This is a genomic window from Paenibacillus sp. RC73 (assembly GCF_044908085.1).
In the GTDB taxonomy this organism is placed as follows: Bacteria; Bacillota; Bacilli; order Paenibacillales; family Paenibacillaceae; genus Paenibacillus; species Paenibacillus terrae_A.
The window spans coordinates 173,015-230,685 of record NZ_JBIYCV010000004.1 but is presented as its reverse complement, the minus strand read 5'-3'; the positions used below and the strand labels follow the sequence as shown (position 1 = coordinate 230,685).

Below are 57,671 nucleotides of genomic sequence, written 5' to 3'. Positions count from 1 at the left end.
AGCACGTATTTGGTCCATTCATAACGATCTGTACTAAACAAACCGATTGAATTATAGATTGTTTTGGTGAACATCATGAACAAAGACAGGCCAATCGCCAAGGCGCTGGAACGAAAAACAGCGGACAGCATAAAAGCAAAGGCGATGGTCACGAATAAAGCGATATAGCTGTACAAGAAGTTCAGTGTTACATAAGAAATCGGATCACTGAACGGCGGAATCGAACCAGCTGGCGTATCTTTGGATAACATCAGCCAAGAGGACAGCGTAACCATCGCTATTAAAATGAACGTTCCGAGCAAACTGAACAGGATGACCGATATATATTTGGACAAAAGAATTTTGCTGCGGGTCCAAGGGCGGATAAGCAGCAGCTTGATGGTTCCCCATGTAAATTCACCCGCCACCGAATCAGCCGCTACAATGACCGTAAACGTCGTATTGAGGAAAAATGTAAACATCGCCGTCAACACGATACCATCCCACAGGCTGACCTGATCGGAAACCAGGGCAATCAGCATCGGAATCACAGCCGTGATGACCGCCAGCAGCCCTAGCATAATCCACGTCCGTACACGCAAGTAAATTTTAAGATTTTCGTTATGTACCAGCTTGAAGAAGTCAGCCAATGGACCCGCCTCCCGTCACTTCCAAGAATTGATCTTCCAGCGTACGGGCCACCGGACGAATCGCATATACCTTGACTCCATTTGCAGTAAGAAGGCTGTTCATGTCTGCTATCTGCTCCCGCTCCAGATGCAGCAGCAGTTGGTTGCCTTCGACGCGCCCTGCACCGGCAAGCGCATAGGCTTGCTGGGCATCATTCACTTCAAAAGCAATTTCCGCCGTCTGGGCCTCTCCACCTGTGCTCTTCAGCTGCTTGATGTCAATCAGCCGTCCGCTTTGGATAATGGCGACACGGTCGCACATCAGCTCCATTTCGGACAACAAATGACTCGATACAAATATTGTAATTCCCTCGCTCCGGCTCAACTGCCGCAAATAATCCCTCAGCTCGCGGATACCCTGCGGGTCCAACCCGTTGGTCGGCTCGTCCAGCACGAGCAGCTTTGGCCGATGCAAGATCGCCTGTGCTACCCCGAGTCTCTGCCGCATTCCGAGCGAGTAGGTTTTGACTTTATCGTGAATCCGGTTCCCGAGTCCTACCAAACGGATCGCCTCATCTATGCGCTCCCTGGTCACCCCCGATGACATTCTCGCAAAATGCTGCAAATTTTGATAACCGGTCAGAAATTTGTACATCTCCGGGTTCTCCACAATCGCACCAATGTGGGAAACAGCCTTTTCAAAATCGGTTTTGATGCTGTCTCCACAAATATGGATATCGCCCTTGCTGATCGAAATCAGGCCAACCATCATACGGATGGTGGTTGTTTTTCCCGCACCGTTCGGTCCGAGGAAACCAAATACCTGCCCCGCTGGAACCTCCAGCGTCAGATCGTCCACAATCGCTTTTGAAGAAATGATTTTACTCACACCCTCCATACGTATGACGGGAAGCTGTCCTGTCGCTTGCTGCATGCTATGAAACTCCTTCCATCCGGAGTGAAGCTCTATTCTATTTTGCTGTTCATTTCCGGTTTTGGAAGTATTGTACCATATTTAACCTGTTAGAAACACCGCGTCCATCTATTCCTTATCCTTGTATATCCAGAGTACCCGCCACTCTTCACCTTCCTGCGTCACATAACAAGGCTGTACGATTTCAAAAGTGCCGAACCGGGTCTTGTAATGCTGGGTAACCGTAATGCGATACGCCTTTCCCAACTCGTCTCCACTCTGCTCTGTGCGAATATCATATTCAGCCTGCGGCTCTCCCAGCTCGAATGTGAACGTATCCGTCCCCATATCCTGCATAAACACATGCGCACGCTGCTGTACATACGTGGATTTTTCAAATTTCTTCTTCATTTGCGAATGAAAAAGCTCCCAGGAGCCTCCGAAATTACCTGACTGCTCCATCGTATAGAACTCATTCAGCGCTTCTAACGCCTGATCGCCCTCACCCGTAGACATCACCCCGCCCAGACCCAGCCACAGCAGCCATAATAGCCCACATATCAATGCAAAATACAGCAGCTTGCGGACGAACGCGGAAGCCGCTCTTCTTCTGAACAGCACAAATCGCCCCTCCCCTCAGTTGGACATTCTACTGAATACTACAGATGTATGTGGGACAAGCCTAAGGTGATATGGCTGTGGTAAGCAAATGCTTCTCCATCAGTCCACGGATACGCTGGCGTTCCTGATCATCCACGATGTAATAATACACTCCGTTGATTTTGGTTCCATGGCCCTTCAACTCAATCATATCCGTCTGCCGTAGAGACGGGCCGATCCGGGTCAGGAAGGTCGTCATATCATCAAAGGTCATATCCGTGCGGATCTGCTCCCCCGCTGCCTGCAATATCGATTTTACCCTTAACAGCCCTTCCTTGCTGATCGCCTGTGCGACAATTTGCTTGAGCAGCTCCCGCTGGCGGGCATTTCTCCCGAGATCCCCGCGCGGATCATCAAAACGCATCCGAGCATAGGCCAACGCCTCAGTCCCGTTCAGTTTCAAGCTGCCCTGTGTAAAATGATGTCCTTCATATTGAAAATCGAGCGGATTGTTAACCGCGACTCCCCCCAAAAGGTCTACCATTTTCGCAAACCCTTCCATGTTCATTTGCACATAGTAATCCATCGGATGATTCAAGAAATGCTCTACCGTACGAATCGACATGTCCACCCCGCCAAAGGCAAAGGCATGATTGATTTTGTCCTCACGTCCCCTGCCGATCAGCTCCGTTCGTGTATCGCGCGGGATGTTGAACATCAACACAGTGCCTTCGGCGGGATTAACGGACAGGACGATCATCGTATCCGAACGCCCCCGATCATGGGGACGCTGGTCCACCCCCAACACAAGCACGGTGAACGGCTTGAATTGGGATATGGCCGCCGGATTGGGTGTGCCCGATCCGTTGCTTGTTACTGCCGGGCGTCCCGCTCCGCCTGTTGCAAGGGTAGAAATCGCGGCGGGCTGCACGATACTCCGCGGATGGTACATGGCATTTGCCGCCGTTTGAACGGAATGATATACATAAGCGGTGTAAGCACAAGCACCTACCATCAATAATGCAGCGGCCCCTAATGTTATTTTCAGCCATCGTTTCATACAGAGCCTCCCCCTTTACGGGTTCATTACAGACCGATGACGATCCATATCCATATTGTTCATCTGCGGCCTGCCGACAGAATAGTATGCAAAGGCGGACTGTCTGATTTGCTCCTCACGGTACACATTGCGTCCGTCGATCATAATGGGATGCTTCATAAGCTCGTTCAGCTCACCCAGCCCCACCTCACCAAATTCCTCCCACTCCGTCAGCAGACACAGCGCGTCGCATCCTTCTGCCGCTTCTCGTGCGCTATCGGCCCACATCACTTCCGAGCTGTCCAGCAATTTGCGGAAGTTGGCGGTAGCAACCGGGTCATACGCGCGAATTTGCGCCCCCGCTTCCAGAAGCGACTGCATAATATCCAGCGCTGGAGCATCTCTTACATCATCTGTATTCGGCTTGAACGCCAGCCCCCATATGCCAATCGTGGCTCCTTCCAGATCACCCAGCGCTTCTTCCAGCTTGCGTAACACATTAAAGCGCTGCCCCTGATTCACTTCCACCACCGATTTCAGCAGCTTGAATTCATAATCCACATTGCCCGCAATTTGGATCAGCGCCTGTGTATCCTTGGGAAAACAAGAGCCGCCATAGCCGATGCCTGCGGACAGAAAAGAGGAACCGATCCGCTGATCCAGCCCCATGCCGTGTGCCACACGCGTAACGTCTGCGCCCACTTTTTCACAAATATTCGCAATCTCATTAATAAACGAAATTTTAGTCGCCAAAAAAGCGTTCGACGCGTACTTGATCATCTCCGCCGAACGGATATCTGTGGTCAAAATATTTGTCGTCAGCGGCTCATGCAGCGTACACAGCACAGCGGCGACATGAGGGTCGGATGCCCCGATCACGATGCGGTCCGGCTGGAGCGTATCTGCTACCGCCGAGCCTTCGCGTAAAAATTCAGGAACCGAAGCCACGCCAAAAGAGTAGTTCGTGCGGCTCGCGATCAGGCTGTGAATACGATCATTGGTTCCGACAGGCACCGTGCTTTTGGTGACAATCACTTTGTAGCCATTCATGGCGTCTGCCACCTCGCGTGCGGCTCCTTCAATATAGGACAGGTTCGCTTCCCCGCCCGGCAACGAAGGCGTACCGACCGCCAAAATAACAATCTCCGCTCCCTCTACCGCAGATGTGGTATCTGTTGTAAAGGTCAGGCGTCCCTGCTCGACATTATCCTGGATCAAGCCTTTTAAGCCCGGCTCATAAATCGGTACTTTTCCTTCATGAAGCTGACTAATTTTGTCCTCATTCTGGTCGACACAGACAACCGTATTCCCGAGCGCGGCAAAACAGACTCCCGATACCAGTCCGACATACCCCGCACCAATTACACATAGCTTCAAAGCGGCTCCCCCTTTTACATACTGTCTCGCTGAATTACGCTTTTACCAGCTTCACTTCTCTACGCCTCTCCCTGCATGCCGATTATGATGGAGCGTAAGCCGTTTGTTCCGCCGATAGGATTTGAGAAATCGGTATACATACACCGGATTGTTATAGGCGTATCTCTTCCATAACCGTTTCGGCTCGCTGATCAGGCGGTACAGCCACTCCAGCCCCAGCCTTTGTATCATTAGCGGCGGTCTGCGAACCTTTCCGGTGATATAGTCAAAGGCCGCTCCTACACCAATCATCACGCCACGGATGCGGTCTTTGTTACGATACATCCATATTTCCTGCTTCGGACAGCCCAAGCTGACGAAGATGATATGCGCGCCTGACGCATTGATGTCATGAATAATCTGCTCCTCCTCATCGGGCCGAAGCTCCCGAAATGGCGGTGAAAAGCCACCTACAATTCGAATTCCTGGGTAGTCCTGCTCCATTCTTTCCTTCAGGCTGTCCAGCGCATCCGGCGTGCTGCCGTAAAAATAGATACTTAATCCTGTCTGCGGCGCGCGTTCGCACAGCTTGAGCATCAGACTGGGGCCGTCCACCCGGTCCTGACGCTCAAATCCATACAGCTTGAGCGCCCAAACCAGCGGCATACCATCCGGGGTACACAAATCTGCACGCGCAAGTGCTTCATGGAACTCGGATTGATTTCCGGCTGTAACAATAGAATGCGTGTTACAGATACATACATAGCTGTCCTTGCGTCCGACTGCCCATTGCTCCACCGTGTGTACGGTTTCCTGAAACGTAAGCGCCGCAATATCTGCGTCCGCAATCCTTCCGACTCTATACTGGGGCAGTTGCTTCATAAGCACGCTCCTCTATCGCCTCGTTGTATATGGCCATCAGTTGCTCGTAATTCACTTCTTGCGTGTAGCGTTCAGCATATATTTCCGATACCTTCTGTCTCATGGCTGGATAGTTTTCATAGGCTGTCGCACGACGGATTACGGCACTTATATGTTCCATATCATCATGTTGAAAATGGAACCCGGTTACTCCATCCTCCACCACTTCCTCCAGCGCCCCGATCCGGCTGCACAACACCGGGGTTCCCACGGAATAGGACTCTACGATGGTCATGGGAAAGCCTTCATACCAAATGGAAGGAACCATGACATACATGGCCCGGCTCATGCAATCCAGCACCGTGTCTCCATCCTGCTTGCCGAGAAAACGGATGTCCTCCTGCGGATATGCGGCAGCCAGTTCAGCCTTTTCCGGGCCATCCCCGATGATGACCAGTCTCAAGTCGCCCCGATCTTCCACCTGTATCCAGGCTTGCAGCAGATTACGCACCCCTTTTTCAGCAGAGATCCGCCCCACAAACAACAAGTAACGATCATCCGGGTCATACACGGCTTCCACCTCTTTACGTTGGATGAAATTTGGCTTTACCGCGATACGATCCGGTGGAATGCCACTTTCAGCAAATTTCTCCCGCGCAAACTCGGTTAGCGCAATATATCGACTTACTTTGTGCTGCCATGTGCCGATCAGATCGTTGAACTTGATCATCGCCGCCACTGGAATCGTCTGTAGCGGTGAGCCCCGGTAGCACCCGTGGCGGATGGAATGCAGCAGCGTGCCGTGCAGGCATTTTTCACAAACCTCATTCCCTCGCATAAAGGTCGCCGCCGGACAAATCAGCCTGTAATTATGCAGCGTCTGGACGACCGGAATCCCCAGCCGTTCACAGGCATGATAGACGGAAGGAGATATAACCGGAAAAAAGTTATGCACATGCACCACATCCGGCTTCACCCGCAAAAGCAGCTTTTTGATTCTTTTGAACTCTGGCAGGGACCAAGCCGCCTCCACCGCCAGCTTTGCCATGTTAGCCAGCCCTTTGCTTTGGATGCTGTCGTTATGCACATAATAATGCTCTGACTCTATCCCTCTGGAGCGCAGCATAGCCAATTCCTGTTCAACAACCTTGTCTTCTCCCCCGCTTTGCTGATAAAAGTTGTGGATGACCAGCACCTTGCCCACCGTTTTTTGGTTATATTCACGTCGATGGACATGGCTTGCTGTATCCGTTAATGGTGATGATATGTCGGACTGAGGGACCTCCCCCTGAACATGATGATGATCTGGGTTTGAAGCCTGTAGATGTACTGGAGGCCCCGTCTGTATGTTGATCTGTTTGCTCACGTGGCGGTCCCTCGTTCCTGCGTAGATTGCATGGGATGGTGCATAGGCTGCATCGGTTGTATCCGTGAGTGGCTTAGCATTTCTTCCGCAATACGATCCCACGACATACGCTCGACTGTAAGAAACGCCTGCTCCGCCATACTTTGTCTCAGCTCAGCATTGTCCAACAATTCAGAGACTCGACTCACCCATTCCTCCTCTGAAAAGCTTCTCAGGATCACTCCGCTCACCCCGTCCTCGATCAAGGTAACCGAGCCGCCATTTACCGAAGAGATAATCGGGACGCGAAACAGCATACTTTCCAGCAGAACCATACCGAAAATATCGTAATGAGTCGGAAACAGCATCGCATCCGCTGCTCCGTAAATCTGCCACAGATGGCGCTGCTCCACTCTTGAAAAATGCAAAATACTGTCCGTCAGCCCAAGCTCATGTGCATAGGCCCAATAGCGATCCGTATCCGCCTTACGTCCATCCCCGACCATTAACAAAAGGCAACTGGGATGCTTTTGAAGTACCTTTTTGAACACGCCTAGCATAAAACGTATATTTCTCCGCTCCTCCAGCACGCCGACATACAGTAGCACCGGACGATCCCCGAGCCGCCTCAGCTCATCCGCGACCTCAGGATTTTTCTCCCGGCCTTCGCTTTTGTCGTTGCCGCTGTTGTCATTGTTCTCATTGTTGAACTTTCCCTCCACCTTGCTGCGGTCCAGTCCGACTCCAAGGGTGACGACGTTGTGAAAGCCTTTATCCTCCAGATAGCGCTTGGCAAGATCGGATTTGACAAAGGTACAGCGTAGAGACTTTGCCACCTTCGGCAGTAGCAGGGTATCGTACAATCTTCGGATCAGCGCATGTGTGTTATCGCGGTACGGGCCATGATACAGCACCAGCTTTTCGGGACATTTGCGGGAAAGCAGATAAGTCATGATCTGGTTGTATTCTGTGGAAATGACCCAATCATAAGCAGCCAAAAACGAATGATTGAGGACATCCCTGTAGATGCTGTTGCTCAGGAACTTAAACCCGTGGAGCCAGATGATGCGCAATGTGCAGCCTTCGTGACGGTATACCTGCTCCAGATGGGTTTCCTTGTGGTCGTTGTAGTAGACAATGTCGCAATCGAAGCCTTTCCGAACGAGTGCTTTGCCCAAGCCGACTTCCTGCAAATTGTATGAGGCCCCGTTCACCTTGCTGGCAAAATTGCGAAGATACAATATTTTTTGAATCATCATTAGACTCCTGCCATTTCATATTGGGTGAGTTATGGGGCGCGGAGGGTTTAGAGACCGCTGCGCACTCCATTTGATCTTCCGATCGCTGTTGCAGTGGGATTCTTGGATGATATAAAACATTTCAAGGTAAGAATCCCACTGCAAAGGCGAACGCTATCGCTTCTTCAGATTCAAATGGACCGCTCCGCTGCTAACCGCCGTGTCCATAAAGTCACCCTAATTTAAAAAAAGGGAACTTAGGGCATGAAGTGCCCCCGCTGCGCGGGTTACGCGGGCGGATGCACGCAGCCGTAGACTACGCTGGGATGCGTGTCCGAGAGAAGTTCACGGCGATAGGCGAAGCTATCGCCGGGCGGCTCTTACCTTCCCCCACCCTATGGGCTGGGGGAAATTCTTTTTGGCGGCGGCGGGAAGTAGCGGAGGGTAGGATTTGAATCTGTAGAAGCGAAGCGTTCGCCTTTGACGTGGGATTCCGCCCCCTATAGGGGCTTATTCAATCAGGGAATCCCGCGTCAACAGCGATCGGAAGATCAAATCCTGCTCGAAGCGGCCTCCCCCCTCCAAACCGAACTTTCCCCCTGCCCCTGCCTTTCCTCCATCATCTGCATATTAAAATGGTCCGCTCCTTTAAGCTGGGCAGCCGCCATATCTGACACCAATGTCACGCTCGACTCCATCGGGACAAAGCGGTATTTGTAGGCCGTAAGCCGATGGTCCGTTTCGTGAAATAAAATATCCTGCGCGTAGTTGCCCCAACGATCCTTGGGCATCAAGTCAATCGTCATACCGGCATGTGCGGAGGGCAGCAGCATATTGGAGCCGTGAATGCCGATCACCAATCGGCTGGCTGCGTACACCTCGCATACCCTTAGCTCGCTTTCCCGGTCGAAGCGTGCGACACGTTCGTCCGTAATCCATGCCGGGAAGCTCCCGGTGCGACCCAATCCGGCGACTGTAAAACGATAATCCGGAAAGGATTCCCGCAGCCTGCGGAACAACTGGATAATTTTACTGCGCTGATGATAAATCAGCGGTTTGAGCCAACGCTTGAGCTGCGGAAATTTCTGCACCGCCCGTGCGATATGATGGCTGCCGCTCCACAAGCGGTCTTCCCTCCATACGAAGGTAATGCGCGGCTCCGACTCGCGCCCCTCCTCATAACGGGGGATGCCCGTAAACTGCTCTATATCGAACTGACTAGGGTGTGAATACGCCGGACTGACATAGACCTCATCAAAGCGTACCAGTTCCTCTATCATCCGATGATGCAGCACCGGATAAAAGTTGCGGGCCTTGCTGAATGGCACATCTACTGTCCAGATTTCAGCCACACATGCGGGAACCATCCACTCCAGCGATTTTTGCACAATAACGACGATACCCAGCTCCGGCGATTGTTCGTATTCCCGCTGCACATTCAGCAGCTTGAGCAAAGCGTGACCATACAAATAATCAATCGTATTGACGATGATGATTCGCTTAAAGGGTTTCATTTTATGCACAGTCATGCCAACCGCCAAATCATAGGAAGGACTGAGCAACGCTTGCCGCAAGGGCTCTCCGAGCCATTTTCTCGATTTCGCATCTCCGGTTAGTGTATAGTTAGGCATTTCTACCCGATAGGGTGAATACGTCGCATGCCCGACCCGCATATCCTCGATATATTCACGTCCACAGCCCTCACACCAAGTGCTGACACATACATGAATTCCCTGCCACAGCACCTCTCCGCCCCGTACCTTACCTCCACAATGCGGACATTGTCCCTCATGCTGAACAAACGGTTTAATGGGTATCATGATTGTTCTCTCCAACTTTCGGTACTGTAATATGAACACGCCAGAAGGTCAGGATCGACTTCATCATCCAGCCCAAATTGGCTTTTACTTCTTTAAATAGCAAATCTAATAGAAATACAGATATCGTAAAAGACAAGATGGTCGCCACCAACGAACCTCGAACACCAAGTAACGGGATAAGCGCATAATTTAAAGCCACATTCGTCACCGCACCCACGATCGAGGTCAGCAGCGTATATTTGAACAAATTTTCATTCGTGATAAACAAGCTTTTGGCAACACTGAAATTGGTGAAAAACAAACGAATCGCAAACAGCGACAGCAACGAGCCTGCCTCGGTAAATTCCTGCCCATACAGCACGACCACCACCCATTGGGACAGAAAAAATAATGGTATTGAGGTCACAAGAAAGCAGATAAACATCAGCCGATACACGTTGGACAACGTCTGTCTGTATTCGTCGCTCCCTTTCATCTTGGAACGGGTCACCACCGGGGCATATGCTGTGGTAAGAACGACCGGAATGAAGCCCAGCACTTCAATAAGACGGAGCGCAACAGAATATTGCCCCACCGCCGCATCCCCCAGCATCTCGCCGATAATGACCTGATCGATCCGTGCCTGTACATATACAGCGGAGGATGACAAAATAAGCGGCCAACTGTGATTCATGATTCGTCGTGCTGTGGTTAGGCTGAACGTCCACTTGTGCATACGCCGTTCTTCCTTACGGAAGAAATACAGCAGAATCAGACTTCCCAGCAGAAACTCGCCATGAGCGCACAGCGCCACCACCCATATGGGGACACCGGACAGCAATAAAATGATTTTAACGGTGGAGCTGAGGACAAAGGCTGTGTTCTTGGCAATGACGGTGTATTTGGACAACATTTGCGCCCGGAACCAGTAGTCGATGATATCAAACAACTGAAACACCGAGGCTGTTGCCAGGATCAGATTGATCAACCGTACGGAACTATCCTCCGGTCTGAGCAGCGAAATGAAGGAGCATGACAAGACAATGGCTACCAAAGTACCCGCCAGCTTCAGCAGAATCGCCGTACCCAATAACTCCTGCTCATCCTTGGGGTCCTTGACGAGATCGCGCACCAATATAGAATCAAAGCCAAGAGTCGTGAAAATCAGAAACATCCCGAAAAAAGATTCCGCATAATTCCACTTCCCCAGCTCCTCCGGTCCGAGCACTCTCGCCATGATAATGCTGACCGCCAGCCCAAACACCATGCGGATCATCTTGTCACCGAACAGCCAAGACGTATTCGCCAGCAGACTTCTGCGCGATTTGGCGCGATTTTTGACTAATGTCATAAGCTCTACTCCATCTTGGAAAATGACCTTTCGCACGGCTCCATAGCATGCTGTTCTGCCGATGCGACTACAATAATGTACAGCGAAGAGACCTCCCGGCCAGGCGGGCGGTCCCTCCATGTCTTACACGACGACGGAAGCTTCGACCGCAGCCTGCCTTTTTACCCGCTCCAAGTCTGTATCCACCATCATATGAATGAGCTGTTCGAAGTCTACTTCCACTCGCCAGCCCAGCTTTTCCTTTGCTTTGGCGCAATCGCCGAGCAGTAGATCTACCTCTGCCGGACGGACGAACTGAGGATCAATGACGACATAATCCTCATAGTTCAGACCTGCATGGGAAAAGGCAATTTGCAGCAGTTCGCGGACGGAATGCATTTCTCCCGTTGAAATGACGTAATCATCCGGTTGATCCTGCTGGAGCATCATCCACATTGCCTTAACGTAATCCCCCGCAAAACCCCAGTCCCGCAGCGAATCCAGATTCCCCATGCGCAGCTCCTGCTGCAAACCCAGCTTGATACGGGCTACAGCGTCCGTCACTTTGCGTGTTACAAACTCCAGCCCACGGCGGGGCGATTCATGATTGAACAAAATGCCTGAGCATGCAAACATATCAAAGCTTTCGCGGTAGTTCACCGTGATCCAATGACCGTACACTTTGGCGACACCGTAAGGGCTGCGCGGGTAAAATGGGGTCGTTTCTGTCTGCGGCGTCTCCAACACCTTGCCGAACATCTCACTGCTCGACGCCTGATAAAAGCGCGTGTCCGGCTTGGCAATCCGTACCGCCTCCAGCATATTGGTGACGGATAGCGCTGTAATCTGCCCGGTAGCCAAGGGCTGCGGCCATGAGGCCGCGACGAAGGATTGGGCAGCCAGGTTATAGACCTCATCCGGGTCAGACTGACGCACGGCTTCGATGAGCGAAGCCAGATCGGTCATATCGCCGGAAAGCCAATGAATGTCATTCTGGATATGTGCCACATTTTCAAAGTTCGGCGTACTGGTGCGTCTGCGTACCCCGTACACCTCATAATCTTTGGACAGCAGCAACTCGGCCAGATAAGATCCGTCCTGTCCGGTAATCCCTGTGATCAGCGCTTTTTTCATTCCTATTCCTCCACCGTTTTTTATTGTTCAACCAGATCCAGACCTTGAAATGCCTGATACACAGACCTTAATCCCTCTTCCAGTGAAATACGCGCCGACCAGCCCAGCCCGGAAATTCGGGACACATCCACCAGCTTGCGCGGTGTGCCATCGGGAGCGGACGTGTTAAAGGTAATTTCCCCCTCATAACCGACGACTTCCTTCACCCGTTCAGCCAGCTCCCGGATGGAAATATCCTCCCCAACGCCGATGTTCACAATCTCATTTCCCTCATAGCTATTCATCAGGAACAGACAGGCTTCCGCCAAATCATCCGAATGAAGAAATTCACGGCGTGGTGTGCCGGAGCCCCATACTTCGACTGTCGGGGACTGATTCAGCTTGGCTTCGTGAAACTTGCGGATGAGCGCAGGCAGCACATGAGAGGTCTGGAGATCAAAATTGTCGCCTGGACCGTACAAATTCGTAGGCATCACCGAAATAAAACGGGTTCCATATTGACGGTTGTAGGACTGGCACATTTTAATCCCGGCGATTTTAGCGATAGCATAGGCTTCATTCGTAGGCTCCAGCTCACCTGTGAGCAGATATTCCTCCCGCAACGGCTGCGGGGCAAATTTGGGATAAATACAGGTCGACCCAAGAAATAGCAGCTTGCTTATATTCGTCCGGTATGCCGCGTCTATCACATTCGTCTGGATGAGCAGATTGTCACGGATAAAATCGGCCGGGTAATCGTTGTTCGCCAGAATCCCACCAACCTTGGCTGCTGCCAAAAACACATAGTCCACCGACTCAGTTTCGAAAAAGCGGTCTACAGCCTCCTTGTTGCGCAGATCCAGCTCGCTGCTTGTGCGAGTGATCAGGTTACGGTAGCCTGCTTTGCTCAATGCCCGAACAATGGCGGAACCCACCAGTCCGTTGTGCCCTGCTACATATATGTTGGAATGAAGATCCATGCTTTCCCCTACCCTTCCTGTTGGAGTGAATTTAATATGCATCGTTGGAGCCCAATAGCACCCGGAACGTTTTCAGCATGATGATAATATCCGTGCGTAAACTGCGTCTGGATATGTATTCCAGATCCAGCTCTACCATCTGGTTAAAGCTCAGATGATTACGACCGCTGACCTGCCATAGGCCGGTACAGCCTGGCGTAACCGTCAGACGCAGCTTATCCCTTACCGTATAATCATCGACTTCTCTGGGCAGCGGGGGTCTGGGCCCTACCAGACTCATCTGCCCACGTAGTACATTCAGCAGTTGCGGCAGCTCATCAATGCTCGTTCTGCGGAGGAAGCGCCCAATACGGGTGATGCGTGGATCATCCCGCATTTTGAACATTGCACCTTCGATTTCATTTTCCAGCAGCAGCGTGGACAATCTGTCCTCGGCATCGGACACCATGGAACGAAATTTGATCATGCGAAACGGCCGCTCATTTTTACCAATACGAACTTGATAAAATAACGCGCTTCCTCTCGGGTCCTCCAGCTTAATCAGCAAAATCACGAGCAGAAATACCGGGCACAGCACGATTAATCCAATGAACGACAGCATGATGTCCATACTTCGCTTCACGAACGGATATACGCTCAATCCTTGCCGACGTTCAAGCCCATGAGCGGCCGAATACACTTCCACTGATGTACTCAAAGCTTCGGCCTCGTTCGAGTGGGAAGAAGACACTGCTCATCACCTCAGTTTCCGATTGATAAGTATTATTTATTCATTGTTAAAAGAATTTTATTAACTCTCATTTCCCTCCTTTCTGTTCATGTCAGGTTGCGTTCCTCCATGCCGCGCTCCGCACGAGTATCCGACCGTTTCACGTTGTTGAGCACCACGCCCAAAATACGTGCCTTTACTCTTTCCAAATTGGCTTTCGCTTTCTTGACGAGATCCTTTTTGACCTTCCCTGCCTGCACCACCAAAATTACTCCGTCACACATGGCGCTTATAATGAGGCCATCTGGAAAGGACAACAATGGCGGCGTATCCATTAAAATCACATCATAATGCTCCTTCAGCTCAGACATTAGAGCGTTCATTCTGCGGGAACTGAGCATTTCGGACGGATTCGGCGGAGTCGGTCCGGCTGTAATGGTATACAGATGATCGATCCCTGTTTCCTGAACCACTTCCTGCCATGGCTGCTGGTTGGCAAGGACACGCGTCAGACCGGTATGGTTACGCAAGCCGAACATGTGGTGCAAGGAAGAGCGGCGCAAATCCATGTCCATGACCAGCACCTTTTTCCCCTCTTGCGCATACGTTACAGCCAAATTGCTAATCGTGACCGTCCTGCCTTCACCCGCCTGAGCTGATGCGACCATCATAACCTCAATCGGCTCATCTACAGAAGAAAACTGGATGTTCGTGCGAAGCATACGGTACTCCTCCGAAACAGGAGATTGGGCATGCAGGGATGTGACGAGCTGGTTATTGATTAATCGCGGCATATTGTCCTTCACCTACCTGTTTGGGAGTTGTAGCTGAACCGTCGGAGCGTTTGTCTTCTTTTTTCATTTTCGTAATCAGGGACAGGGTAGGCAGGCCGAGTTCTTTTTCAACATCCTCTTCATTTTTAAAGGTATCGTCCAGCACTTCCAGCAAAAACGCCAAGCCTATACCCAGCAACAAGGAGGCGGAAAAAGCAATAAGCATCTGTATAGCGGGATTACTGTTCACAGGAACAGCCGGTTCAGTCAGACTGGCTTCGCTTAGAATCGTGACGTTGTCCATTTTCATGATAGAGGGAATTTGTCGTTTGAATACTTTGGCTACCGCATTTACGGTTTTGACAGCCTTCGTATACGATAAATCACGGATTGTTAAATCCATGACCTGTGAATCACCTGCGGTATTTACTCTTAGTTTTTGCGTCAGAGCTGACGGAGTGACCTTGAGATCGGGGAAGCTGGCGACCACCTGGTCCATAATTGCCGAGGACATCATAATTTGCTTATAGGAGTTCGTTAAGGCTATATTCGTTTGAACGACACTGTAATCGACGACACCCGCACGATCCGGCCTTGGCGTCTGGTTGATAATAAGCTTCGCTGTCGCTTCATAAATCTGAGGGGTAAAATATACATTTTTCACACCCACCACAGCACATACCAACAATACGATACCGCTAATCAACCATATTCTTTTTTGGATCATACGAATGTACTCTTTCAGCTGCACAAGACCAGTCCTCTCTGATTGACTTGTTTTCGATGCAATGACGCTTGTACTGATCCTCTGCATAGCATGACCATATAATCTATAGTAAAATGTTGTATAATAGCGCATAGAGGGTCTAGCCAGCGAATAAGCACAAGTGCTAAACCATCGGTGGCCTCCCAGGGTATATGAACGATAACATATGGTTAAAACTATAAAATATAGATACGTTATGTATCTTACATAACTAATTTATGATACAAAACGTATCTTGTCAAGCGTAAACTTGCTTTTTTTCTTTCTCAACCTTGCATTCAGGAGGAATATCAGATGAATTATGGCACCCGCATCGCTGAATTACGGGAATATAAGGGATTAAAACAAGAGGAACTAGCACAATCCCTCGGAATTACGCGGGCGGCTCTTTCTCACTATGAAAAAAACCGGCGCAAGCCAGATTTTGAGATACTGACCAAGCTTGCAGACATTTTCGGGGTATCCATTGATTACTTGGTAGGACGCACTAGCCATCCGGCAGCAATTTTGGATTCAGCTGTGAGGGAATTTGTGGACCAGTTGGAGCTGTCCGATGAAGATATCCTGCAACGTTTTAATTTGACCATTGATGGACGAACTTTGTCTGAGGAAGAAGCCAAGCGTTTTATCGCGTTTGTCCGCATGGAACGAATGATGGAATAAAGAAGGGTGGGAGCCGGTTCACTCCTATTTTAAGCAGTACCGGCAACCGGTATTTTACAAGCTCTTATCCTTTCGGTCCTTGGTTCCGTCAGCTTCGCTCTGTAGACAATGCGGCATTGTGATGCCGCATTGAAGCAAAATATCCCGGATGTCCAAGTGGACGACAGGTTTGTCTGCTTTCCGTTCGTTGTTTCGTAGAAGAGGGTTGTCCATTCCTGATTCAGTCTCCTTGTTCATTCGGCACTTACCTCACTTTATCATTCTTGGTCACTGGAAAGAGAATCCCCACAAACCATGTATGTATAGTTATGAGCAAAACTATTATATATGAATACATACCTGTAATGTTGTCGTCTTATGGCGAGAAAATTAAAGGATTTTCGGATTTTCTTCTGAAATATACGCAATGAACTTCCAAATCAGAACCATTTACAGATAAAAAAGAACCTGTCAGGTCCTACTTTCTCCTGATAGGTTCTTTGGCATTCTATTTTCGGTTGCATGTAAGGTATTCTTCGACGCTGGTCCTACTCTGTATCTGTCCTGATTAAGCGACCTCGGCCGCCGGGGACACTTGGGTGCCCCCAGTCGCTCGGACTTTGTAAGCGTAGTGACTTCCGGCTTTCACCGTGTGGTCCGTATACGCGCTTCCCACTACTTCCGATGCAATCACCTGATACGCCCCGTTTGTCCCGTCCGCACGCAGTACATCATAGGCGGATACGCCTTCTGCCTGAAGCCAATTGATCTTTACCGCGCCTTCCTGAACAGAGGCGGCCTTCACCTCTGTAGGAGCCGAAGCTGCGGTCTGATCTGTACTTTTCAGTTCCAGAATGTATTGCACCGACTCTCCGGGACCCAGCTTTTCTTCAAAATCAAGGGCAGGCGAAGCCTTGAGTCCGGATATGGAACGCTGTGCCTGGCTGTACGTAGAGCCAGCTCCGAAGCGTTCACCCGTGTACAAACCGGCTTTCGGCATCGTCACCCGTACACGGATCGTCTGTGCTGTGGATTCAAAATTCACCAGGTTCACTAGCAATTTGTCCGAGGTGGCCCCACTGCCAGCCAGCGGTTTAAGCTTAGACGTATCCACTGTACGGACATAGACCATCTTATCCTTCGTTTCCTCCGGATTCAGGACCGTATAAGTCAATGGTTTCCCGTGTGTGGCATAAGCCAGACTCAAGCGTCTCATGATGTTTACACGGCTGTCCTGCCCTTGTCCGAACGGATAAATTTCCGTATTCGCCGGATTGTGATTTTGCAGGTCAAAGCCGGTTTTAAACAGCGTGTAGTCCTTATAAAAAGCAGCATGCTGGATAAACATATCGGCAAAACCGATCTGCGAACGCATAATCCGGTCGAATGCTGCTGCTTGTGGCTGACTGGCCCCGTAATCAGGGTTGTCCCGATGCGTATCGTTCGTACCAAACTCCGTATTCAGCATCTTCTTCTCCAGCCCGTTGCTTGAACCGCCGAAGGTTTTCAGATTTTGAACGAAGCTGCCCCCGCCCTCTTCATTATACGATTCGCCGTAGGCGTGCCCGTTAGTCAGGTCGGTGACATCCTCCAGCTGTTTACGTTGTGCCGGGTCCCGCTCCCATCCATCCGGATCGCCGCATTTCAGCGTACCTCCGGTTTGGTTTTTACAAGCCTTGGTCGAATACGTCGGCCAGTAGGCCCAGCCCGGCGCTACCGTTTTGAGATGTGGCGCCAATTGCTTACCTTCCGTATTCAGCCACTTGGCCACGGCCAGATTGACTGCTTTCGAGCGGTTAAACAATCCCGGTTCATTATCCACTTCATAATATTGCAGGTATGAACCATATTTTTTTACATAATCGCGCAATTTCTGCTTGGCCGTCTCCGGCAGGGAGCCGTCTTTTTGCAGCTTGATATCGCCCGTATATAAATACAAAGCCGACGATTGCATATTATACTGCTTCAACGTTTGATAGTACTCTTCCACGTCTGTGCATGCCTTGTTCACATTACTAGCGCATGTGACTCTCATGACATTGCCGCTATATGCAATTCCCAGCCATTTGAGAACGTATGGTAAATGTTTTACTGCACCCTGATCATAATAAAATTCTTTATTGTTCACATTCGTTCCGGTCAGTATATATTTACCGTGTATCGGCTCAGTCGCAGGTGAAGCTAACGTCTCCAAGCTCAAGTCATCCCAAGTCCACCACACATTTTTATCTTCAGCAGAGGAGCAGTATAGGCAGCGCGCTGTCTTTAGCTTGAGTACGTTAACACCGCTTTGCAATTGCTCTTTGGGGATATACAGCTCGTAGTTGTTTTTGAAATTATATGCACTGCCTGTGCCGGAAACCCCGGCAATCTGAATGATACCGGACAGCTGATGATTTGAAAATACAGCCATTTGGGGAACGGCTTTGCCCGCATCCAAAATCCGTACACGGAATATCATCCCGTTGGGAGGAACCTGATCCAGCTTGTACTGGAGTGATAGTTCAGGATTCATGGACGCATTTAAACCGGGAGGAATATCTCCACTGCTGAGCAATACCGGAGCCGTTGTACTCTCTGCTATGGACATCGCTGACGATGCTCCTTTAGCAGACGACTCGGTGGAGGCCGCCGAAATATTGACATTGTCCTTACCGACCATACCTTTAAATTCTGCTGAAGAGTCATCCCGCTGACCGAGTTTCCATACCGGACTGGCCGCCGCTACTTTAATCGTCTGAAGTTCTTCACTCTTGGGAGGCGTATGAATAAACCAGGCGATCATCGCTATAGCTGCGACCCCCAGCAGCCCGGCCAATAATACTATATACCTTTGGGTCAACCATTTTTTCATCATTGTGCTCCACCCTCTCTCCTCAAAATTTTTGGCGGGGAAAGAGTATATATCAAGGAAGAAACAAAGCGTTGCCGGGAATTACCGCTTTCGCTTCATGCTGACTTTCCCACATCAGACGTGCCATTGCGTCGCCTTTTTCATCATAATATTCAACTTTCAAATCTGCCATTTTGCCTGCTTGCAAGGTAATGCTGCCCTTGCGTTCTGTCCAGCTTTGTTTGAACCAGCTATCAATAACCAGCTTGCCGTCTACCCATACACGAATGCCATCATCGGATATCGTGGTAAGCGTATAGGTCTCACTATATTGCGGCTTGATTTTGCCCGTCCAGCGGACCGAGAACTGATCAGCCTTCACCTCGGGATCAGGCGAGGCCGCACGCCAGTTATAATCCAGCTTACTGTCTGTACGAACCAAAACAGCGGTGCCGTCCAGATCCATGCTGTTAAAATATTCACCCCGCAGCCCGTTCACGTAGACCATATCCGGAACGGAAGGCGGGGCTGGTTTACTTACCACTGGCGGAGCCGGAGTTGGATCGTTTGGCCCCGTGTCCGGTACGGTCGGTAGCTCCGTCTCAGGTTCTTTCATCGCAGCTAACCCTTTTTTCACATCATCCCGCGTCAAGCTTGTCGAATCATTCATATAATCCTGAATCTGATCCGTCGTGTTATTTTCGGTCAGCATCTTGCCCCAGGTCATGGAATACACCCATTTTGGCTGAGCCTGCATCACCTCGGGACTGGGCACCTCACCGTGTTCCCCAATGGCAATCGGCTTATTCCGTGCCAGTCCGAGCAGTCCTTCGTAATGGCTTTGCTTAAAATCATGGTTGTAAATGTCTACAGCCAAAATATCCACTTTGTCATCCCCCGGATATTTCGGGGTATATGGAACAGTGTACGAATTAGGCGCGTTCGGACTCCATACCCACAGCAGATTGTTCAGTTGATGCGTGTTTACAAAACGGTCATACATGATATTCCAGAGCTGATTGAAATTGTTTTTGTTTCCCCACCAGAACCAGTCGCCGTTCATTTCGTGGTAAGGTCTCCATAATACTGGAACGCCTGCATCACGAAGCTGCTTTAACGATACAGCGACCTTATCCAGATCGGCAATGAGAAGATTATACTGCGTAGTACCCGGCGTCACGTATTTATTGAACTCCGCCTGGCTTACTTTCGCCTGCACATTGGCCCAAGTCAGTGGTTTACCCGGCAGCGGTTCATGATAAGTCATCGTAACCATTCCGCCAGCTCTACTCCAACGTATGGCGCTATCGATGACATTTTTACGTTGCGCTGCCTCCGTAGCGGCGGACTGGCCGGAGATGGCTCCCATCTCGTAGCCATGTACACCAGCATACGCCTTACTGATTTTCTGGACCTTGTTGCTTAATTCATCCGGACTTTCCAAATAATCATGTTGACCTGTGACCATCTTTTTTCCCGAGATGCTGATCAAATAGTTGTATAGTTCACGGGCCTCAGCAGAAGCGTCCGAATTAACAGGCTGTAATGTGGCAGCATTCGCCACGGACAGAGATTCACCAAAACCGGCGGGCAACAAGGAAAAAAGCATAACAACGGGGAGTACACTGCGTATCAATCGATACACAGGGGTAAAATAGGGGCTCACTCTCGCTCTTCCTTTCGGTAGCCAGGCTGCCATCCTCACGGAAGGCCCTTTAGCTTTGCGTACCTGCCTTTCAACAGGGCTGCGTTTATCGTGGAAGGAGTTTGGATTCCTTCTTACCCTAAGTATCGACTTTTTTTTACCAAAATTTAATAGGTCATGTTCATGAATTTACAGATTTTCGCGTATTTTCGACAGTTCGGGCTAAAAAACTTCATAAATGAGTCCTTTTTTTATCTTTCAGGATGGTTGCAAGATGCTCATTTATGAAATAAACTGGTGACGGGAAATTTCATCCCAATCCATGCAAAAACGGACAATATCCTCTTCGATCAACTCAGAACCTGTCTGTACCTCGATCAATTCCACATCGGTCACGGCTAAAATGCTATGCTTCGTCCCTTCTGGAATGCGAACCACATCACCAGCCTTCACCTTATGCAGCTTTTCATTCAAAATAATTTCCGCTTCACCGCTAATAATGGTCCAAATTTCACTCCGTTTGAAATGAAGTTGGTAGCTGATATTTTTGCCTTGCAGCACACGGATTCGCTTGGTCAATACCTCGTTGCCCTCGTCATACTTCACATAATCCACTACCCGATAATGACCCCAACGGCGCTCTTCGTACATTGGACGCTGATTATGAGCCTTGAGCACTTCCTTGATGCGCGGACTTTCCGCCTTATTGGTCACAAGGATGCCATCCGGGCTGGCAGCTACGATCAGATCATTCGTTCCGATGATCGCCACGGGGATATCCAGTTCGTTGATAAGGCTCGTATTGACGCAATCCTCCGTTACTACGCCTCTGCCCACTTGCTGATGGGACATTTCTTCCGTTAAGGTGTTCCAGGTACCTAAATCCTTCCAGAATCCATCATATGGAAGAACAACGATATCCTTCTCCTTCTCGACTACCTCATAGTCAAAGCTGATTTTTTCCAGAGAAGAATATTGCTTTTGCATTTCTTCATAGTTCAACGGCAATCCTTTGGATGCCAAGATATCGAGCAAGTAACCCAATTTGAATGCAAAAACCCCGCAGTTCCATAGAGCATTGCGTTCCATCAGACGCTCCGCCTGCTCCCGGTCGGGTTTCTCTTGAAAATGGCTCACTTCGCGGTAGCCTGTGCTACCTTGTGTGGCATCATTTTTAGGTATAATGTAACCATATTTCTCAGAAGGATAGGAAGGGACAACCCCGATTAACGCAAGCTTGCCTTCACTCTCCTGAAGAGTATGTTCCAACTGGGCAACTGTAGCAAAGAAAGCATCCTCTACATAGGGATCTACCGGCAATATAGCAACGATTTCATCGGGTGAAACACCCACGATGGAATATAGATAAGTGGCTGTTAACGCAATCGCGGGAAAAGTATCTCTTCGTTCCGGCTCAACAATGATGCGCGTATCCTGCCCAACCTGACTCTGAATCATTTCAACCTGCGCTCTCCCTGTTGCAATAAACGAGGATTCGGACAAGCCGTTATCCCCCAGTTGTCTCCACACCCGCTGCACCATAGATTCCGAATTACCCTCCGGACTCTCCAGCACCTTCAAAAATTGTTTGGAACGGGAATCGTTGGACAAAGGCCATAATCTCTTACCGGAACCACCAGACAAAAGTACGAGCTTCATAACTCTCCACTTCCTCTCTAATTTGGGTAGGTGATCGGATGGGCAAGGTCGAGTAGCCCGCTACGGGATGGATTTGATCTTACGATCGCTGTTGCCGTGGGATTCTTTGGATTGTGTAAGACATTTAGATGTAAGAATCCCACTAAGCTAATGCTTCCGATGCGAGCTTTCCTTTGGAAAGCTTTCAAGCGAACGCTCCGCTTCTCCAGCTTCAAATCCATCCCTGCGCTACTCAAATATGCATCATGCCAATCATACCGTTTATTGCAAAAAGCACGACCGGACGATTCATGTCCGGTCAGCCTGTAAAGACGCTCGCGCGCCCGGCGCAGCCGCATGGCGCCTTAATCCGAAGGAGCGGTACCACCCGCGCCGCTCCTTCGGATACGCCCTTCCTACCTCCCCCCCATAAGGTGGAGGTTAAAAATTGTGACTCCACGGCGGAAAGCAGCGAAGCGGGCAGAATTGTTCTGAAGAAGCGGCAGCGTTTGCCTTTATCCCCGGATTTTAACCTTTGAATGTTTTACACAATAAAGAAAATCCGGGGGTAACAGCAATCGGAAGAACAATCTGCACGCGTAGCGTCTCCAAAACCACCACAGTCACTTTTTTAAGCTTCCACCTTATCCCGATTCCACCCACTCATCCGCGGACGACCCACGGAATAGTATTCCAACCCCGAGCCTTGAATCTGCTCCTCCGTAAATACGTTACGACCGTCAATCAGGACTGGCTTGTGCAGAATGGAAGACAATTGTAAGAGATTGACGTTTTTGAACTCTTCCCAATCGGTCAGCAGGCAGACCGCGTCGCTTCCCTCGGCAGCTTGCTGCGGGGAGGAGCACCATACAATATTCGGATGATCCACGCGCTCCTTGAATTTTTCCATTGCAATCGGATCATACAGCTTCACAATAGCACCTGCCTGAACCAGCGTTTCAACGATTTCCAGTGCCGGAGCCTCGCGGATATCGTCTGTATTCGGCTTGAAGGCCAAGCCCCAAATGCCAATCGGCACGCCGTGCAGCTGACCCAGCGATTCACGCAGCTTGGATACGATCATGAAACGCTGGTCAGTGTTAACCTCGACCACCGATTTTAACAGCTTAAATTCATAATCCACATTACCCGCAATTTGGATGAGCGCATTCGTGTCTTTCGGGAAGCAAGAACCACCGTACCCGATCCCAGCTTGCAGGAAAGAGGACCCGATTCGTTTGTCCATCCCCATACCGTCAGCCACACAGGTAACATCCGCGCCTACCTTTTCGCAAATATTGGCGATTTCGTTGATAAACGAGATTTTGGTCGCCAGAAATGCGTTGGACGCGTATTTGATCATCTCTGCACTGCGGATATCCGTTACATAAATTTTATCCGTGAACACCTGATGCAGCGAAACCATCGTTTCACGCAGCCCCGTGTTGTCCAAACCGATAATGATGCGATCTGGATGGAGTGTATCATTGATAGCAGAGCCTTCTCTCAGAAATTCCGGAGCGGATACAATATCGAAGGACAAACTCGTATGACGGGCCAGCACGTCCTTGATCTTTTCGTTCGTTCCGACAGGCACCGTGCTCTTGGTCATTATAATTTTATACCCGTTCATGGCCTTCCCGACATCAGCAGCAGCCTGCTCAATGTAGGACAGATTAGCTTCACCGTTAGCCAGAGACGGCGTACCTACCGCCAAAATAACGATATCCGAGCGGCGAACCGCGTCGGCCAAATCCGAAGTAAACTCCAAACGACCCGCTTCCAGATTTAACGCGATCAATTCCTCAATGCCAGGTTCATAAATAGGAGATTCCGCCCGGTTCAGCATGTCGATTTTGTGCTGCTCCAGATCGACACAAATCACCTCATTACCTTTATGTGCAAAACACACGCCCGAGACGAGTCCAACGTATCCAGTACCGATTACAGCCAGCTTCATTCCGTTCATCCTCCTTTTAGAAAGTTCACATAGGCTTGCTCTACATACTTTTTGAAATGATCCTTGAACGTATCTTCATCAAATTTGCGTGCATGGCTAATGATACCGTCCACATCCCATGCATGCTGCTCGACATTGGCGACCGCCTCCAGCACATCCTCTACCTGATGTCTGCGGAAAAATACACCATTCACATTAGGGACAATGGTATCCAACGCTCCCCCGCCCTGATAAGCGATAACAGGCCGTCCGGCTGCATTCGCCTCCAGAGGCGTGATACCGAAGTCCTCTTCCCCCGGAAAAACGAGCGCACGGCATTCTGCCATCAGCTTGTTGACCTCTTCGTCTTCAAGTCTGCCAAGAAACTCAATGTTCGGGGAGGCCATGCCTTCCAGTCTTTTGCGATCCGGTCCTTCACCGACAATGCGCAACTTGAGACCATTGCGCTTGAATGCCTCAATCGCCAGGTCAACGCGCTTGTAGGACACTAACCGGGATACGATCAGGTAATAGTCACCGATGCTTGTAGCACGTTGGAAACGGGATGTATTAACAGGAGGGAAAATGACATCCGACTCCCGTTGGTAATAGTGCAGGATTCTCCGTTTGACGACCGAAGAGTTGGCGACAAATTGGTTTACGTTGCGAGAAGTTTTGGCATCCCATGTTTTCAACCGATTCATGTAAAGCTTTAGCATGCTTTTGAGCAGGTTGGATTTGGACTGCCGGGCCATATATGTATCGTAATCCCAGGCAAACCGCATCGGTGTGTGACAGTAACAAATGTGAAACGTATGTTTAGGTACCTGGATGCTTTTCATAAATGCGCTGCTGGAGCTTAACACAATGTCGAAATCCCTAAAATCAAAATCACGGATAGCGATGGGGTACAGCGGCAGCACTCCTTTGAAATTGGCCTTCACTCCCGGGATGTTCTGTAGCCAGGTGGCTCTAATATCTGCATCCTTCAAGTTGTTCGACAGGCGGTCGTCGCTGAACACCGTTGTGAAGATTGGAGCCTCCGGATACATATCGTGGAATACCTCTACCACCCTTTCCGCTCCGCCCATTTGGATTAAGTAATCGTGTGCTATCGCTATTTTCATCTGAATCATCCTTTAACGCGAATGTCGGTCAGACTCCTGCCAACAAACCCTTATAGTAATGAACTATATCCTTAACCGTGTTCTCGATAACAAAATGCTTCTTGACCCGTTCCATCCCTTTATCGCCCATTTGCTGACGTTCCTGTGGATGCTCCAGCATCCAGCGGATGGCTTCTTCCAGCTTGGCCGGATCACCCGGTTCAATAAGTAGCCCGGTTTCGTTCGGTACGACGGTTTCCCTGGGTCCACCCTCATTCGAAGCAATCACCGGCAGCCCTGCGGCCATGCCTTCAATAATGACCTGCCCGAACGGCTCCGGTGTGATGGAGGTGTGAATCAGCAGATCACAACGCTGCATCAAGCCCTGAATGTCATCGACGTGTCCAAGTAAATTGACGTTGTCTAATCCGTATTCGCGCATCGTGGATTCCAGACGGCGTTTGTATTCCTCTTCGCCGAAGAGCGCATCTCCAGCCAGCCAAAATTTCACACGCTTATCCGGTAAAAAAGAGCGCGCCGCTTCCAGTAAAATGTGCTGTCCCTTCCACTCTGCCAGTCTACCGACCAACACGACGTTAAACGAGTCATCGTCACGTGAATTTGCAGTCGCATCACGGGCTGTAATCGCTTTGGCAAATGCCGAGTAGACGACGAGCGTCTTTTTGTCCGGGGGCAGCTCCAGCGCACTCAGCGTGGACTTGGAATTGGCAATGACGCCGTTGGGCAAAAAGCGGGACATCAGCCGTATGCCTTTGGCCACAATCGGCTTCAGGTACGGCGGACCGATATGGTCACGGATATGCCAGATCAACGGCACCTTCGCTGACTTCGCGGCTACGGCGCCGTAGAACGCTGACTTGAGCGAGTTCGTGTGAACACACACGACCTTTTCCTCGCGCAGCAAAGGCGCAAGCTTTTTCCCATAAGCCAACAGTCGGTAGGCTGCCGCAGGCGCACCCAGATTGACGGCATTCCGCCCCCGATTGCGAATGGAATCATCCAGTGGAACGATACGTACATCAATGTTGCGCTGCCGAAGACGATCGGCCAAATCGCCTTCCTCCGCCAAAATCACGAGCGGGTCGATATGTTCCCCGATGTTCGTCAGTATGTTATACAACGCAACTTCGCCACCGCTCCATCTTGCCGTGTGGTCGATATAAGCTATTCTCAGCATTTTGCAGCCGCCTTTCTGTCAAGGACCTGCCGGAACACATCTTCCACCTGCTCCGCCACATGTCCCCACGTATATTTGCTCAGGACATGGTCCCTGCATTCCCGTGCGTTGGGAAGGGCTTCGCGGTTATCCAGCACACGCAGCAGTCCTTCCGCAATGGCTTCGCTGTCCGTTCCCCGGAACAACAGCTCCGGACGGAATCCACTTAAAATTTCCCTGTTGCCGCCTACAGGAGTCGCCATCACTGGCAACCCCGAGGCCATCGCCTCCACCGTAATCAGGCCGAAGCCCTCCAGTGCCTGTGTCGGCACAACGAACATATTCGATGCCTGATGATACAGGGGGAGTTCCTCATCCGATACATATCCAAGCAATCTCACATGATTATGAAGATTGTATTCTGCCACCTTGGAAGCCAGTTCCTCCATCAGAGGTCCCTTCCCCCCAATCAGCAGCAGATGATCAGGATGACGCTCGGTTACCCGCCGCCATGCTTCCAGCAGCTGTAGCAGTCCCATTCGGTTAACAAGACGACGGACGGTCAGCACAATCGTCGCATTCTGTGGCAAATTCAGCCGTTCCCGCACCATCCCCCGATCCTCTGCCGGATGGAACCTCTCTACATTCGCCGCACCGGGAATGATATGGATTTTGCTGAGTGGAACCTTATAATGCTCATGCAGAATATCCCGAAAGGTTTCGCTCAGCACTACAAATTTGTCCGCCAGACCATAAGCCTTCATTTCAATGGATTTGGCCAACGTTGTTTTCAGCAGATGCTTGAGGCCTTGCCCTTCAATCTTCATTTCCTCCGTCCATGGGCCGTGGAAGGTGGTGACTACCGGAATTCCCCGTTTTTTCGCCTCCAGCGCCGGGCCGACACCATAGGGGGCAAAATGGGAGTAGAGCACATCTATCGGCTGCTTGTCGAACAGCGTTGCTGCATATTTTTGCATCAGCTCTCGACGCTTCCAGATGGATTGCTGCTTGCTGCCAATTGAATGAATTCGGATATTTTCAGGTACTTGCGGCTTCTCATCGCTACAGATTAAAGCATCCAGCGTATTTTGCTCCGCCAGTTGCTCACAGATGGATTTGAAGTACGTGTTTAATCCGCCGGGCTGCAAGGACGGCCAGCTAAGCCCTGTTGCTGCAATGCGAAATCCGTTATTGTACGACATAGCTGGTTTCTCCTTTCTGCTCGGTCTGTCCGTCTTCCACAATCTCTATTTTTTTTCGCCGCTTCGTCAGCTCATAATGCTTGAAGCAGACCAGAAACTCGTACATTACCCAAAAGACCGCTACTGCAAAACCTGCCAATCCCTTGCGGTATAAGCCTTGGACAAAATACTTCTGCACAAAGCGGGCCGGAGGTCGCAACAACAGCCTGGAAATCCGAAAGGATCTGCCTTTGTTAAAGGCCGTCTCAGCTTCGAGGTCCGTATACTTGTTAAAACGGGTCATATGATCACTGATACTGCGGAAGCCGTAGTGCCATAACACACCCTCCAGTTTAATGATCTGGGAAGAGGCTACATCCGGCATTTCATGAACAAGACTATTCGTAATGCCGTAAATACGCCGATTGTACAGACGAACCAAATGCTCGCCTTTGTTCATCCATTTGCCCAGAAAATCACCAATTCGAAACACAGAATATGCTTTGGCCGGATCATGGAGTGTTTCCTTGACCTTCAACAAATCTCCAAGAAGCTCCGCATCTACAACCTCGTCCGTATCAATCAGGAAAATCCAATCAAATTCGGCTTTTTCAACACCAAACATGCGCTGCTTCGCATAACCGGGCCATGGGTTGGAAAACACCCGACAGCCCAATGATTCAGCTACCTGAATCGTATTGTCCTTGCTCCCTCCGTCAATGACGACGATATCGTCCGCAAAGGGCTTGCAGGATTTAATGGCGGCTGTGATTCGAGTGCCATCATCCTGAGCGATAATAACTACGGATATCCGGTTGTCCGCGGGAACGCTAGACATGTGGTTCATTAGGGGGTGCCTCCTTCTTTATCTAACCGTTAACTGGCTTTTTCCGGATGTAGTGTGACATCGTTGATCGGAGCCATTGAATATCTTGTTTGGAAATAAGCAGTCTCGGAATTTTCATTTTCAGAACGAATTTAACATTACATAAAATGAAACCGAACCGTAGAATCCCCGAAGACAGCATTGCTATCCCTGCACCCGTCAAGCCGTATCTCGGAACGAGTATAGACAGCAATGGTATGACGAGCGCCAATCCGACACCCTGTAGGATGGTAACCAGCTTGGGCTTACCCAGCGCCATGAATTGCTGTGCCAGCACCATGGTTCCTCCGCTGATAGCAACCTCAAGCACCAGTAACCGGAATACCGTAAGCGCTTGTTTAAACTCCTGACCATATAGCAATGTAAATACGAACGGAGCAATCAGCATCAGCATCGTGGCAGCCAGAATCGTTGCTGTTGAAGTCACCCGAAATGCCCGGAATGTTATTGCAACCGCGTCCTCCTTGTTTAACCCGGAGGCCTTGGGAAAGAGCACGACGATAATCGAGGTTGAAAATACATTCACCATCCGGGCCAGGCTGACCGCTACCGCATATAAGCCGAGATCAGCCGGTCTGAGCAGACCCGCAATCAGGATCTGATCAATGTAAGTAGAAACCTGCCCCATGAGATCATTGCCGTATGAGCCCATGCCGTAGGTAAAGAGATTTTTGAATTGCGTCCAGCTGTTCTTCACCTTCGGTTTGTACAGCCGAACCATTCGAATCGTGACACCGATATAAATCGGCAAACCTGGCAGCAAATAGGCCAGGGCTGAGGTGTACGGATTCATTTGACCCGTCAGGATCAGGATCGCCAGACCCAGCAGCGTACTCAGCGGCACAAGATACCGAAACAAATTGTACTGCTTGTATTCCGACCGGACCTGAAGCAATGCATTATTGATCTGTGAGATCGCGATAAGCGGACACATCATCATGGAGCATTGGGCGAACAGGATGGCCGATGAAGAAAAGGAGCGCAGCCAATAAGGAATCAGGAACACGCCGATAAGTGTCGCCAAGCCCCCGAACATCGTCGCCAGTAGCAAGGCGAGGCCGTACAGCTTGCCTGTTTCCTCCGGGTTCCTTTTCGCATTGTAAATCAACGCGGACGGGACACCGAAGCTCATGCAGAAGGCGAGAAATTGGGACCAGTTCACCATCGCGGTCTGTTCCCCGCGTCCGGTAGGACCCAAGAATCGGGCCGTCAGCACGCCAGTCAGCATGTTTACGACGAGAATCAGCATGCTGAATATCATCGTTTTGACTGCTGCCGAGCTGCTATCCTTGCTCTTGGCAAAGCGAACCACCGTGGACCATAGTGTCCGGACAGGTGCGGATAATGTTTGTAAGTTTTGCACAGCCTTTACCTTCTTTCCACGATGACATCTTTCGCCCACAGTCCTATGCCGATCATCATCCAGATCAGATAGCCGCGCATACCGGGAAAACCGTTATCCGATATGAGACTGGCTACAGCTCCGGCCCACGTAGCCAACGCCAGTCTGATATAAGGCTGGCTGGAATCTCGCTCGGCAATGCGCACAAGGAGGCGCTTGACGATAACGAACAGACCACCGAAGAAAAAGAACGCTCCGAAAATACCGAAGGTGAGAAAAATGGCAATATAGCCATTATCCATAATCCCAAGTTCACCGAGATCGCCGCCGTTATCTAGCTTGGTTCCAATTCCTACACTCCCGATCCCCTGCCCCACCGGATTACCGACAATGGCCGGAAGCATCGTATGCAACAGATCCAGGCGTTCATTGTACGAATGATCCTGTTGAATATCCGTCAACGTTTGCATGCGGGCCACGAGACCTTCTGCTCCCGGCAGCTTCGGAACAATGATGTAGAGAAGGAGGCCAACGACAGCAAGTTGAAACAAGGTTTTCCACTTTCCCTTGGAGGATGAAGTGAGGATATATGCCAGCAGCATAACGAATGCAATCAGCCAAGCCGAACGTACCAGCGTGATCAAAAGACAAACGACCGTCAGCAGGACCCCGATCCATCCCAATGTGCCGCGCCACCGTTTTTCCATCATCATGGGTACGAGCGCCATTGCCAGGAAAATAGCGCAGGGACCAGGCGAGTTCATCAATGAGAAAACTCTGATTTGAAGCGGCTCTGGTATACCAATGGAATTCATCTCTACGTTATTCATCCAAAACGCATCCCATGGAGGCACCGTCAAATACTGAATAATGCCGTAAATCGCCACGAGAACGGCAATGTTGGCATATGAATACAGCAGACGGTCCAGCTCCTTCGCTTTCATGGGCTTAATCGCAAAATAAGGCAGCAGTAGCAAAGGAATCACATAGTTGGCCAAATCATAAGCAAAAACGATACCATTTTTGAACAAGCCGACCGCACTTCCGTAGGCCAGTTCAATACCAAAAAACACAGCAATTCGGGTTAATGGCTTTTCCGCCTGATGAATGCCACGCAGCACAGGAATAATCAACATGCTGCTGACCAGCAACGGTGCCAAGCTCAATAAGGACACCGAGTGATACGTTCCCTCCAGCCAGTCTGCAATGCGCCGGATTTCCGGTCCTACTGCCCACACCGTGAGTGTGTACGGAATCAGCATCCGCGATTGAATGATCGCCAGCAAAAAGGCCGGAAAAACGAGCGCCAGCAATATGGCTCCCTGCTGGCTCATGGTGGGATTCATCTTGGCGCTGACAAATCCGATGGCGAGTGGCAGCATACAAGCCAGCACTCCCATGCCGATCATGCCGATTCCACGCCGATTTCCTAACCAAACGGAAACCTGCTGATCTGCCAGCCGAGTCATATTTCTCACCCCTGACCTCCCTTCACCCGGTTCCGCTTGAACATTTCCTTAAACAGCAGAACGAGAAACTGGGAATCCTCAATCAAGTATCTTTTCCACAAACGTTTAGGCTCCTGAGACAACCGCCAAAACCATTCAAATCCCGTCTTCTGCATCAGCTCCGGTGCACGTTTCACATTTCCCGACAGAAAATCAAACGTAGCTCCTACCCCTATCGAAATCGGAGCGCGATATGTCTCGTAATATCTGTAAATCCATTTTTCCTGTTTAGGTGCGCCTACGCCGACAAAAACGATGTCCGGGCGGGCCTCTTGCAGCAATTGGACAATGTGTCTGTTCTCTTCCTCATTTTTCTCAAAGCCATAGGAAGGAGAGTAACAACCCACTACGTTCATGTTTGGGTACGACTCCTGAAGATTGACCATCGCCTTCTCAGGAATACCGTCCGCCGCACCCAGAAAAAACAACCGATAGCCTCGATCCTCAAAAGCCTCCCCCAGCCGGGTGAACAGATCGGAGCCTGACACCTTTTGCTTGAGGGGCTTTTTCAGCAACCTGGACGCCCATATAATTGGCATTCCATCGGCCACCACAGCTCCTGCATCGGAATATACCTTGCGGAATTCATCATCCTTGCGAAGCTTGATCACATGATCGACATTACAGGTCAAAATGTAGGAATGACGCTGATGCTCAATAGAAGTATCTATAAATTCGAGTAGATCGTTAAAATCATAATTATCAAAGTTGACATCGAACATGTTCACTCTGCTCATCGTATCACTTCTCTTTGCGAAAATCGGTTTGAGTAGATGTCTGGTATAAAGCGTTCAAATACCAGCAAAATGGAATAATCATCTGAACCGTCGACAACGTGTTATCTGAAAACGAATAAATCAGAAAGCCCGCAATCAAGCTTGCAAAATAAGGTTTGATTGGCTTGGCAAGCGACCGGTAAATGAGAACGAACACGACCAGCAATGAAAGTATCAATAACCCGCAGCCGATATATCCCGTGTCAAAATAAAAGCGTATATACTCGTTATGCGGCACGACAAAGCCTTTGAATAACGTCCCGTCGTTCGCAACCGTCACCGCGCCAAGACCCCTGCCTGACCACGGATAATCCTGTACTCTGTTCAAGAAATATTCCCATGCCTCCGAGCGTCCCGACAGATCAATTCCCGTATCGGTCTCCCGCTCGAAGGAGCGTTTTTTTAAATTGTTCCATTGCAGGGCCACCGCCCCCAGAGCAATCAAAAACGATCCGGCCAGCGGTAGCAAATAATTGACTTTCCCCTTGAGATACTGCCTGGCGATATCGAACAGATACACTGCAAACATTAGCAACAGTGCCAGAATCGGGCCGCGTGTACCGGTGGCAATCAGAATCAAAAAGTTCAGCGCCAGCACCGTATAATAAAAGGCAGCTTGCTGCGGTTTGCGTTTGACCTCAATCAGCGAGACGGCAATCCCGAGAAAGGAGAGCATCGCCAGATGCGGCGGAATGTTCGCCCCCTGTACTCTCACCGCTCCCGTAAATTCCACATCGGTAAACGAATGCAGCCCTACGACCTGTAAACCGAGTCCAACGACCACACTAATGATCGGCAGCAGGCTGATCAACCGGATATGCTTTTCCGCCACCTCCTTCTTCCACTGGATCAGTAAAAAAAAGAAGGGCAGCGATAGTCCGACGAACGCCTTCACTGCAATTGAGGTCGTCAGCGTAGGCAGCCATGCTGAAAATCCAAATGTAATCCCCAGCATGATCACCAATGCCCAGATCGGATAGCTAAATTTGAGGCGTATGCCGTAAACGAGCATGCACGGTACCAGCAAGGCCAAAATGCCCAATTTGTATAATGACAAAATCTCGATACCGAATACGCCACCCTGATACAAGGAATCCACCGATACCGCCGTGCTCAGCAGAACTGCATAGCTGATGCGCTCCGGATGATGGATAGAAACGGCCAGCAGAAGCAGTAAGCATACCGCCGCAATGCTGGCCACCGGCTGATAAGTAGCCGCAACTCCTACAGCAAGAGCGCCCAGAAGAAAAATGAAAACATGCTGTATTGTGTTTATTCTCGAAGTCCAAGGATAGTTGCTCATGATCAATCTTCACCCCGCAGCTGACTCGCTTTTCCGGTTGCGCAGCGTATCCAGGGTTCCCCGTATACTTTCAAATCTGCACCGGTTCAACAGCTTTCTGCCCTCAGTACGTGCCAGCAGGGAGTCCACCGTGTTGTATAGCCATTTGGCTGCCGTCTTCGCCATCAGCATCACGTTGCCGCGCAGGCCTGCGGCCTGAACAGCGTGAGACATGCCCTGACAGTAGTAACGATTCATGATCCATTCCTTCGTCAACCGTGCAGCCGGAACAAAATGCTTCACAGCCATGTGAGGATGATACATGATCGTTCCGCCATTTTTACGAATCTGCTCGAAAACCCACGATTCTTCACCAGATAAGAGGATATCTCCCTTTCTTCCCAAATGGAGCGGGAACATCACGGCAGCAAAAGCCGTTTTGCGCATGGCCATATTCGCTCCGAACGGATTCAGTCCCGCCGGATATTCGCGGATGGCTTTTCCCAAGTCAATAATCGTGTAAGGCAGCTCAAGCGGCCCTGTCAGCCAACCCGGTCGTTCCGTTTCAAACAAAGGATCTATCTTCCCGCCCATGGCCGTCAGCTCGGGGTTGTTCCCGAAGGTCGACATAATCGTTTGCAGCCATGAAACACACGGGATCGCATCATCATCCAGAAAAGCAATGACTTCTGCCCTCGATAACGTAATGCCCGCATTACGAGCAGCTGATAATCCTTGCTCGCGCTCATAATGATACCGGAGATGAATATCCTGACCGTGTGCGGCACTAAATCTTTTGATCGTCGCCGCCGTATGATCGGTGGAGCGATTATCGACCACAATGATCTCAGCCAGCGCAAGGTCGTTCAGCTCCAGCAGGGACATTAGCGTTTTTTCCAGCAGGTCCGCCCGGTTATAGGTGCAAATAACGACGGACACTGCGGGACACCGCTTGAATGCATCCATCAGTAAGCATCCTTGGAGAACAGCATTTTAATGCCTGTTTTCATGATGATTTTCAGATCGAGCCACGTATTGCGAACATGAATATACTTCAAATCCATTTGCACCATTTCTTCGAAGCCTACACTGTTACGTGCGCTCACCTGCCAGTAGCCGGTACATCCCGGTGTGACAATCAGGCGTTGCTTGTCATAATCGGAGTATTGCTCAACCTCGCTCGGCAATGGCGGACGCGGACCCACTAACGTCATGTCCCCGACCAGCACATTCCACAGCTGCGGAATCTCATCAATACTCGTCTTGCGCAAAAAACTGCCAATCTTCGTAATCCGCGGATCGTTTTTAATTTTGAACATGGCGCCGCTCACTTCATTCAGCTCCATCAAATCTTTTTTCAGCTCCTCGGCATTGGACACCATCGAACGGAATTTATACATGTTGAATAGCTTCTCGTTCTTGCCCACCCGAATTTGCTTGAAAAACACGCTTCCCTTCGGATCTTCGAGCTTGATCAAAACACCCACCACGATAAAAAGCGGCAGTAATACGATCAAACCCACGAAAGACAGCAACATGTCGAGCAATCGCTTGGTTACCAGGTAAGACGTTTTATCCTGAATTTGTGTATTTCCGTATGGCATGTAAAACGCTTTACCTGACATGACAGCCTCGCCGTCCTCCGGTAAATTTTCCATGCTCATGCTGACGTACCCCCTCTCAACCTGCCGTGGTTGCTTTCTCGGTCTTTTTCAGCCACTCGTGCATGGCCTCTATAACCGGATACTTCAAATCATCGCTAGCGAGTGCAAATTCAAGTGTGGTCAAAATATAACCAAGACGCTCGCCCACGTCATAACGTGTTCCTTCAAAGTCATAGGCGTACACGCGCTCGCTTTGATTCAGCTTTTGGATGGCATCGGTCAACTGAATTTCGCCGCCCGCCCCTTTTTCCTGAAGATCGAGATACTTGAAAATTTTTGGTGAGAATACATAACGGCCCATAATAGCCAGATCGGAAGGCGCTGTGCCTGGAGCCGGTTTCTCTATAAAATTATTTACCCGATACAGACGTCCGTCCTGTTGATCCGGTTCAATGATGCCGTAGCGATTCGTGAATTCCTGCGGTACCCGCTGTACACCGATGACGGAATTTTGAGTTTCCTCATACTGATCCATCAGCTGACGCAGGCAAGGCTTCTGACCTGTTACGATATCATCACCCAGCAGTACGCCAAACGGCTCGTCCCCGATAAAGCGTCTTGCGCACCATACCGCATGTCCCAAACCTTTGGGTTCTTTCTGGCGAATGTAGTGAATTTCTACTCCCGAAGAACGCTGTACCTCTTCCAGAAGCTTCAGCTTGCCGTCCTCCAGCAGTTTCGATTCCAGCTCAAATGCGTTGTCAAAGTGATCCTCAATAGCACGCTTGCCTTTGCCCGTTACGATAATAATGTCCTCAATACCGGAAGCAATTGCTTCTTCCACGATATATTGAATTGTGGGCTTATTGATAATCGGAAGCATTTCCTTAGGCATTGCTTTGGTCGCAGGTAGGAAGCGCGTACCCAACCCTGCTGCTGGAATAATGGCCTTTTTCACTCTTTTCGTCATCGCACTCATTCTCCTTGCTTCATCGAATTTTGGTGTTGCTTACTTCACCTGATTCATCACAATTCCAACCAGTGTCGCACCGGCCTGATCCATGAGTTGCTTTGTTTTGCGTAAATCTTCCCGTTTGGTCCGGGCGTGTCTGGCGACGAGAATCACGCCATCCGTCAAGCTTGCGACCAGCCGGGCATCCGTGTAGTTCAGCGCCGGAGCCGAGTCGAGCAGTATGATGTCATATTCGCGTTTTAGCTCTTCCAGCAGCTCCACCATGCGTTCACTGCCGAGCAAGTCAGCTGCGTTGTACAAGATGTCTCCGCCGGGAATAATAGACAGCTCTGGCACGCCATGCCTGACGATGGACTTGGAAGAAGCTCCACCGTGCAAATAAGCCGATAAACCTCCGGTATTCTCCAAACCGAATATCTCGTGCAACGCTGGTGTATGGAGATTGCAATCCACCAGAGCCACCTTCTTGCCTTCTTGTGCAAAGGAAACGCCGATGTTGGCGAGCAGCGTTGTTTTGCCTGCTCCGCTCTCTGGCGAGGTCAGCAGCAGAACCGTCCCGCGGTCCGTCTGCCCGATGACCTGCTGCCGGATGTATGTACGGAGGGATCGGAATGATTCCGAGACATACGATGAAGGATTGCTTTCTGTAATCAACATGTCATTCAATCGCAGCATATTTACGCTCCCCTACCCGTTCTTTGGAATTTCCGGCTGCGCCGTCGATGTCCTTCTTGCGAATGACCGGGATGGATGCAATCACCGGAATACCGATGTCCGCATCTGCCTCTTTTTCCGTGCGCAGCGTACCGTTGATGCTTTCCAGAAACACAATCGTGCCCAGCGCAATCATCAGCGATACGAGAAAGCTAATCGCAATATTCATGAGCGGATTTCCATTGGTCGGGTCAGGATTGGCCCGCGGGTCCGCCTCATTCAAGATTTTCACATTATTCAATTCCATCAGTCCCGGAACCGTCTGCACGAATTTCTGGGTTACCGCGTTGACAACAGCGGCGGCCTGTGGATAACTCCCTGCCTCAAACGTCAAGCCGATGACCTGACTTTTATCCGAGGTTTTGACCTGTAGCTTTTCTGCCAGCTTTTGCTGCGTCAAGCCGAATTCGGGATGGGTCGTTACGACAGCCTCCATAATTTTGGGTGAAGTGAGAATTTGCTTGTAGCTTTCCACCAAATTAAGACTTGTGTTGACGTCGTTCAGATTGTTGCTCCCCTGCTTACCGGAAATATGGTTAACCAGCAGCTGACTTGATGCGGAATAGACCGGCTTCACGACATTGTCGCTCACAAAGTAAGTCGTTACGCATGAGAGAATGACAAAAATCGCAATCAGCCACAATCTTTTTTTGATTAGGACCAGATAATCCAAAATGGTTTTCTCCACAAAAATCCTCCCTCCCATACAATTTCTCTTCTTATTTTAAGTATGATCTAATTGTAACAAGCTGCTGTGGGAACGACATGGAACCGGACGGCACTTTCTCCATCACTACAGGGGGATGAGATTGTATACTTTTGGCTACGACATGGTATACTTTTGTACCAGTCTTTGTTGATTATGGAAAAATAAATCGAAAAAAAGCCCCAAAACCACCGAGGCTGGTGATTTTGAGGCTTCTTCTGTTACTCGCTATATAAACTGAACTGGAAAGCTACTTGGGCGCACTGTCCAGTCGGACATGCTTTCCATCGCCATTGCCTTCAGCGTATCACACGCTAGATGTTCTTGGCTCGTACTTCGCCAGACCAATCGCATTGGCATACAACGCTGCCTGCGTACGATCCGCCAGCCGCAGCTTGGCCAAAATCTGACTGACATGCTTTTTGACCGTAAATTCGCTGATGAATAACCGGGATGCAATTTCGCGGTTGCAGGCTCCCTGTCCCAGCTCGACCAATACTTCCTTTTCCTTCGGTGTCAGGTCGTCTGTCAGATTGCCCGCATCCTCCCGCAGCTTGTTCTCCAGAATAGCAGGATCATAATATTTGCGTCCTTTGTTGACAAGATGAATCGCGTAAATTAGTTCCTCAGGCAAAGCCTCCTTGAGTACGTAGCCGTCCACAGAAGCTTCCTCCGCTTTCAGGAAGTCTTCTCGTGTGGCCGAGGATGTCAGCAAAATAAATTTGCTTTTGAACCCGCGTCCGCGTGCTATTTTGATAATATCCAGGCCTGATTCGTCGGCAAGTTTCAAGTCCAGCAGCACCAGGTCTGGATCCGTTTCCTCGATAACCACAAGTGCTTCCTGTTGATTCTGGGCCTCTCCCGCAAACTGAACATTGGGCTGCATGGATATAACCGCAGCGAGTCCTTTCCGTACTAAAGGATGATCATCGACAATGACAATTTTCATGATTCGGCCTCCTGTCTACAGTTCAGGATTTGCATAATCCCTATGTATCCGATTGTTACCGCAGATTTTGTATTGCAGGATGTTCACACATCTTTATTCATAAGCGTTTACTGGAATGGACAATCGGATCTGTGTTCCCTCTCCGATTCGACTTGAAATATCAAATTCACCTCCCATCGATTGAGCTAAATATTCCATATTCATCATGCCCAGGCCGCTGCCTGCACTGACCACCTCACCTCCTGCAACCATTCTCGCCGTCTCGAACCCTACTCCGTCGTCATGAATAGACAATTTAATCACTTGGGGCGTCAACTTTAACTTCACATCAATCCGCTTCGCCAACCCATGCCGGATTGCGTTACCTGCGGCTTCGGATATGATACGAAACAAAGCCTTTTGATACAAGTACGGCAGTGAAAAATGATCCCCATGAATATCAAAATCAATCTGTACATGATTCAGCTTGGACAGCGTATGCAGATGGCTTTTCACTGTTCCTAACCAAGTCGGGCCCCCGCTCTTTTTCGAGCTTAAGCTATGAATGGCCCCTTTTAGCTCTCTCACTGCCTGATTAGCGGATTGCTGAATCAGCTCAATTTGTTCCTCCACCTGCTCCTTCGACTGATCATGCCATGTCTGCCGAAGTGAATGCGTCGCGTACACAATGCCAAAAAGACTTTGTGATACATTATCATGCATTTCATTCGCAATCCGGTTCTGCTCATTTGTCACAATCAACTGATTTTCGATACGCTCCAGCTCATAGCGCTCCAAAAACACGGCGCTCAGTTCAGCGAGGAATATCAGTTGCTGCACGAGCCAGCGTCTTCCCGTCAGACTTTGATCCGGGCCCAGCTTGAGTCCGATGGTCGCTACAAAACGAGTCGTCATCGGTACCGTGATCATGAGAAAATCGCCCCATTCCGGCAGATGCCTGAAAAACGGCTCCCGCTCTTCCCTGAATTCCTCACGATAATTCCCCAGTTCCTCGAATAGCTGTTCCTCTTCCTCCACCGTCCAACCTGTCTGACTGCTTTCCGGCGCATCCTCCTCCTGACTGTCCAACCAGAAAAACGCGCGGCTCTGCTTTGTCAGCTTAACCGTGTAGTCCGAGATGACCTGCCCCAGATTCAATGCCTCGTTGTGGCTAGTCGTCTCCATGATGTGGTAAATCGACTTGATATGTTCCATCGTCTCATTAGCTTGCTCCTTCGCCATCTTCAACTCATTCTTCATGACACCGATCACCTGCATGGCCATCGTGGTCACAATCAGCACCAGAAATAAATTCGCATTTTGTAACACCATATCCCACAAAAAATATTGACCTGGTGTAAAAAAGATATAACAAAATGTGAGTACCAAGCCGATATAAGAAAGAAGGAGCGTCCAACTGTACCTCATAGAAAGGTGAGCACAAGCCACCAACATAGGGGTAATCACATACCATTTGAACGGACTGTCCATCCCTCCTGTCGGGAGCAGCAACAAAATGATCCCTGCGGTTTCCAGAGCAATGCAACATTTCAAAACCATATCATGAAGTCTGTACTTGCGGTAAATCCACGTAAATAATGTAACAGATAAAAATAGAAACACAATAAGTAATAACTTCTGCCACGCGATTAATCTGGATGATTCAAACAGAAAAACAAGCGACGTTAAAGATAGTGATACATACCGGTACAAAAAAATCATTTGGTCTTCTGCTGACTTCTTCAACTTCATCCTGTCACCCTATTCTGTGTTTTGAAGTGACGATGGGCATATTAGATTTGCTTGTGTACTCTAAAAAAATCATAACCAATCCAAAAATAAATAACAAGACATAAACTCTAACGTAAACGGTTACATTCCAAAAAAAATGACACTTTTTATAACATATTTACCGTTTCAGGAAAACATTTTGAGGGTAATGTCAGAAACTATAACGTTTGTCAAGGACATAAATCACATTTTCTAAAGAACTAAAAAAGGGACTTGCTGGTATCACCGTGATCTTAACAACGGTATTCAGCAAGTCCTTTTTTAGTGAATTTTGTGAGGGGCTATATTAACCTCCGGCACGCGCCAGTTCACGCATATTGGCTTCAAATGCAGCCAGCAGAGCCTCATCCCCGCTCAAACCGGTTGCCTCTTCTTTTTGTATCTGTTCAACCATACGCTTGTAATCCTTTGGAATCACCCGTACAAACTGCTGAATCGCAGTCTGCCAGTCATCCAAAATACGTTGTCCCGCTTCGCTGCCTGTGTACGTGACATGGCGCTGAATCAGACCACGCAGATCCGCTGCTTCCGCGGGGGCTTCCACGCCTTCCAGCAGCACCATTTCCAGGTTACAACGGCTCAGAAACGTCCCCTGAGGGTCATAGACGTATGCAATACCTCCAGACATCCCGGCTCCAAAATTCCGTCCAGTCTCGCCCAGTACAGCTACACGTCCGCCTGTCATATACTCACAGCCATGATCGCCGACACCCTCGACGACGATACGTGCGCCGGAGTTCCGAACGGCAAAGCGCTCCCCTGCAATTCCGCTAATATAAGCTTCCCCGCTGGTCGCTCCATACAAAGCCGTATTTCCGATAATAATGTTCTCTTCTGCCTTAAAGGTCGCTTTGTGAGATTTCTTCACAATAACCTTACCACCGGATAGCCCTTTACCTACATAGTCATTGCTGTCGCCTTCAACGCTCAGCGTGATGCCTTTAGGAATAAAAGCCCCGAAGCTCTGACCTGCTGATCCGATGAAGTTAAAGCGAATCGTATCCTCAGGCAAGCCCTCCGCTCCGTACTTGCGGGTGACCTCGCTGCCCAGAATCGTACCTACGGCCCGATTCACGTTCGTTATAGGCATGGTAGCCTCTACAGCTGTTCCGTTCTCCAACGCCCCAGCAGCCATCGGTACGAGCTCCTGCATATCAAGCGTTTCTTCCAGCCCGTGGTTTTGGCGTTGTACGCGGTAACGTACACTACCGTCTTCCAACTCAGGAACATGCAGCAGCAAGCTCAGATCGACGCCTTTCTTCTTCCAGTGCGAATCGGCGTTTACGGTATCCAGACAGTCCGTACGTCCGATCATTTCCTGAATCGTGCGGAAGCCCAGCTCCGCCATAATTTCGCGGACATCTTCTGCGATGAAACGCATAAAATTCACCACATGGGCAGGATCACCCATATAATTTTTGCGCAGCTCCGGATTCTGTGTAGCCACACCAACCGGACAGGTGTCCATTTGGCAAACCCGCATCATAATACAGCCCAACGCCACAAGCGGCGCTGTAGAGAAGCCGTATTCTTCCGCGCCCAGCAGAGCAGCTACCACCAAATCGCGGCCAGACAGCATCTTGCCGTCTGTCTCCAGCACCACGCGGTCGCGCAGATTGTTCAGCATCAGCGTCTGATGCGTTTCGGCCAGACCCAGCTCCCAAGGCATACCCGCATGGCGGATGGAGCCTTGCGGAGAAGCGCCTGTACCCCCGTCATAGCCGCTGACCAGAATAATGTCAGCGCGGCCTTTAGCCACTCCTGTTGCAATCGTACCTACGCCTACCTCCGACACCAGCTTCACGTTAATGTCAGCACGCGGATTGGCGTTTTTGAGATCGTAGATCAGCTCTGCCAAATCCTCGATAGAATAAATATCGTGATGCGGCGGCGGCGAAATCAGTCCCACGCCCGGCGTAGAACCACGCACCTCAGCCACCCAAGGATACACCTTGCGTCCTGGCAGCTGTCCGCCTTCGCCCGGCTTCGCGCCTTGCGCCATTTTAATCTGAATTTCGTCGGCGTTCACCAAATAATTCGACGTTACACCAAATCGGCCTGATGCCACCTGCTTGATCGAGCTGCGGCGAGAATCGCCATTGGCATCCGGAATGAAACGTGCAGGGTTTTCCCCACCTTCACCGGTGTTGCTCTTGCCGCCGATACGGTTCATCGCAATCGCCATATCCTCATGCGCTTCCTGACTGATTGAGCCGAAGGACATAGCTCCCGTCTTAAAACGACGCATAATCGATGCAGCGGATTCCACTTCTTCCAGTGGCACAGGTTCACCCGCAGGCTTCAACTGAAGCATGGAGCGAATCGTCAAATGCTGTTCAGTTTCACCCTGAACCAGCTTGGCGTATTTCTTGTACAGCTTGTAGTCTCCCGAGCGAACCGACTGCTGGAGCAAATGTATCGTTTGCGGATTAAACAAATGCTCTTCCCCATCGTTACGCCATTGATATTCGCCGCCTGAATCCAGCACTTTGTCGTTGCCGTCCTTGTCAGTAAAAGCACGATTGTGGTGAGCCAGTGCCTCCACCGTGACTTCCTCCAGACCGATACCGCCAATGCGGGAAGGTGTCCAGGTGAAGTAACGATCAACGAAATCCTGTTTGAGACCTACAGCCTCAAAAATTTGTGCTCCACGGTACGACTGAATCGTGGAAATACCCATTTTGGACAATATTTTAACGACACCCTTAGTGGCCGCTTTAATATAATTTTTAATTGCTTTTTCATGCGAGACACCGCGCAGCAAGCCCTGCTGAATCATGACATCCAGCGTTTCGAAAGCCAGATACGGATTAACCGCACTCACGCCGTAACCAAGCAGCACCGCGTAATGATGAATATCTCTCGGCTCTCCGGACTCCAGCAAAATACTTACACGTGTACGTGTACCCTGCTTGATCAAGTGGTGATGCAGGCTGGAGACAGCCAGCAACGCCGGAATGGCCGCATTCTCTGCATCCACTCCACGGTCGGACAGAATCAGGATGTTATGACCCTTGTCAATGACACGGTCAGCCGCCTCAAACAGTCCTTCGAGTGCCTTACGCAAGCCTTCTGCGCCTTCCTTCGCTTCAAAGAAGATCGGAATCGTCATCGACTTGAAGCCTGGACGGTGTACATGACGAATTTTGGCAAATTCCTCATTCGACAGCACCGGTGAATCCAGACGAATCTGACGACAGCTTTCCGGTTCAGGATGCAGCAAATTGCGCTCAGGTCCAATCGTAGTTGCCGTGGACGTTACAATCTCTTCCCGAATGGCATCAATCGGCGGATTCGTGACTTGCGCAAACATTTGTTTAAAATAGTTGTACAAACGTTGCGGACGGTCAGACAGCACCGCCAATGGAGCATCATATCCCATCGAGCCAATCGGTTCCGCACCTGTGAGCGCCATCGGCTCCAGAATCTTGCGCAGTTCTTCAAACGTATAGCCAAAAGCCAGCTGAAGCTGGTTTACATTCTCATGCTTCGGCTCCGGCTGCTCCAGAGCTTCCGGCAGCTCATCCAGATTGACCAGATGCTCATCCAGCCATTCCTGATAAGGTTCCTCGGAAGCGATACGCTCCTTCAACTCTTCGTCAGAAATGATGCGGCCCTCCTGGGTATCGACCAGTAGCATCCGTCCCGGACGAAGACGATCCTTGTAAAGTACATTTTCAGGAGCGATATCCAGTACACCCGCTTCTGAAGACAATGCGATCAGGTCATCCTTGGTCACATAGTAACGCGCAGGACGCAGGCCGTTGCGATCCAGAATCGCCCCGATCTGAACACCGTCCGTAAACGCCATCGCAGCCGGTCCATCCCAAGGCTCCATCATCGTGCTGTGATACTCATAAAATGCCCGCTTCTTCGGGTCCATCGTCTCGTGTTTGTTCCAAGGCTCCGGCACCATCATCATGGCTACATGAGGAAGGGAACGTCCACTCAAATACAGAAATTCCAGTGTATTATCAAACATGGCTGTATCTGAACCATCCGGGTTAATGACCGGTTTTACCTTGCCGATATCTTCGCCAAACGCTTCACTTTCAAACTGGGCCTGACGTGCATGCATCCAGTTCACGTTACCGCGCATCGTGTTAATTTCACCGTTGTGAATCATAAAACGATAAGGATGCGCACGATCCCAGCTCGGGAACGTGTTGGTACTGAAACGGGAATGGATCAGCGCGATTGCCGAAGTCACCCGCTCATCCTGCAAATCCAGATAAAATTTGCCTACCTGCTCGGTTGTAAGCATACCCTTGTATACAACTTTGCGGCATGACAAACTCGGGATATAAAACGACTCACGGTTCTGGTCCTCTTCGTTATAGCGAATGGCAAGCTCCGCCCGTTTACGAATAACATACAGTTTCCGTTCAAAGTCCAGCTCTTCCTTCAAATCGCTGCTTCGACCGATAAACACCTGACGTACGCCCGGTTTGGCCGCTTTCGCCGATTTGCCCAGCATTTCGTCATAAGTCGGAACATCACGGAAGCCCAGACAATTCTGGCCCTCATCTACGATAATATCTCTCAGCTTCTGCTCATGAACTTCACGAACCTTCGGATCATTGGATACAAAAAGCATCCCCACGCCGTAATGTCCAGCCTTTGGCAGCTTGAAGCCCAGTCGCTCCGCTTCCTCTTGAAAAAAAAGATGCGGTACCTGAATCATGATCCCCGCTCCGTCACCGGAGTTCGGTTCACTTCCCTGACCGCCCCGGTGCTCCATATTTACGAGCATGGTCAAAGCCTGACTTACGATATCGTGCGATGGTTTTCCCTTGATGTGGGCAACAAAGCCCATGCCGCAGGCGTCTTTTTCGAATTGGGGATCGTATAATCCCTGTTTGGGTGGTAAACCTGTCTGTCTCATGGAACGCAACCTTTCTGTTATAAAGTCATGCTGGCCTGAAATACAGGCGGCCGAATAGAAGACAGTGGCAACAAGAGGTAACTCAAAGAACAACTACGAGGATTGGGGGACAAAACATGTGACGTATTCAAGGCGGTACGGTCCGCCGAATGCGAATGCTTTTCAATAATTATGCAATAGCTTGACTTGAAAAACACGTCGGATCTACTGATGAATCTAATTAGTTCTATCATTTTATCATTGACCTACCATGTTAGCAATTCAAAGTTTTTATGATTGTGATAATAAATCTTTTACATTACAGCTTCAATGTGACATGCAAAAATATACTGTTTTTATGTATAAATATTCACTTTAAAAAATCCAGCCTTTCCCATTCCCGAAGGAACAAAAAAGGCTGATAAAGGATATCTGTTGAACATTCTGACTCTCAGACGTATCCCTGCAATTCGGCAGTGCAGGTTAAAATTCGAGGCTTTCACCGGGATTCAGGGCTTTCCCCTCAATCCCTTCCTTGTGCAGACGGTCACAGAAGGCGTTCCCGTCCTGCTCAATGCCCGGGAATGTATTGTAATGCACTGGTATCACGCGGCTTGCCCGGAGCCATTTAGCTGCCAGCAGCGCATCCTCCGGTCCCATGGTATAGCCGTCACCAATCGGTAATACCGCAGCATCTATCGAGTTAGTTTCCCCAATGAGACGCATATCGCCAAACAGGGCGGTATCGCCAGCATGGAAAAATGTTTTGCCGCCTATGGTCAATAAAATGCCCGCAGGCTCACCCATATATATCGTTTGTCCATTCACATTTAAAGAGGAGCTGTGGAACGCAAGCGTGAATTTTACATGGAATCCGTCAAATTGGTGACCACCGCCAAGGTTCATGCCGTGAGCCTTGGCTCCCTGAGATGAACAATAGTCAGCCAATTCCGCCACCGCGATTACAGGGCAATCGTTGCGCTTGGCAATTTCAACAGCATCTCCAAAATGATCCGCATGACCATGCGTCAACAGCACTGCATCCACCTGAATATCCTCAGCTTTTACTACCGCTTTAGGATTCCCGGTCAAAAAAGGATCAATAATAATCCGTTTGCCCTCTTCCTCCACCAGCACAGCTGAATGCCCGTAATATGTGATTTTCATATCATCTGCCACCTCCATTGTCACTTTCAGAACTTAGGTACCTTTCATTTACCCATTATACCGCTTTTTGCATACAAGCTTCATCTGTACACGAAAAAAATACGTTCACAAAGCTGAACCCTGTTGTTTAGAAAGGGCTGTTATTTGTAAAAGGTATGATGACCGATTGTTTTCACTTTGGTACGCGAATGATGAACCGTAAGATCCTGAGCCAACGTCAGCGACAGGAAAAAACAGGTATTATCAGGCACGGCTTTATGGCCATTCAAAGCAGCCGTAACCGCACGAATGCTGTCCTGGTTGGGGTGGACACGACGAAGACGCCCGTTCGCAACCGGACTAAATTGCGCTTTTTGATAAATCACTGCCTGAATCGTATCGGGAAATGGGGCTGACCGCAGCCGGTTTAAGACAACGTTGGCAACTGCCACTTTGCCTTCGTACGGTTCGCCTTCTGCTTCTGCCATGACTATTTTTTGTAGCAGGAGCAGTTCTTTAGCGGAGACAGGATAGCTCCAGGTAGACAACGCCTTGTCATCCTGAGAGAGCATTTGTGTCTTCGTAAAGTAGATGGTTGTAGGAGGGGGAAGAATTGCGGACTTGCTATGCTGGACTTCAGGTTTTTTCACGCCGGTTGCAACATTGCTCCGGGCTTGTCCCGCCTGCTTCATCTGGGAAGCGGGTAACGGAGTCGGCATGATTTGTTTCCAGCTCGGCTGCCCATGAGCCTTGGCAAAGATGGGACTTGTCCTGTTTGACCCGTTATGGGTCTCCATCCTGTCCCCGTGTGAAGGAGCCGAAGAATTCCCTGACCAGCTCAGAGATTGCATAGGTGCATTTTTATGATTTTTTTGTGTTTGTTGAACCTCAGCGTAGAGGCCTACCCCCAATATACAAACAAGCAGCACACTCAAAAGAGGTGCAAACCAACGATGTTCTTTAACGATTTCCATAATGTTCCTCCTGTTAACTTTAGGCACATTCCTCAGATATGTAACCCAAAATGCGCCTTTTGAATAACGCTGAAATACTATATCACTAAAATCGCTGATAGATCAAGGGTTCCACCTTGATAATGGGATTGTTTGAATTATTTGGTACATTGGTTTTTGGCCCATTCGGGTCGCGTACAAAACAAATTCTCCCACTTCCCACGGCTCGCCTATCCGGTCATTGGACTGAAACATAGACGCCGGAATAGGCTCCTGCCCTGTATACGAACGTGCTACTGTGATATGGGGCCTGTAAGGCCGTTCCTCGGGCTTAAAACCAAGCGGTTCGGTAGCCTCAACTATGGATTGGTGGAGCTGGTTCAAAGAATCCTTCTGCCCCGTAACTCCCCTCCATAGCACACGCGGAAATCCATCTCGTCCAAAAGTCCCCGGTTCGCCAAGCCCGAGAGTGAACGGGGAATGTGCAGCGGCCGCCTGAAATAAAGCCTGTTCCAGTTCCGGTATATCCTTGGTCGCCACATCCCCCAGGAACTGAAGTGTCACGTGGTAATCCCTGAAATCGGTCCATTTGCGAAAAGAAAGCTCGTTAACATCCTGTTCCACCCAGCGGCGTAACTCCTTCTTATGCTCGCTCGGGAGAGCAATCGCGGTAAAAAGTCTTTGTGTTTGTGCTGTTTGCGGTACTACCAGCGGTAATCCGTTCATCGTCATGGTCTTCCTTTCATCCCTAATCGGAGCTACAGTCATTCGTTGTTATCTATAGTGACACAGCAAGCTCGCTTTTACCCCTATTTATGCAATCTTTTCACCAATCTGTTATCCTTGAAAGGATGATTCAGCAGAATATATTGGAAGCTCCAAAGAATCAAAAACCGAGGAGGTAATGAATCATGGGAACCATCGTAAGTTTACACCAGCTTACCGCAGAGCAAGAAAAGCAAATTCGTGCAGCAGCTCCGGGCTATGAGCTGTTCATTGGTAAAGCCCAAGAGCTGGAGCCTGAACAAATCCGACAGGCAGAGGTCATTTTAGGCTGGTCCAAGCATATTTCCGAAGCGGCTTTGCATCCTGACAGCAAACTGAAATGGATACAGACCTGGTCGGCGGGCATTGATAAGCTGCCACTTGCAGAGCTGGAAAAGCGTCATATTTTACTCACCAATACAAGCGGCGTTCATGCCGTTCCGATTACGGAGCAAATCTTCGGGATGCTGCTGTCGCATACACGGTATTTACAGCAAGCAGTTCTCTTGCAACGTCAGAAAACATGGCAGCCACCGGAAGGCGACCTAACGGAATTACGCGGTAAAACGCTGCTGATTACGGGCGTGGGCGAAATCGGTCGTGAAACGGCCCGGATCGCAGAAGCCTTCGGCATGCGGGTGATCGGAGTTCGTCGTTCCGGCAAGGATGCCCCTCATGTGAAGCGCATGTACACAAATGAGCAATTACATGAAGCGATGGGAGAGGCGGATATCGTGGTAAATATTCTGCCATTCACCGAGGAAACCCGTCACTTCTTTGACGAAAAGGCATTTGCAGCCATGCGTAAGGGAGCTTTCTTCATTAATGTAGGTCGTGGCAACACTGTCCATACGGATGCACTTGTGCGCTCTCTGGAGCAAAAGCATATTGCCTTTGCCGGACTGGATGTATTCGAGGAAGAACCGCTACCCGCGTCACATCCACTGTGGAGTCTGGAGAATGTCCTGATTACGCCGCATATTGCAGGCGACACGGACCGTTACGCTGAACGGGCGGTAGATATTTTCCTCACCAATTTGAAAGCCTACGCAGCCGATCAGGAGCTGCCGCTGAATTTGGTTAACTACAAAACTCAGTATTAACAAACTATTCACAGATCCATATTTCCCGGCTCATACCTGTCTTGTGTATGCGGCATTGCTCCGTGAGGGTCCAGCCTGACTCGGACAGCAATGCTGCCATCGGCTCCGTGCTTACGACTACCGCTCGTGCGGCCAAGCGCCTCAGGCTGCGCAGCATCTGCTTTTGTTCATCGGCAGGGAGCACGGAGCACAGGTTATAGGGCATATCCAATATCGCTGCATCATAGGTTCCCTCCAGCAGATTCATATCTCCCAGCTTCACCCGATCCTCTTCATATCCAAAATGACGCAAATTCACGCGTGCCCCGCGTACCGCCAGCGGATTAATATCACAACCGCGAATATCTTTTCCCATGCTCAATGCTTCAATCATCACATTACCCATGCCACAGCACGGGTCCAGCAACTTCAATCGGCCCACATCTATATCCTGTGCTGCTATGTCATGCACTGCTAAATTCACAAGCGCTTTGGCTACCAGCACTGGTAGTCCGGTGGAGTAGTTTTGCGGCTTATGACGGCGCTCCAGCCACGATCTGTCGCTGTATATGCACTTGCCAAGCAGCCATCGCTCTCCTACCCGTATGACACCCAGGGTGACATCCGGTTCTTTCATTTGCGCCTGTCCTCGAATACGTGCGCCAATGCGTCTTTCTATACCGCGACGCTCGTCATAGTCAGCCACGTTGTCGCCTTCCTTAAGGCACAGGACCTTGAAGGTCTTCCCTTCTTCAAGGTGAATTGCGGAAGCTGCTTCGCATAGCTCATCCAACGTACCCGCATCTGCGGTCACATCCAGCCGAAGATGGATGAACGGGCTGGTGCCCGGCTCCAACCGCCGATAGGACAACAGCATGGAATCATGCGCAGGCGGCTGGCCGAAAAAGCTTTTCAACTCCAAAAGACACAGCTCTCGCTCGGTTTCATGACACGCGTAGGTATATATGTATCTTTGCATATTCATAGCAGAACTATTTATTTCATGTCGGTTCATGTCAGATCTCTTTTCATTTAGAATCATAGCTAGAATTTATGGCCTCTGCTATAAGACGGTAGGATTGAAGCCGCTGCTCATAATCGGGAATGGGTGTGACCAACAAAAATTCATCATTATCGTACTCAACCTGCAAGCTGCGCAACCGTTCGGCAACATCCGATGGTGTTCCCACCAGCCAATTGGCCCGCATCGCCGGGTCACCCATCGTAATCTGTGCAGCCCACCGCTGCGCCTGTTCATTCGTTGAGGCACTTATGGCCCCTACAGCAACCATCGTACGGGGCTTGTCCATTCGTTTGGACGGCTGAAAGCCGGAACGGTACATGCTCAGCATATCTCTCGTATCCTGCCCACTCATAAATTGACCGAACACATAGCCAGTTGAATACCGGGCGGCGTATTCGGCACTTTTACGGTTTGTACCCAGCATCCACAGCGCAGGTGGCTGTTCAGGCATCGGGCGGGCAAACACAGGCACCTGCTCATACTCGTAGGTACCTTCCAGCAAAGCCAGCAGCGCTTCCATCGTCTGTGGCAGTTCAGCCACATGCTGGAGAAAGTTGCCGCTCAGCGCCATCGAAGCATGTGGTCCTCCACCGGGTGCTCTCCCGAGACCCAGCTCGACTCTGCCCGGATATAGAGCCGCCAGCAGATGAAACCATTCTGCGACCTTGACCGGACTATAATGCGGAAGCAAAATAGCGCCTGCCCCCAGCTTGATTTGCCGGGTCACCGCCCCGATGTGAGCCAGCAACACTTCCGGGCTGGAGGAAGCTAGCCCCTTCATATCATGATGCTCCGAGGTCCAGTAGCGCGTATAGCCCCACGCTTCTGCACGTCTGGCCAGCTCTCCTGCCCATTGAACGGCCTGCTCCGGTCGGTTTCCGGGCAATAACGGCACCATATCCAGTACCCCCAAATTCAGTGATTTGGCAGGTATAGACTGAGAACCCATTGATATCCCCCCTTCTTTTCCATACTTAAAAACCAGTTTCTTCTACTATATAGGGCCAACATGAAATGTTAGTCCAAATCGTAAATGGAACCCACCTTCAAACCATACAGCTCATTATAGATTTTCTCGGCAAACGCATCGGTCATCCCTGCAATATAATCAATGACCATATGCTCCCATGTCCAAATCGGTTTTGCCTTGCCCTGATCACGTTCAAAGCGTTGGAGCCAATCACTCGGAATAATGGACTTGGATGTCTCTGGATCGAGAAAAGCCAGCCACAGGCGTCTGAGCATCCATTCACTCCGTTTTTGCAGCCGCTGCACGCGCAGATCACGGATCATCGTGACCCAAGCAAAGCTTTTCAGCACACTCACGGTACGAAGCATATCGAGATCCTCGCTTCCATCCCGCACAAAAGTAACCTTTTTCCAATCACCCACATCAATTACACCCAAGCTGCTGACGAACAGACTGACCCAGTACGCTTTCACCTCACGACGGGTACGGGAATAATCGTGTTCACACATAGGCATCTTGCCATTCCATACCTTCAAAAATTCACTGAGCACAGCCGCCACCTTCTGTTCGATCTGAGCCAGCTGCCAGCCTTGCCAGAAGCTATCCTCCAACGTGGTGATTTTTTCTGTAATCAGACGGATCAAGTACGGATCATACAAAAAATGCTCGTGCACCTCAATTTTCCCTGCCTTAATTCCGTCCTCCAGATCATGCGCGGAATACGCAATATCGTCGCACAGGTCCATAAGCTGGGCCTCCAGCGTCTTTTGACCATCAGGAATTCCCCAATCCTCGCGGATGGAACGAATGTATTCCCACTCATGCAGATACATCCCTTTTTTGTTCAAAATCCCCGGATACGGATACTTGTTGATCCCCAGTAAAACAGCGTCCGACAAATTCAAACCATCTACGTTCTCACGCTTCTCCAAAAACATAATTAGTCGGAAATTGTGTGCGTTCCCCTCAAAATGCTCGTAGATTTGCCGCTCGCGTGCATATGCCTCCAGCCCCTGCCTGGAATCAGGCGTGAAGCTTCCAGCGGCCGCTATCTTTTCCACCTTCGTCTCGATCAACTGATCCAAAATGCCGTCCAGTACCTCTTCGCCCTTGTGTCCGAACGGTGGATGGCCAAAATCATGCGCAATGGACGCACATTCCACCACCTCGGGGTCAATAATCAGCCCGGCGTTATCAGCCTGCCCCAGCTCCACCTCGGGATGCCGCCGCAGCAAGCTGCGTGCCGCTTCGCGTGCAATCTGCGCTACCTCCAGCGAATGCGTCAGCCGTGTGCGATAATAATCACCCGTGCCTGCGCCAAAAACCTGAGATTTGCCTTGCAGCCGACGAAAGGTCGGTGAATGGATCAATCGGGAGTAATCCCGTTCATATGCTGCCCGTGAAGCGTCGCTTCGTGTCTGTTCCGGAAACTGCCGATGCTCTCTCTTGTTTTGCCATGTCATAAAGCCCACTCCCAACGTACTCAATTGGAGTGATTATACATTTTTTTCACGTCTCAGGAAAGCTGACATGACTTGCATTGAGAAGATTGTATGTCACAGTTGAATGAATCGAAGTTCATTACACGAAAAATGTCATATGAAAAAGGTGTTCCTCCAGCCATTAGGATTCAGGCCGGGGAACACCTTTTTTTAATAATATTAGAAGTATATAAGCTAAACTACTTTTGTTCTAGCGCTTCGCCCTCGGGTCCAGCACATCCCGCAAGCCGTCACCCATCAGGTTAAAGCCCAATACAGTCAGCATAATGGATATACCCGGAAAAATAACAGTCCATGGTGCATTCTGGATGTATTGGCGTGAATCCGACAGCATTTTCCCCCACTCCGGTTCAGGAGGTTGTGCGCCCAAGCCGAGAAATCCAAGCGCTGCCGCTTCAATGATCGCCGTTCCAATTCCCAGCGTTCCCTGTACGATAATCGGTGTCAGGCTATTCGGCAAAATATACCGGAGTATGATTCGTACATTATTCGCCCCAAGCGCTCTGGCAGAAGTGATGTATTCCTCGGTTTTGACACTGAGCACTTTGGAGCGCACCAACCGTCCGTATGTCGGTACGTTGACGATCGCAATGGCATACAGTGCATTTTCCAGGGAAGGCCCTAAAATAGCAACGATAGCAATCGCCAGCAGAATCCCCGGAAATGCCAGTAAAATGTCGAACAGCCGCGAGATGAGCATGTCTGCCCATTTTCCGTAAAATCCCGCAATTAAACCCAAGGCCGTTCCTACGATCATCGAACCAATGACGGACAAAAAACCGACCCACAACGAGATTCTGGCTCCATATAGTGTACGAGTCAGCAGATCCCGGCCGAGATCGTCCGTCCCAAACCAGTGCTCTGCGGAAGGGGGTTGCAAGCGACCCACCAAATTCTGCGCTTTATAATCAAAAGGAGCAATCCACGGAGCGATCAAAGCGATAATGACAAAGAAGATAATAATGCTGAGGCCGACGAGCGCCATTTTATTGTGTTGGAAAGCCCTCCACGCGTCTCTCCAAGGGCCGGAAACGACAGGCACATGAGCCAGCGTATGGCGTGTCGTCGGTATATTGTTGGGTTCCATCGAAAATTGTGACATCGGACAAGCTCCCCCTTGACCCATTGACGACTTGATTACTGATAACGGATACGCCGGTCCAGAACCGCGTACAGTAAATCGACAATCAGATTAATGATGACGAACAGGAACGCAATGATCAGAATCCCGCTTTGAATGACAGGATAGTCACGCGAGCTGATCGCTTCAAAAATGTAGCGTCCGATGCCGGGCCATGCAAAAATGGTCTCTGTCAGCACCGCGCCGCCCAGTAGCGAGCCCGTCTGAAGACCGATGACGGTAAGCACGGGGATGGCGGCATTTTTAAGTGCATGCTTGTACACGACTTGAAAAGATGCCAGTCCCTTCGCTCGGGCTGTACGGATATAATCCGAATCCATAACCTCCAGCATGCTGGAACGGGTAATGCGGGCAATGACCGCCATCGGGATGGTTCCCAGTGCGATGCTGGGCAAAATCAAATGCGTGATGACCGTCCATACCTGCTCCATACGTCCACCAATCATCGCATCAATAACCGCCAAATGCGTTACCGCCTCCACCGGATCACGGGAATTCATACGTCCGATAGAAGGAAGCCAATGCAGCTTATTGGCAAAAATCCACTGCTCCATCAGACCCAGCCAGAAAATGGGCATCGACACCCCGACAAGGGCAATGACCATGCTGACATAGTCGAACCATGAATTTCGTTTCCAGGCGCTCACGATACCCGCATTCATTCCAACAATAACGGCAAAAAACATACTCGCCACCGTCAACTCCAGCGTAGCCGCCAGATAAGGCAGCATTTCCCGGGCAATCGGCTGTCTGGTGCGGATCGAATCACCCAAATCGCCATGGGCCAGCTCACCCAGGTAAGTTCCATATTGCTGTAACCACGGCTTGTCCAGCCCCAACTGCTCACGTAGTGCCTGTTTGGACTGCTCTGTGGCCTTGTCTCCCAGTATCGTTTCCGCCGGATCCCCCGGAATGGCATGAATAATCGAAAAAACGATGAGTGTCATGCCCAGTAATACCGGAATCAAAACGGCCAGTCTTTTTACAATATATGAGTTCATACCAAAATCACCGCCTGCTTGCGTATGTGCTATTTGGACTATTCAAAATAAACGTTGCCATACGATTCAATACCTGCCGGAGAAGGCACGAAGCCCTTGAGGTTCACTTTACCTGCCATCAGTGGTGTGCTGTGAACCAGTGGAATCCACGGCGCATCCTGTTTAATAATCACTTGTGCTTGTTTGTACATTTCCGCCCGCTTGTCCTGATCGACCTCAACCTGAGCTTTCACCAATATTTTATGCAGCTCCTCATTGACATAAAAACTACGGTTATTGCCCGGAATCGTATCCTTGTCCAGCAGGGTGTACAGGAAGTTGTCCGGATCGCCATTATCTCCGTTCCATCCCAGCATATACAAATCATCTTTCTGGCCCGCCTTGACATCATCCAGATAAGTGGCCCATTCCGGCGATTGAATGTTCACTTTCACACCTATTTTTTCAAAATCAGCTTGAATGGCTTCCGCTACCTTTTTGCCGTCAGGCATATACGGACGAGATACAGGCATCGCGTAAAAGGTTAACGGCTCGGTAAGCCCATTAGGATAGCCCGCTTCCGCCAGCAAGGATTTAGCCTTATCCAGATCGTAGGCATAATCCTGAATGCTATCGTTATATCCCCATAACGTAGGTGGCATCGGATTGACCGCAGGCTTGGCTTGTCCCGCAAACAATGCATCAATAATGGCCTGCTTGTTCACCGCATGATTAAGCGCCTGCCGTACCTTAGGATTATTGAATACCTTTTTCTTTAAATTAAATCCAATATACGCCACATTAAAGGATGGGCGTTCAATTTTTTGCAGTTCGTTATTGCCTTCCAGCTGCTTCGCATCGTCCGGGTTCAGATCCTCCATCAGATCAATTTCTCCGTTTTGCAGAGCATTAAATCGCGCGGTATTGTCGGGAATAGAACGAACAATGATCTTGGCCAGCTTCGGCTGTCCCTCTTTCCAATAGTTTGGATTTTTCTCCAGCGTGATGGTATCATTTCGTTTCCATTCCTTAAATACAAAGGGTCCCGTACCGACCGGATTGCTCTTGAAATCAGCCTTTTTCTCCTGAATAGCCTTAGGGCTTGCAATACTAAAGGATGGCATAGCAATATTTTGTAAAAAAGGCGCCTGCGGCTTGGTCAGTTTAAACTGGACAGTGTTCGCAGCTACCGCTTTGACCTCCTTGATCACCCGACTCCCTTCTGGGCCGAACATGGAGTCATAATAATCATACGAGTCCCCTTCAAATTTGTATGGACTTTTCGGATCAGACCAGCGGTTAAAGTTAAATACAACGGCTTCTGCATTAAAGTCGCTTCCATCATGGAATTTTACACTTTGACGCAGCTTGAACGTATAAATCAGTCCGTCCGGTGATACTTCCCAGCTCTCTGCAAGCCCCGGCTGAATCTCCGTGGTGCTCTCCTTGTATTCCAGCAAGGTATCGAACACCTGCATTCCAATTTTTAGCGATTCACTTTCGGTCACAATCGCAGGGTCCAGCGCCACGGAATCGCCACCGCGTCCATAAATTAATGTATCCTGCTTGCCCTCTCCTGCGCCGCCTGGCGTTTTTCCTGCCTCCGGTTTTGCGCCTTCATTGGAACCTCCACAGCCGGAAAGTGCCAGAACAGCCCCCAATGCAAGCACCAGTAGGACGGTCCAAGCTTTGTTCTTTACGTACTTTTTCCTCATGCAGCAGACCCCTTTCACACCTCATATATTGTTAGTTCGTTGATACCAGATGGATGCCCGGATAATCTCTATGATCTAATGGACACAGGGTCCAAATTAAACCCGATGACACACAGTTACGTAAGCTTACACAGCAAATATCTATCACCAATCGTAAGGTATTATCAAATGATGGAGGACAAATTGCTAAAATGAATCTCCCTTTATATTCAACAGAAAAATAGACTTCTTCTGGGTTGCATGTTCATTATTTCGCGTGAGTATGAGGGAATCAAGCTGATTTTCAGCCTATTACCGAGTGATATCATTTTCTCTGATGGAAGCTATTTCATAAGTCAGCACTTTGCATCATTCGATTCCCAACGCTCGAAAGTACAATAGATAGACGAACTAAACCGTTTCGATCTATATATTGCTGATTTGAAATCGCTCTTGGGATTGTTGCAAAATGCTCAAGTAGGAGGTGTGTAAGGTAATTTTATATGTAGAAGTAGATATCAACACCCTGTGGTTCAATTCAATCGGCCTCCGTGATGTATGCCTAAAGTCTCGTACCCGATGCGATGGTCTGTGAGGTTATGAGGAAGATTGCTATCTCCAAGCATTCAGCTTTTGTTGAATCATAGTGAAAAATGTCATATATACTCACAGTATATACAAGTGATTACATGAATGGAGAGTGATTACTGGATACTTTACTATAAAATGAGATGGTAGACAAGAGCGTTTTCATAGATCTTTTTAAATTTCCGAACGTTTTCGGAGAGTAATGTTAGTTAATATCACAGGGAAATATCTACAAATATACAAAAAAGAACGCCGCTGTAACAGCTGCTCGCGTCCTTTTTGTAAGATCCAATTCTCCTACTTAGTTCCTGTTTGTTCAGTAGTTTACGACGATTTCTTAAACACATCCAGACGGTTCAAGACTACGAGCAGGCGATAAAAATCATAGCTGCTCGGCTGCTTGGCATCCACAATCGGACTCGACGGATTAAAAGCAACGGCTGCGGCTACGGCTTCCTTTGCCCAAGCTGGCACTGGCATAGCCTGACGCGCCTCCAGGTCAGCTACTTGCTGATCCACTTTTTTAATATAAGCGGTCTGTTCGTTCAATGTCTGTTTGAGCACATCCTTGCTGTTTTCAAGTGCGGCAACCTGCTGCTGCAAGGCTTTAAATGCCGCTTTTTCCTCTGCTGTCATCGGCTCATCCCCCTCTTCTCCTGCAAAAGCTTGGCGCAGCTCTGCCTCAGTTCCGGCGTATACATTCAGGTCAACTGGCCCTTGAATCCCATCAACTCGTCCACTGTCGCTGTATTGCCAGAAGTCCCACAGCTTCCATGCTGTGGTATCATTGGGCACTCGTGTGCTATAGCGCGCAATCCACAGCTTATAAGCTACCAGCGACGCTTTGAAATGGGCTGCAAA

49 protein-coding genes and 1 riboswitch (2 of these 50 running past the window's edge) are annotated in these 57,671 nt (G+C 49.7%); of the genes, 3 read left to right on the top strand and 46 right to left on the bottom strand.

From position 1 onward, the window contains the following. The 15 genes from ABH897_RS10985 to ABH897_RS10915 form a co-directional block, all read right to left on the bottom strand. A protein-coding gene (locus ABH897_RS10985) for an ABC transporter permease (protein ID WP_404591900.1) crosses the window boundary here: on the bottom strand, positions 1 to 629 show its 5' portion. Its footprint begins 154 nt before the window's first position; 629 of the gene's 783 nt are visible here — the first part of the coding sequence; the start codon lies at positions 627 to 629; its stop codon lies beyond the left edge, outside the window. Further along, complete coding sequence (locus ABH897_RS10980) at positions 622 to 1,542, bottom strand: ABC transporter ATP-binding protein (protein WP_283654978.1); 921 nt, start codon at positions 1,540 to 1,542, stop codon at positions 622 to 624. Before ABH897_RS10980 ends, ABH897_RS10985 begins: the two co-directional genes overlap by 8 nt. A 108-nt stretch (positions 1,543 to 1,650) precedes the next feature. Then, positions 1,651 to 2,142 (bottom strand): hypothetical protein, encoded by a 492-nt coding sequence (locus ABH897_RS10975; protein ID WP_404520304.1) that lies wholly within the window; start codon positions 2,140 to 2,142, stop codon positions 1,651 to 1,653. A gap of 61 nt (positions 2,143 to 2,203) precedes the next feature. Then, on the bottom strand, positions 2,204 to 3,181 hold the full coding sequence (locus ABH897_RS10970; protein ID WP_404591898.1) for an LCP family glycopolymer transferase: 978 nt from the start codon (positions 3,179 to 3,181) through the stop codon (positions 2,204 to 2,206). 15 nt (positions 3,182 to 3,196) lie between these two features. After that, positions 3,197 to 4,537, bottom strand: a complete 1,341-nt coding sequence (locus ABH897_RS10965; RefSeq protein ID WP_283654976.1) for a UDP-glucose dehydrogenase family protein — start codon at positions 4,535 to 4,537, stop codon at positions 3,197 to 3,199. A 51-nt stretch (positions 4,538 to 4,588) separates the two neighbouring features. Next, complete coding sequence (locus ABH897_RS10960; protein ID WP_283654975.1) at positions 4,589 to 5,398, bottom strand: WecB/TagA/CpsF family glycosyltransferase; 810 nt, start codon at positions 5,396 to 5,398, stop codon at positions 4,589 to 4,591. Further along, positions 5,376 to 6,581: a glycosyltransferase family 4 protein gene (locus ABH897_RS10955; protein WP_404520444.1), complete on the bottom strand. Its 1,206-nt coding sequence runs from the start codon at positions 6,579 to 6,581 to the stop codon at positions 5,376 to 5,378. Before ABH897_RS10955 ends, ABH897_RS10960 begins: the two co-directional genes overlap by 23 nt. 158 nt (positions 6,582 to 6,739) lie before the next feature. Beyond that, entirely contained in the window at positions 6,740 to 7,978 is a 1,239-nt protein-coding gene (locus ABH897_RS10950) for a glycosyltransferase family 4 protein (protein WP_404520308.1), read from the bottom strand. A 533-nt stretch (positions 7,979 to 8,511) separates the two neighbouring features. Continuing rightward, positions 8,512 to 9,780, bottom strand: a complete 1,269-nt coding sequence (locus ABH897_RS10945) for a hypothetical protein (protein WP_283654973.1) — start codon at positions 9,778 to 9,780, stop codon at positions 8,512 to 8,514. After that, complete coding sequence (locus tag ABH897_RS10940) at positions 9,767 to 11,110, bottom strand: flippase (protein ID WP_283654972.1); 1,344 nt, start codon at positions 11,108 to 11,110, stop codon at positions 9,767 to 9,769. Before ABH897_RS10940 ends, ABH897_RS10945 begins: the two co-directional genes overlap by 14 nt. A gap of 123 nt (positions 11,111 to 11,233) precedes the next feature. Beyond that, a complete protein-coding gene (gmd, locus tag ABH897_RS10935) occupies positions 11,234 to 12,223 on the bottom strand; it encodes a GDP-mannose 4,6-dehydratase (protein WP_283654971.1) in 990 nt (329 codons plus the stop codon). A gap of 20 nt (positions 12,224 to 12,243) precedes the next feature. Next, positions 12,244 to 13,182 carry a GDP-L-fucose synthase gene (gene fcl / locus ABH897_RS10930; protein WP_283654970.1) on the bottom strand — a complete coding sequence of 313 codons (939 nt, stop codon included), beginning with the start codon at positions 13,180 to 13,182 and terminating at the stop codon, positions 12,244 to 12,246. A gap of 31 nt (positions 13,183 to 13,213) precedes the next feature. Then, positions 13,214 to 13,912, bottom strand: a complete 699-nt coding sequence (locus ABH897_RS10925) for a sugar transferase (RefSeq protein WP_283654969.1) — start codon at positions 13,910 to 13,912, stop codon at positions 13,214 to 13,216. An 86-nt stretch (positions 13,913 to 13,998) separates the two neighbouring features. Next, positions 13,999 to 14,685: a CpsD/CapB family tyrosine-protein kinase gene (locus ABH897_RS10920; protein ID WP_283654968.1), complete on the bottom strand. Its 687-nt coding sequence runs from the start codon at positions 14,683 to 14,685 to the stop codon at positions 13,999 to 14,001. Further along, on the bottom strand, positions 14,666 to 15,415 hold the full coding sequence (locus tag ABH897_RS10915) for a YveK family protein (RefSeq protein ID WP_283654967.1): 750 nt from the start codon (positions 15,413 to 15,415) through the stop codon (positions 14,666 to 14,668). The genes ABH897_RS10920 and ABH897_RS10915 overlap by 20 nt, the downstream gene beginning before the upstream one ends. 309 nt (positions 15,416 to 15,724) lie before the next feature. Between ABH897_RS10915 and ABH897_RS10910 the strand changes: the two genes are divergently transcribed. Next, the gene (locus tag ABH897_RS10910; protein WP_044645213.1) at positions 15,725 to 16,093 is read left to right on the top strand and encodes a helix-turn-helix domain-containing protein; all 369 of its coding nucleotides are present in this window, start codon (positions 15,725 to 15,727) and stop codon (positions 16,091 to 16,093) included. Positions 16,094 to 16,147: 54 nt separating this feature from the next. On the opposite strand, the gene ABH897_RS10905 is transcribed toward ABH897_RS10910, so the two are convergent. The 4 genes from ABH897_RS10905 to ABH897_RS10890 all read right to left on the bottom strand — a co-directional run bounded on the left by ABH897_RS10905 (position 16,148) and on the right by ABH897_RS10890 (position 22,209). After that, complete coding sequence (locus tag ABH897_RS10905) at positions 16,148 to 16,330, bottom strand: hypothetical protein (protein ID WP_283654966.1); 183 nt, start codon at positions 16,328 to 16,330, stop codon at positions 16,148 to 16,150. Positions 16,331 to 16,640: 310 nt separating this feature from the next. Then, positions 16,641 to 18,929 (bottom strand): PD-(D/E)XK nuclease family protein, encoded by a 2,289-nt coding sequence (locus tag ABH897_RS10900; protein WP_404591895.1) that lies wholly within the window; start codon positions 18,927 to 18,929, stop codon positions 16,641 to 16,643. A gap of 49 nt (positions 18,930 to 18,978) precedes the next feature. Beyond that, on the bottom strand, positions 18,979 to 20,604 hold the full coding sequence (locus tag ABH897_RS10895) for a glycosyl hydrolase (protein ID WP_404520322.1): 1,626 nt from the start codon (positions 20,602 to 20,604) through the stop codon (positions 18,979 to 18,981). Beyond that, positions 20,585 to 20,665: riboswitch (cyclic di-GMP riboswitch) on the bottom strand. Its footprint overlaps the gene before it by 20 nt. A gap of 167 nt (positions 20,666 to 20,832) precedes the next feature. Further along, positions 20,833 to 22,209, bottom strand: a complete 1,377-nt coding sequence (locus ABH897_RS10890; protein ID WP_404591893.1) for a sugar phosphate nucleotidyltransferase — start codon at positions 22,207 to 22,209, stop codon at positions 20,833 to 20,835. 245 nt (positions 22,210 to 22,454) lie between these two features. On the opposite strand from ABH897_RS10890, the gene ABH897_RS10885 reads away from it, so the two are divergent. Continuing rightward, positions 22,455 to 22,727 carry a hypothetical protein gene (locus ABH897_RS10885; protein WP_404591891.1) on the top strand — a complete coding sequence of 91 codons (273 nt, stop codon included), beginning with the start codon at positions 22,455 to 22,457 and terminating at the stop codon, positions 22,725 to 22,727. 92 nt (positions 22,728 to 22,819) lie between these two features. Here the strand turns inward: ABH897_RS10885 and ABH897_RS10880 are convergent, their stop codons facing one another. From ABH897_RS10880 to thpR, 20 genes are all read right to left on the bottom strand, one after another. Continuing rightward, entirely contained in the window at positions 22,820 to 24,148 is a 1,329-nt protein-coding gene (locus ABH897_RS10880; protein ID WP_283654962.1) for a UDP-glucose dehydrogenase family protein, read from the bottom strand. Positions 24,149 to 24,153: 5 nt separating this feature from the next. After that, positions 24,154 to 25,254 (bottom strand): glycosyltransferase, encoded by a 1,101-nt coding sequence (locus ABH897_RS10875; RefSeq protein WP_404520324.1) that lies wholly within the window; start codon positions 25,252 to 25,254, stop codon positions 24,154 to 24,156. Positions 25,255 to 25,282: 28 nt separating this feature from the next. Then, positions 25,283 to 26,431, bottom strand: a complete 1,149-nt coding sequence (locus ABH897_RS10870) for a glycosyltransferase family 4 protein (protein WP_044645219.1) — start codon at positions 26,429 to 26,431, stop codon at positions 25,283 to 25,285. After that, positions 26,425 to 27,612, bottom strand: coding sequence for a glycosyltransferase family 4 protein (locus tag ABH897_RS10865; RefSeq protein ID WP_283654961.1), 1,188 nt, complete (start codon positions 27,610 to 27,612; stop codon positions 26,425 to 26,427). The genes ABH897_RS10870 and ABH897_RS10865 overlap by 7 nt, the downstream gene beginning before the upstream one ends. Further along, a complete protein-coding gene (locus tag ABH897_RS10860) occupies positions 27,599 to 28,438 on the bottom strand; it encodes a glycosyltransferase family 2 protein (RefSeq protein ID WP_283654960.1) in 840 nt (279 codons plus the stop codon). The genes ABH897_RS10865 and ABH897_RS10860 overlap by 14 nt, the downstream gene beginning before the upstream one ends. 22 nt (positions 28,439 to 28,460) lie before the next feature. Next, positions 28,461 to 29,840: a lipopolysaccharide biosynthesis protein gene (locus ABH897_RS10855; RefSeq protein WP_404591889.1), complete on the bottom strand. Its 1,380-nt coding sequence runs from the start codon at positions 29,838 to 29,840 to the stop codon at positions 28,461 to 28,463. A gap of 5 nt (positions 29,841 to 29,845) precedes the next feature. Next, positions 29,846 to 31,288 carry an O-antigen ligase family protein gene (locus ABH897_RS10850; protein WP_404520446.1) on the bottom strand — a complete coding sequence of 481 codons (1,443 nt, stop codon included), beginning with the start codon at positions 31,286 to 31,288 and terminating at the stop codon, positions 29,846 to 29,848. Positions 31,289 to 31,293: 5 nt separating this feature from the next. After that, positions 31,294 to 32,064 (bottom strand): WecB/TagA/CpsF family glycosyltransferase, encoded by a 771-nt coding sequence (locus tag ABH897_RS10845; protein ID WP_283654958.1) that lies wholly within the window; start codon positions 32,062 to 32,064, stop codon positions 31,294 to 31,296. 4 nt (positions 32,065 to 32,068) lie between these two features. Then, positions 32,069 to 33,406: an O-antigen ligase family protein gene (locus ABH897_RS10840; RefSeq protein ID WP_404591887.1), complete on the bottom strand. Its 1,338-nt coding sequence runs from the start codon at positions 33,404 to 33,406 to the stop codon at positions 32,069 to 32,071. A gap of 9 nt (positions 33,407 to 33,415) precedes the next feature. Further along, complete coding sequence (locus ABH897_RS10835) at positions 33,416 to 34,351, bottom strand: glycosyltransferase (RefSeq protein WP_404520328.1); 936 nt, start codon at positions 34,349 to 34,351, stop codon at positions 33,416 to 33,418. Beyond that, positions 34,351 to 35,049 (bottom strand): sugar transferase, encoded by a 699-nt coding sequence (locus ABH897_RS10830; RefSeq protein ID WP_025685121.1) that lies wholly within the window; start codon positions 35,047 to 35,049, stop codon positions 34,351 to 34,353. The genes ABH897_RS10835 and ABH897_RS10830 overlap by 1 nt, the downstream gene beginning before the upstream one ends. Before the next feature lie 16 nt (positions 35,050 to 35,065). Beyond that, positions 35,066 to 35,959 carry a UTP--glucose-1-phosphate uridylyltransferase GalU gene (gene galU / locus ABH897_RS10825; protein ID WP_014280252.1) on the bottom strand — a complete coding sequence of 298 codons (894 nt, stop codon included), beginning with the start codon at positions 35,957 to 35,959 and terminating at the stop codon, positions 35,066 to 35,068. 39 nt (positions 35,960 to 35,998) lie between these two features. Beyond that, positions 35,999 to 36,637, bottom strand: a complete 639-nt coding sequence (locus tag ABH897_RS10820; protein WP_283654954.1) for a CpsD/CapB family tyrosine-protein kinase — start codon at positions 36,635 to 36,637, stop codon at positions 35,999 to 36,001. Further along, a complete protein-coding gene (locus tag ABH897_RS10815) occupies positions 36,621 to 37,364 on the bottom strand; it encodes a YveK family protein (protein ID WP_200893390.1) in 744 nt (247 codons plus the stop codon). Before ABH897_RS10815 ends, ABH897_RS10820 begins: the two co-directional genes overlap by 17 nt. A 325-nt stretch (positions 37,365 to 37,689) precedes the next feature. Then, the gene (locus ABH897_RS10810; protein WP_404520331.1) at positions 37,690 to 38,331 is read right to left on the bottom strand and encodes a response regulator; all 642 of its coding nucleotides are present in this window, start codon (positions 38,329 to 38,331) and stop codon (positions 37,690 to 37,692) included. 93 nt (positions 38,332 to 38,424) lie between these two features. Continuing rightward, positions 38,425 to 40,062, bottom strand: a complete 1,638-nt coding sequence (locus ABH897_RS10805) for a sensor histidine kinase (RefSeq protein WP_404580748.1) — start codon at positions 40,060 to 40,062, stop codon at positions 38,425 to 38,427. 325 nt (positions 40,063 to 40,387) lie between these two features. Continuing rightward, entirely contained in the window at positions 40,388 to 44,986 is a 4,599-nt protein-coding gene (gltB, locus tag ABH897_RS10800) for a glutamate synthase large subunit (RefSeq protein ID WP_404591885.1), read from the bottom strand. Positions 44,987 to 45,448: 462 nt separating this feature from the next. After that, positions 45,449 to 46,132 carry a metal-dependent hydrolase gene (locus tag ABH897_RS10795; RefSeq protein WP_283654951.1) on the bottom strand — a complete coding sequence of 228 codons (684 nt, stop codon included), beginning with the start codon at positions 46,130 to 46,132 and terminating at the stop codon, positions 45,449 to 45,451. 140 nt (positions 46,133 to 46,272) lie between these two features. Further along, positions 46,273 to 47,085, bottom strand: coding sequence for a cell wall hydrolase (locus ABH897_RS10790; RefSeq protein ID WP_283654950.1), 813 nt, complete (start codon positions 47,083 to 47,085; stop codon positions 46,273 to 46,275). 102 nt (positions 47,086 to 47,187) lie between these two features. Next, the gene (gene thpR / locus ABH897_RS10785) at positions 47,188 to 47,790 is read right to left on the bottom strand and encodes an RNA 2',3'-cyclic phosphodiesterase (RefSeq protein ID WP_283654949.1); all 603 of its coding nucleotides are present in this window, start codon (positions 47,788 to 47,790) and stop codon (positions 47,188 to 47,190) included. Positions 47,791 to 47,975: 185 nt separating this feature from the next. On the opposite strand from thpR, the gene ABH897_RS10780 reads away from it, so the two are divergent. Continuing rightward, positions 47,976 to 48,932 (top strand): D-2-hydroxyacid dehydrogenase, encoded by a 957-nt coding sequence (locus ABH897_RS10780; RefSeq protein WP_283654948.1) that lies wholly within the window; start codon positions 47,976 to 47,978, stop codon positions 48,930 to 48,932. Positions 48,933 to 48,936: 4 nt separating this feature from the next. On the opposite strand, the gene ABH897_RS10775 is transcribed toward ABH897_RS10780, so the two are convergent. From ABH897_RS10775 to ABH897_RS10745, 7 genes are all read right to left on the bottom strand, one after another. Next, a complete protein-coding gene (locus ABH897_RS10775; protein ID WP_283654947.1) occupies positions 48,937 to 49,926 on the bottom strand; it encodes a THUMP domain-containing class I SAM-dependent methyltransferase in 990 nt (329 codons plus the stop codon). A 13-nt stretch (positions 49,927 to 49,939) separates the two neighbouring features. Then, positions 49,940 to 50,884 (bottom strand): MsnO8 family LLM class oxidoreductase, encoded by a 945-nt coding sequence (locus tag ABH897_RS10770; protein WP_283654946.1) that lies wholly within the window; start codon positions 50,882 to 50,884, stop codon positions 49,940 to 49,942. A 68-nt stretch (positions 50,885 to 50,952) separates the two neighbouring features. Continuing rightward, positions 50,953 to 52,368 carry a deoxyguanosinetriphosphate triphosphohydrolase family protein gene (locus ABH897_RS10765; RefSeq protein ID WP_283654945.1) on the bottom strand — a complete coding sequence of 472 codons (1,416 nt, stop codon included), beginning with the start codon at positions 52,366 to 52,368 and terminating at the stop codon, positions 50,953 to 50,955. A 229-nt stretch (positions 52,369 to 52,597) separates the two neighbouring features. Beyond that, positions 52,598 to 53,509, bottom strand: a complete 912-nt coding sequence (gene nikC, locus ABH897_RS10760; protein ID WP_283654944.1) for a nickel transporter permease — start codon at positions 53,507 to 53,509, stop codon at positions 52,598 to 52,600. 35 nt (positions 53,510 to 53,544) lie between these two features. Next, a complete protein-coding gene (locus ABH897_RS10755) occupies positions 53,545 to 54,549 on the bottom strand; it encodes an ABC transporter permease (protein WP_404591883.1) in 1,005 nt (334 codons plus the stop codon). Between the two features lie 38 nt (positions 54,550 to 54,587). Then, a complete protein-coding gene (locus tag ABH897_RS10750; protein ID WP_404591880.1) occupies positions 54,588 to 56,243 on the bottom strand; it encodes an ABC transporter substrate-binding protein in 1,656 nt (551 codons plus the stop codon). Between the two features lie 891 nt (positions 56,244 to 57,134). After that, positions 57,135 to 57,671, bottom strand: partial view of a glycoside hydrolase family 25 protein gene (locus tag ABH897_RS10745; protein WP_404591878.1) — the 3' portion only. 429 nt of this gene lie beyond the right edge of the window; only the last 537 of its 966 coding nucleotides appear in the window; its start codon lies beyond the right edge, outside the window; the stop codon is at positions 57,135 to 57,137.

Coding starts and splice junctions, on each gene's coding strand:
- ABH897_RS10980 (WP_283654978.1), bottom strand. CDS start 1,542: ATGCAGCAAGCGACAGGACAGCTTCCCGTCATACGTATGGAGGGTGTG.
- ABH897_RS10970 (WP_404591898.1), bottom strand. CDS start 3,181: ATGAAACGATGGCTGAAAATAACATTAGGGGCCGCTGCATTATTGATG.
- ABH897_RS10960 (WP_283654975.1), bottom strand. CDS start 5,398: ATGAAGCAACTGCCCCAGTATAGAGTCGGAAGGATTGCGGACGCAGAT.
- ABH897_RS10950 (WP_404520308.1), bottom strand. CDS start 7,978: ATGATTCAAAAAATATTGTATCTTCGCAATTTTGCCAGCAAGGTGAAC.
- ABH897_RS10945 (WP_283654973.1), bottom strand. CDS start 9,780: ATGATACCCATTAAACCGTTTGTTCAGCATGAGGGACAATGTCCGCAT.
- ABH897_RS10940 (WP_283654972.1), bottom strand. CDS start 11,110: ATGACATTAGTCAAAAATCGCGCCAAATCGCGCAGAAGTCTGCTGGCG.
- gmd (WP_283654971.1), bottom strand. CDS start 12,223: ATGAAAAAAGCGCTGATCACAGGGATTACCGGACAGGACGGATCTTAT.
- fcl (WP_283654970.1), bottom strand. CDS start 13,182: ATGGATCTTCATTCCAACATATATGTAGCAGGGCACAACGGACTGGTG.
- ABH897_RS10920 (WP_283654968.1), bottom strand. CDS start 14,685: ATGCCGCGATTAATCAATAACCAGCTCGTCACATCCCTGCATGCCCAA.
- ABH897_RS10910 (WP_044645213.1), top strand. CDS start 15,725: ATGAATTATGGCACCCGCATCGCTGAATTACGGGAATATAAGGGATTA.
- ABH897_RS10905 (WP_283654966.1), bottom strand. CDS start 16,330: ATGAACAAGGAGACTGAATCAGGAATGGACAACCCTCTTCTACGAAAC.
- ABH897_RS10900 (WP_404591895.1), bottom strand. CDS start 18,929: ATGATGAAAAAATGGTTGACCCAAAGGTATATAGTATTATTGGCCGGG.
- ABH897_RS10895 (WP_404520322.1), bottom strand. CDS start 20,604: ATGGCAGCCTGGCTACCGAAAGGAAGAGCGAGAGTGAGCCCCTATTTT.
- ABH897_RS10890 (WP_404591893.1), bottom strand. CDS start 22,209: ATGAAGCTCGTACTTTTGTCTGGTGGTTCCGGTAAGAGATTATGGCCT.
- ABH897_RS10885 (WP_404591891.1), top strand. CDS start 22,455: ATGCCAATCATACCGTTTATTGCAAAAAGCACGACCGGACGATTCATG.
- ABH897_RS10880 (WP_283654962.1), bottom strand. CDS start 24,148: ATGAAGCTGGCTGTAATCGGTACTGGATACGTTGGACTCGTCTCGGGC.
- ABH897_RS10875 (WP_404520324.1), bottom strand. CDS start 25,254: ATGAAAATAGCGATAGCACACGATTACTTAATCCAAATGGGCGGAGCG.
- ABH897_RS10870 (WP_044645219.1), bottom strand. CDS start 26,431: ATGCTGAGAATAGCTTATATCGACCACACGGCAAGATGGAGCGGTGGC.
- ABH897_RS10865 (WP_283654961.1), bottom strand. CDS start 27,612: ATGTCGTACAATAACGGATTTCGCATTGCAGCAACAGGGCTTAGCTGG.
- ABH897_RS10860 (WP_283654960.1), bottom strand. CDS start 28,438: ATGAACCACATGTCTAGCGTTCCCGCGGACAACCGGATATCCGTAGTT.
- ABH897_RS10850 (WP_404520446.1), bottom strand. CDS start 31,288: ATGACTCGGCTGGCAGATCAGCAGGTTTCCGTTTGGTTAGGAAATCGG.
- ABH897_RS10845 (WP_283654958.1), bottom strand. CDS start 32,064: ATGAGCAGAGTGAACATGTTCGATGTCAACTTTGATAATTATGATTTT.
- ABH897_RS10840 (WP_404591887.1), bottom strand. CDS start 33,406: ATGAGCAACTATCCTTGGACTTCGAGAATAAACACAATACAGCATGTT.
- ABH897_RS10835 (WP_404520328.1), bottom strand. CDS start 34,351: ATGGATGCATTCAAGCGGTGTCCCGCAGTGTCCGTCGTTATTTGCACC.
- ABH897_RS10830 (WP_025685121.1), bottom strand. CDS start 35,049: ATGAGCATGGAAAATTTACCGGAGGACGGCGAGGCTGTCATGTCAGGT.
- galU (WP_014280252.1), bottom strand. CDS start 35,959: ATGACGAAAAGAGTGAAAAAGGCCATTATTCCAGCAGCAGGGTTGGGT.
- ABH897_RS10820 (WP_283654954.1), bottom strand. CDS start 36,637: ATGCTGCGATTGAATGACATGTTGATTACAGAAAGCAATCCTTCATCG.
- ABH897_RS10810 (WP_404520331.1), bottom strand. CDS start 38,331: ATGAAAATTGTCATTGTCGATGATCATCCTTTAGTACGGAAAGGACTC.
- ABH897_RS10805 (WP_404580748.1), bottom strand. CDS start 40,062: ATGAAGTTGAAGAAGTCAGCAGAAGACCAAATGATTTTTTTGTACCGG.
- gltB (WP_404591885.1), bottom strand. CDS start 44,986: ATGAGACAGACAGGTTTACCACCCAAACAGGGATTATACGATCCCCAA.
- ABH897_RS10795 (WP_283654951.1), bottom strand. CDS start 46,132: ATGAAAATCACATATTACGGGCATTCAGCTGTGCTGGTGGAGGAAGAG.
- ABH897_RS10790 (WP_283654950.1), bottom strand. CDS start 47,085: ATGGAAATCGTTAAAGAACATCGTTGGTTTGCACCTCTTTTGAGTGTG.
- thpR (WP_283654949.1), bottom strand. CDS start 47,790: ATGAACGGATTACCGCTGGTAGTACCGCAAACAGCACAAACACAAAGA.
- ABH897_RS10780 (WP_283654948.1), top strand. CDS start 47,976: ATGGGAACCATCGTAAGTTTACACCAGCTTACCGCAGAGCAAGAAAAG.
- ABH897_RS10775 (WP_283654947.1), bottom strand. CDS start 49,926: ATGAACCGACATGAAATAAATAGTTCTGCTATGAATATGCAAAGATAC.
- ABH897_RS10770 (WP_283654946.1), bottom strand. CDS start 50,884: ATGGGTTCTCAGTCTATACCTGCCAAATCACTGAATTTGGGGGTACTG.
- ABH897_RS10765 (WP_283654945.1), bottom strand. CDS start 52,368: ATGACATGGCAAAACAAGAGAGAGCATCGGCAGTTTCCGGAACAGACA.
- nikC (WP_283654944.1), bottom strand. CDS start 53,509: ATGTCACAATTTTCGATGGAACCCAACAATATACCGACGACACGCCAT.
- ABH897_RS10755 (WP_404591883.1), bottom strand. CDS start 54,549: ATGAACTCATATATTGTAAAAAGACTGGCCGTTTTGATTCCGGTATTA.
- ABH897_RS10750 (WP_404591880.1), bottom strand. CDS start 56,243: ATGAGGAAAAAGTACGTAAAGAACAAAGCTTGGACCGTCCTACTGGTG.